We start from the raw sequence: 42,719 nt of genomic DNA on the forward strand, positions 1-42,719 counted from the left end.
TGGCCCCTGTGGCGTGCCGCCCGCATCGCCTCGCTCACCGCCTCGCCCGAGGCGTTCAAGGCGCGGCTCGCCGACTGGGAGCGGGGTGGCGAGGAGCAGTGGTGGGCCCGGTTCGAGGACCCGGCCACGTACGGCGTGCTCGCGGTGCTCGGCGCGCGGCCCGTCGGGCTCGCGGCCGGGTTGCCCGCGGCCGACGGCGTACCGGAACTGCGGTCCGTCTGGGTCGCGCCCGAGGCCCGCGGGCAGGACCTGGCGGCGGGCCTGATCGCGTCCGTCGAGACCTGGGCGCTCGGCACCGGGGCCGAAACCCTCCGGCTCTCCGTTCTGGCGGCGAATGCCCGGGCCATCGCGCTGTACGAGCGCCTCGGTTACGCGCCGACGGACCGCACGGGCCGGGAACTGGTCATGAAGAAACCCCTGCGGCCCCGGACGTCCCGTCGTCGTCCATGAGGTCCCGTACGCCCGTCAGGAACCGCCGTACCCCCCGGGTCTCCTCCTCCGTGAAGCCGCCGAGCAGCGCCACCGTCCCGTCGACGAGCGGTCCGAAGTGGGCGCGGCCCAGCTCCTTCGCCCGGTCCTCGACGGTGAGCAGCACGCGCCGCCGGTCCCGGGCGTCGCGCGAGCGGGCCACGTGGCCGAGCCGTTCGAGCCGGTCGACGACGGCGGTCGTACCGGCCGAGTTGAGGCCGAGGCGCTCACCCAGCCACCCGGCCGTCGCGTCCGTACCGGCGCGTTCGGCGTCGAGGAGGCAGATGAGGGCCCGTACGTCCGTGGGGTGCATGCCGTTGCGCGTGGCGAACTCGGCCTGTCGCAGGCCGTATTCGACCGTGACCTCGCGCAGCAGATGAAAGATGCGCATCTCCGGTGACTCGGCCACCACGACCTCCTATTATCTCGCTGAGCGAGAATATCGCCGACCGTGATTCTCGCCGAACGAGAGGACTCGCGCCATGCCCCGTGCTCTGTCCCACGCCGGCGAAGCGGACTTCGACGCCGCCTACGACGCGGTCCTCGCCCAGTGGCCCCGGCCCACCACCGGCTCCGAACTCCGCACCCCGCACGGCACCACCCACGTCCTCCACCACGGCCCCGAGGACGGCCCGCCCGTCCTCCTCCTGCCCGGCGGCGGGTCCACCGCCGCCTCCTGGGGCGCGACGGCCGCCTCGCTCGGCGCTACCCACCGGCTCCACGCCGTCGACCTCGTCGGCGGCCCCGGGCGCAGCCGGTCCGACGGCCTCCCGATCCGTACGGCCGTCGACCTCAAGGCCTGGCTCGACGCCGTGCTCGACGGCCTCGGGATCGCCTCCGCGGCCTTCCTCGGCCACTCGTACGGGGCGTGGACCGCGCTCCGGTACGCCCTCGCGGCCCCCGACCGCACCGACCGCCTGGTCCTCCTCGACCCGACCGGCTGCTTCGCCGGCTTCCGTCCGGCGTACCTCCTGCACGCCCTGCCCATGCTGCTGCGCCCGAGCGCCGCACGGGCCGAGGCCTTCCTGACCTGGGAGACCGACGGCGCGGAACACGACCGTGCGCTGCGGCGCCTCGACGCCCTCGCGGCGGAGCAGCCCCGGCAGCGCCCGGTCACGGGCCCGCGCCCGACCCCCGCCGAACTGGCCGCGCTGCGGCCCCCGGCGCTGCTGTTCTTCGCCGGGCGGAGCCGCGTCCACGACGCGCGGCGGGTGGCCGACCGGGCGCGGGCGACCGTCCCCGGCGCCATGACGGAGACCCTGCCGACCGCGACCCACCACACGCTCCCGGAGTGCCTGCCGCCGGCCGCGCTGACCCGGATCGCGTCCTTCCTGAAGGGCTGAAGGGGCCGACGTCAGCGGGACAGCGCGTCCCGCACGGCCTCCTCGGTGCGGCCGACGACGGCGGTGCCGTCCTCGGCCGTGATGATGGGCCGCTGGATCAGCTTGGGGTGCTGGGAGAGCGCCTCGATCCACCGCTCGCGGCCGGCCTCGTCCCGGGGCCAGTCCTTCACGCCGAGCTCCTTGGCGACGTCCTCGCCGGTCCGCGTGATGTCCCACGGTTCGAGCCCGAGCCGCTTCAGCACCTCCCGGATCTCCTCCGGCGTCGGCACGTCCTCCAGGTAGCGGCGCACGGTGTAGTCGGCGCCCTCCGCGTCGAGAAGGGTGAGGGCGCTGCGGCACTTGGAACAGGCGGGATTGATCCAGATCTCCATGCCCCACACGGTACCCGCACGGTACCCCCCAGGGCCCCCGCCACCACCCCCCAAACCCCACCTGGCCAGGGGCGATTGTCAGTGGGGGTCTCTAAAATAGGGGGTGAAGGTGAGGGTCCCGGGGAGGGCCCGCACCCCACCGTTCGCCAGGAGGTAGCCCATGGCTCTCGCCGTGATCCGGACGCCGTCCCTCGAACCCTGGAAGCCGCTCCAGAAGAAGCCGCTCCCCGCGGGCCGCCCCCGCGAGTGGTACGTGTCGCACAACCGCCGCCTGAAGGCCATGCGCCTCGCGATCGCCCTTCTCGACGCGGGCGTCTACGTCCCGTCGAAGGCCACGAACGCGACGATACGCACCACGGCCGAGAGCATCGGAATCCACCCGCCCTCCGACACCACCTGCCGCATGGTCCGGGCCCTGATCCGCTACGGCCGCTGACGCTGCAGGGGCGCCGCCCGACCCGGACCGGGCCGGGCGGCGCCCCCGTGCGGTCCCGCCCGCTACCAGGCCACCGGCAGCCGTTCCGGAAGCCGCTTCATGAAGTTGGTGCGCCACACCAGCTGCTCGACCGGCACCGCGAGCCGCAGCTCCGGCAGCCGGTCGAGCAGCGTCTCCAGGGCGACCTCGGCGTGCCGCTTGCCGAGGGCTGTCGCCGGGCAGTAGTGCGACCCGCCGCCGAAGGAGAGGTGGTCGCCGGCGTTCTCCCGGTCCGGCCGGAAGGCCAGCGGGTCGGGGAAGCGCTCGGGGTCGTGGTTCGCCGCCTCCACGAGGACGAGGACCAGTTCACCGGCCCGTACGTCGACGTCGCCGAGCCGTACGTCCTCCAGGGCGACCCGGGGCAGCCCGTCGCCGATCGACAGGTTCACCCGCAGCAGCTCGTCCATCGCCCCGGCGACCCCGCCGGCGGTCAGCGCCTCCCGCACGTCCGGCCGGGTCAGCACCGACACCAGCGCCATCGTCAGGAACCCGGCGGTGGAGATCACCCCGGCCCCGAACAGCGTCACGCCCACCGTCGCCAGCATCTCGTCCGTCAGATGCGCGTAGTCGGGGTCCTCGCGCAGCGCCGCGAGCTCCGCCATCAGCCCGCCGGTCGCCGGATCGTCGAGCCGCTCCGTCATGTACGCGATGTCCCGGTCCCAGTTCAGCCGGGCCGCCTCGATCTCGCGCGGCGCGTTCATGAAGGCGACGTCCAGACTGCGCAGCAGCCGCGGCCCGTCCTCCTCCGGGATGCCCAGCATCCGGCAGTGCAGCCCCGACGAGTACGGGTCGGCGTAGGCGCCCCGCAGCTCGCCGGGCGCTCCCTCGGCGACGAGCGCGTCCACCAGGGACGCGGCCCGCGCCCGCAGCCACTCCTCCAGGCCGGGCGCCTTCGGGTTGATCGCCTTCATGACGGCCTTGCGCAGCCCGGCCCCGGTGATGTTGCCCATGTTGTTCACGACGTGCGGCGGGATCGTCAGCGCGTACTGCCGCGGCGCCCCCGGCGCCGAGGTGTCCTTCAGGCTGAACCTCTGGTCCTCCAGGACGAATCGGCACAGCTCGTACGAGGAGACCAGCCAGGCCTCGGCCCCGGCGATCGTGCGGACCTTGCGGACCGGCTCGGCGCGCAGTCCGGCGACCTCGGCGGGCAGCCGGGTCCCGTCCCAGTCGAAGGGGAACGCGGGCAGGGCGCTTGCGGTGGCGGTGCTCATGCGGAGACTCCTTCGACGGGCGTGAGGATGCCGTGGCCCTGGTTGCGCGAGGCCCGGAGCCCGGACCCCCGCCCGTACAGCAGATCGGCCAACGGCAGCGCCTGGTGGTAGCAGTTGAGCGAGGACGGCACCCCGAGGATCGCGGGCGTGTCCAGGAACAGCGGCACCTCGGCGCAGATGTACGCCCGGCACACCTCCCGCTGCCGCTCGTCGATCACCTGCCCCGGCGCCAGCTTCCCGGCCAGGAAGATCCCGGTCAGCGCGTCGCAGGTCTCCCGTACCACCGGGTCCGCCGCCACCGCGTCGAGCACCGTGCGGTGCAGCTCCCGGTAGGCCGGCACGTCCCCGAACTCCGACATCCCGCGGGCCCGGACCCGTACCCCCGCGGGATCGGCCTCCGCCACGGCCGCTCCGACCTTGGCCCGCACCCCCCGCAGGTTCTTCACGGCCTTCCGCCGCGCCTCGTCGGCCCCGTACCCGAGCGCCTCGTACATGTCGGCGACATGCAGATCGGTGTAGACGAGATCGACCTGATCGAAGTGGTCCAAGCCCCAGCGCGTCAGCTCGCGCAGCCGCTGGGCGGTGAAATAACTGTTCCCCGGGGAGACGCCGATGACCACGTGCGCGCCCTCGTCGGCGATGACGCGGCAGTGATCGGTGTACGGCTGGAGTCGGAGCGTCTCGGCAGGGGCGAAAGCCGCCTGAGTCACGTAGGCAGTCCTCATCGCGCCAGCTAGTCCCAGCGGAGCCCTGTGCTCCGGGTGTGGCGGCAGCGACGACGACACGCTATCGACCGGTCGCGGAGAGTGAATCCCCTACCCGTAGGTACGGGCGATAGTTCGTCAGCTGTTCACACCTCCGTGATCTTGGCCGGAAAACGGCGAGGCCCGCCGCCCCTCGAAGGGGGCGGCGGGCCTCGCCAGGCGAGCGGCTTCGGCTTAGAGGTCGAAGTAGAGCTCGAACTCGTGCGGGTGCGGGCGCAGCTGGATCGGGGCGATCTCGTTGGTGCGCTTGTAGTCGATCCAGGTCTCGATGAGGTCCGAGGTGAAGACGCCGCCGGCCTGGAGGTACTCGTTGTCGGCCTCGAGGGCGTTGAGGACGGCCTCCAGGTTGGTCGGGACCTGCTGGACGTTCGCGTGCTCCTCGGGAGCGAGCTCGTACAGGTCCTTGTCGATCGGCTCCGCCGGCTCGATCTTGTTCTTGATGCCGTCGAGGCCCGCGAGGAGCAGCGCCGAGAAGGCGAGGTACGGGTTCGAGGACGGGTCCGGCGCGCGGAACTCGACGCGCTTGGCCTTCGGGTTCGAGCCCGTGATCGGGATGCGCATGGCGGCGGAGCGGTTGCGCTGCGAGTACACCATGTTGACCGGGGCCTCGAAGCCCGGGACCAGGCGGTGGTACGAGTTCACCGTCGGGTTGGTGAAGGCGAGCAGCGACGGGGCGTGCTTGAGGATGCCGCCGATGTAGTAGCGGGCGGTGTCCGAGAGGCCCGCGTAGCCCGTCTCGTCGTAGAACAGCGGCTCGCCGTTCGACCACAGCGACTGGTGGACGTGCATGCCCGAGCCGTTGTCGCCGAAGATCGGCTTCGGCATGAAGGTCGCGGTCTTGCCGTTCCGCCAGGCGACGTTCTTGATGATGTACTTGAACAGCATCAGGTCGTCGGCCGAGGCCAGCAGCGTGTTGAACTTGTAGTTGATCTCGGCCTGGCCGGCGGTGCCGACCTCGTGGTGCTGGCGCTCGACCTGCAGGCCGACGTTCTCCAGCTCCAGGGACATCTCCGAGCGCAGGTCGGCGAAGTGGTCGACCGGCGGGGCCGGGAAGTAGCCGCCCTTGTAGCGGACCTTGTAGCCGCGGTTGTTCTCCTCCGCACCGGTGTTCCAGGCGCCGGCCTCGGAGTCGATGTGGTAGAAGCCCTGGTTCGCGGAGGTCTCGAAGCGGACCGAGTCGAAGACGTAGAACTCGGCCTCGGGACCGAAGTAGGCGGTGTCGGCGATGCCGGTGGAGGCGAGGTACGCCTCGGCCTTCTTCGCGATGTTCCGCGGGTCGCGGCTGTAGGCCTCGCCCGTGATCGGGTCGTGGATGAAGAAGTTGATGTTCAGCGTCTTGTCGCGGCGGAAGGGGTCCACGCGGGCCGTCGACAGGTCGGCTCGGAGCGCCATGTCGGACTCGTGGATGGCCTGGAAGCCGCGGATCGACGAGCCGTCGAAGGCGAGCTCCTCGGACGGGTCGAACGCCGTCGCGGGGATCGTGAAGTGCTGCATCACGCCCGGAAGGTCACAGAACCGGACGTCGACCATCTTGACGTCGTTGTCCTTGATGAACTTCTGGACCTCGTCGGCGTTCTGGAACCCGTTGTTCTGGGACATCCAACTCCTCCTACTCCCGGCCCGGGGAGGGGCGGGGTTGCAGCTCGGTCATGCGGCCAGTGCGGTGGCACACGCTGGACCCGACCATAGGCAGACGGGATTTCTCAAGCATGACCCAATTGTTTCGTCGAAGTTAACCGGGCCGGGTGCCGTTCCGCCTCTCCGGCGCCGTACCCGCACCCGGGCCGAAGTGATCAAAAACGGGCACAGTACCGTGGTCGGGTGGACAACAGGCAAGCACTCGGATCTTGGCTCTCCGGCCCCCGCGCGGCGGCCGAGGACGCAGGCGTCGACTTCGGCTACCGCGGCGAGCAGCTCGGGCTGCCCGAGGCCGGCCCCGGCTCGATCGCCCGCCCCGGGCGGCGCCTCGGCGCCCTCGCCGTCGACTGGGCCCTCTGCATGCTGATCGCATACGGCCTGATCACCCACGGCTACAACCAGGCCACGGGCAACTGGGCGCTCCTCATCCTGTTCGTCCTGAGCGTCCTGACGGTCGGCACCGTCGGCTCGACGCCCGGCAAGCGGCTCTTCGGCCTGCGCGTCGTCTCCGCGAACGGCGGCCGCCTCGGCCTGTTCCGCGTGCTGATCCGCTCCCTGCTCGTCTGCCTCGCCATCCCGGCCCTCATCTGGGACCGCGACGGCCGCGGCCTCCACGACCGCCTCTCCGCCGCCGTCCAGGTCCGTATCTGAAACACGGATACGAGAAAGGCCCCGGACCGCATGGTCCGGGGCCTTTCTCGTCAGGTCGGGTGTCAGCGCATCTTTCCGCCGCGCGGCATCCGCATGCCCTTCGGCATCGGACCCTTCGGCAGCGGCATGTTGCTCATGAGGTCGCCCATCGCCCGCAGCCGGTCGTTGGCCGCGGTCACCTGCGGGCCGGTGAGCACGCGGGGCATCTTGAGCATGGTCGTACGGATCTTCTTCAGCGGCACCTGGCCCTCACCGTCGCCGACGATGATGTCGTGCACCGGCACGTCCACCACGACGCGGTTCATCCGCTTCTTCTCGGCCGCCAGCAGGGTCTTCACCCGGTTCGGGTTGCCCTCGGCCACCAGGACGATGCCCGCCCGGCCGACCGCGCGGTGCACGACGTCCTGGCTGCGGTTCATCGCGACCGCGGGGGTCGTCGTCCAGCCGCGCCCGACGTTCTGCAGCACCGCCGCGGCAGCGCCCGGCTGGCCCTCCATCTGACCGAAGGCCGCGCGCTCGGCACGCCGCCCGAAGACGATGGCCGCCGCAAGGAGCCCCAGGACGAAGCCCAGGATGCCCAGGTAGACCGGATGACCGATGAGGAAGCCGATCGCGAGGAGGACACCGAGTACGCCGATGCCCACGCCCGCGACGACGAGACCGACCTTAGGGTCGGCCTTCCGGGTCATCTGGTACGTGAGGGCGATCTGCTTCAGTCGCCCGGGGTTCGCAGCGTCAGCGCTGCCCGTGTTTGCCTTCCTCGCCATGTCCTGAAGTTTACGTGGCCCGGGAAGCCCGGCCCGACGCGACCTCCATCACGTGCTGGGCCTCCACCCGGTCCTTGGCGCGGCGGCGGTCCTCCAGGACGGAGTTCCAGGCGTTGCGCCGCGCGGTGCGCTGGCCGGCGCCCAGGAGCAGGGCCTCCACGGCCTTCAGGGCGTCGGTGACGGACGGGATCGCGCTGACGCGGACATGCGTCGATGCGGCCGGCATGCGGGGTCCTCCCTCGATTGCGGGTGAGACGAGGTGGGGGGTGTGAGCGAGTGATGGCGGTGAGTGAAGCCAGGCTCACAGATCGGTGTTACCAGGGCGTGACCCGGTGGTCAAACACTGATGAAACGTTGATGCGGCCATGTGGAGGACGCGGCGGACATCGAAGCGGCCCGTACGCCCCCGCTGAGCTGCGGAGGCGTACGGGCCGCGCCGGATGTGGCCTCTACTGGCCGGTAACTGCTTGTGCTCGGATTCACACGGTCCTGGAACGGACTCAGACCGCCTGCGTCGCGTTGTCGACCGCGCCGCGCTTCTCGATCGCCTGCTGGTACAGCCGGCCCGCGCGGTACGAGGAGCGGACCAGCGGGCCCGACATCACGCCGGAGAAGCCGATCTCGTCGGCCTCCTCCTTCAGCTCCACGAACTCCTGCGGCTTCACCCAGCGCTCCACGGGGTGGTGCCGGACCGACGGGCGCAGGTACTGCGTGATCGTGATGAGCTCGCAGCCCGCGTCGTGCAGCTGCTGCAGCGCCTCGCTGATCTCCTCGCGGGTCTCGCCCATGCCGAGGATCAGGTTGGACTTCGTGACCAGACCGTAGTCGCGGGCCTGGGTGATGACGTCCAGGGAGCGCTCGTAACGGAAGCCCGGACGGATCCGCTTGAAGATCCGCGGGACGGTCTCGACGTTGTGCGCGAAGACCTCGGGGCGGGAGTCGAAGACCTCCTTGAGGAGCTCCGGCACCGCGTTGAAGTCGGGGGCGAGCAGCTCGACCTTGGTACGGCCCTCGGCGCGCTCCGCCGTCTGCTGGTGGATCTGGCGCACGGTCTCGGCGTACAGCCAGGCGCCGCCGTCCTCCAGGTCGTCGCGCGCGACGCCCGTGATGGTGGCGTAGTTCAGGTCCATCGTGACGACCGACTCGCCGACGCGGCGGGGCTCGTCACGGTCGAGCGCCTCGGGCTTGCCCGTGTCGATCTGGCAGAAGTCGCAGCGCCGGGTGCACTGGTCACCGCCGATGAGGAAGGTCGCCTCGCGGTCCTCCCAGCACTCGAAGATGTTGGGACAGCCCGCCTCCTGGCAGACCGTGTGCAGGCCCTCGCTCTTCACGAGGCCCTGCATCTTCGTGTACTCCGGACCCATCTTCGCGCGGGTCTTGATCCACTCGGGCTTGCGCTCGATGGGGGTCTGGGCGTTCCGGACCTCCAGGCGCAGCATCTTGCGTCCGTCGGGGGCGACTGCGGACACATCGGCTCCTGTAGCTTCGATTCTTCGGCGCACACCAGGGTACGCCCGTTGCTTCCATGCCTTGCTCTACGCGTGGCCAACCCGTGGCCACAGCTCGGCATTCCTCAGGCCGAGGCCCGCTCCGTCTCGCGCGTGCCTTCGCCCGCGCTCTCGCGCTCGATCTCCCGCGGCTTGAGGTCCGCGTTCTCCAGCACGTCCCGCAGGTGCTTCTCGACGACCGGGAGCACCTCCTCGATCGTGATGTCCCGGCCCAGCTCGTTGGCCAGGGAGGCCACGCCCGCGTCGCGGATGCCACACGGGATGATCCGGTCGAACCAGGTGTTGTCCGGGTTCACGTTGAACGAGAAACCGTGCATGGTGACGCCCTTGGCGACCCGGATGCCGATCGCGGCGAGCTTCCGGTCCTCGCGCCGCTGGCCGGCGTTGGACGGGGCGTACTCGGGGCCGTTCAGGCGCGGGTCGAACTCCTCGTCCGTGAGCCGCGGGTCGAAGTCCAGGGACAGCCCGCCGAACGACGGGCGCTGCTCGACCGGGTCGCCGAGGACCCAGACCCCGCTGCGCCCCTCGATCCGCGTCGTCTCCACGCCGAACTCGGCGGCCGTACGGATCAGGGCCTCCTCCAGGCGGCGCACGTGCGCGACGACGTCCACCGGGCGGGGCAGCTTCATGATCGGATAGCCGACCAGCTGTCCCGGGCCGTGCCACGTGATCTTGCCGCCGCGGTCCACGTCCACCACCGGCGTCCCGTCCAGCGGCCGCTCGCTCTCCTGCGTGCGCCGCCCGGCCGTGTAGACCGGCGGGTGCTCGAGCAGCAGACAGGTGTCGTCGATCTCGTCGGCGAACCGCGCGGCGTGCACCTCACGCTGCTTGTCCCAGGCCACCTGGTAGTCGACGGCTTCCTCGCCGAACCCAAGGCGGACGAATCGCAGCTCACTCACGGCCATGCCTCCTCCTGGGTGCCGCGGACGGGGACCGGGGATCATCCCGGGCCGGCTCGGCACCATGCGTCATTCGCGCCCATGCCACTGTACGGCGGCGCAGGGGACACCCCTCCGGCAGGTGGACGGGGGCGTCTACGTCAGCGATGCCGTCAATCCTCACACGATCGGATGAATGTGGGGCGAAGGTGGCGGTACGGGCCGTGGAGACCGCTAAATTCACGCCGTTCCATGAGGGTCCGACGGGGCTGCCGCCCGGACCCGGAAGGCAGGAGACCGCACAGCTGATGACGGAACGACCACCGCAGCGCATCCCGAACCGCCAGCTCGCCGCGCTCATCGCCGAAGCCGGCTTCTCCAACGCGGGGCTCGCCAGACGGGTCGACCAGCTCGGTCTGGAACACGGGCTCGACCTGCGGTACGACAAGACCTCCGTGACCCGCTGGCTCCGCGGACAGCAGCCGCGCGGCACCACCCCCGCCCTCATCGCCGAGGTCTTCACCCGCCGCCTCGGCCGCCGCCTCTCCGCCCAGGACCTCGGCCTCGACGCCTGCGCGCCCGTCTACGCGGGCCTGGAGTTCGCCGCCACCCCCGAGGAGGCCGTCGACATCGTCAGCGGCCTGTGGCGCAAGGACTCCGGCAGCCACGCCGAACTCCGCAAGATCGCCTTCACCCCGGCCGGCCTCGTCGTCCCCAGCCGCGACTGGCTCATCGGCCGTGCCGACGACCGGGTCGCCCGCGGCGAACCCGCCCCCGCCGCGCCCCGCGCCTCCGCGGCGCCTGCCGGGGCACCCCCGCAGGACCCCCGGGTCCCGCCCCAGAGCCGCTTCTCCGTCCCCCGCCAGCGCGGTACGGACCGGGGCCCCGGCCAGCGGGTCTCCAGCGGAGACATCGCCGCCCTCCGCTCCGTCGGCGAGCTCTTCCGCACCCTCGACCACGCCTACGGCGGAGGCCACGCCCGCCAGGCCCTCGTCCGCTACCTGGAGCACGAGGCCGAGCCCATGCTGCGCGGCACGTACGGGGAGTCCACCGGCCGCCGCCTCTTCGCCGCCGTCGCCGACCTCACCCGGCTCGCCGGCTGGACCTCGTACGACATCGCCGCCCACGGGCTCGCCCAGCGGTACTTCGTCCAGGCGCTGCGCCTCGCCCAGGCCGCCGGGGACCGGGCCTACGGCTCGTACGTGCTCCTCACCATGAGCTGCCAGGCCGTCTACCTCGGCCACGGCCGGGAGGCCGTGCAGCTCGCCCGGGTCGCCCAGCAGGGCGTCGGCCCCGCCGCGCCGCCCGTCGTCCAGGCGATGCTCCACGCCGTCGAGGCGCGGGGCCACGCGGTCCTCGGCGAGGCGAGGGCCTGCAGCGCTTCCCTCGTCCGCGCGGAACGGGCCCTGGAGGCGGCCCGGCCCGGCGACGAGGTCCCGTACTGGGCCCGCCACTTCGACGAGGCGCAGCTCGCCGACGAGCTCGGGCACTGTCACCGGGACCTCCAGCAGTACCGGCCCGCCGCGCAGCACGCCGAACGCGCCCTCCAGCTCCGGGCGCCCGGCTACGCCCGCAGCCGCCTCTTCTGCCGGGTCGTCCTGGCCACGTCCCGCCTGGCCCTGGGGGAACTGGACCAGGCGTGCGCGCTGGGCGCGGAGGCGGCGCAGCAGGCGTCGGAGATGCGGTCGGCACGTGCGGTCGAGTACGTCCGGGACTTCGAGCGCCGGCTGGAGCCGTACCGAGACGCGGCGGCGGCCCGCACGTACCGGGACCGGGTGGCGGCCCTGGGCTGACGCCTCCGCGTTCCGCGCCCTGACCCGCACCACGAGTGCGGCGCACGTCAGGTGCGGGTCAGGGCGCGGGAGCCTCTGGCGCCGGCAGGGCGCGGGTCCGTTGTGCCCACCCGTTCCGCCCCAGCGGAACGACTGCCCACAACGGGTGGGGGACCGTCAGGCCGCGTTGTCCGTGGCCGGGGTCGGGTGGGGGATCCTCAGGTCCGTCAGGAGGGCGTTCGTGGCTCGGTGGGCCGAGGTGAGGGCGCCCTGGGGGGTGCTCACGTCCCGGTGGTCGCCGCATACGTACAGCCCCGCCAGGAGCCGGACCGAGCGGTGGGCGTCGTGCGGGGGCGGCATCGAGGGGACCGCGTCGGGGGTGTGGCGGAGGGCGAGGAGCTCCCAGTCGTCCGTCGACGTGCCGTACAGCGTGGCGAGGTGCTTGCGGACCCGCCGCTCCGTGTCGTCCGGCGGTGTGCCGAGGACCGTGGAGGTGATGAGCGCCCGCCCGGCCGGGGCCCGGGACGGGTCGACCGCGCTCATGACCGCCGTGTGGGCGACCGGCCCGCCGGGGTCGGACTCCAGGAGCAGGGTGGGGTCCGCACACGGCGCCGCGGGAGCCGTGTGGTGCAGGACCGTGACCGGGTGGAAGGCGGGGACCCGCAACCCCGGCAGCAGGGACGCCGCCGTACGCGCCCCCGTGGCCAGCAGGACGGAACGACAGCCGATGACGCCGTGGTCGGCCGTCGTGACCCGGGAGACCGACACGTCCGTGACCCGGACCCCCGTGCGGACCGTGCCCGGCGGCAGCGCGGCGGCGAGCCGTTCGGGGAGCGCCGCCGAGCCGCCCTCGGGGACGGCGGGCCGTCCCCGGGCGAACGCGCGGAGCGCCAGGTCCGCCTGACGGCTGGACATGCCGAGGTCCGGGTCGGCGAGGAGCGCGGCGAGCAGCGGCCGCAGCACCCCCTGGACCGTACGGGCGGGGAGCCTCGCGGCCAGGGCCTCCCGGGCGGTCCGCTCGGGCCGGGCGAGCAGCCGCGCGGTCGGCGTCGCGGCGAGCCGGACGAGGGAGGCGCCGAGCCGTGCCTGGTCGAGCGAGGCGGCCGGATTGCGGGGGGCGCTCGCGAGGGCGCGCGCCATGCTGAACGCTCCCCCCACGCCACGGTGGACCCCGCCGCCCCGCTGGCCGGGCGTCCGCCGCGGGTGCGGGACACCCCATCGCGCGTACCGCCCGTCGCTGTGCACGAGCACCCCGGGGGCGAACGGACGCAGCGGCAGCCCGGCGAGCCCCGGCACGGCCCGGAGTTCCTCGGACGAGAGGGTGAGCAGCGGGCCCGTACGGTCGAGCCGGAAGCCGTCGACGAGGTCGGTGGCCAGCCGGCCGCCGACCCGCGGTTCCGCCTCCAGGACGGCGACGGCGAGCCCGGCGCCGGTCAGCCGGTGCGCGGCCGTGAGCCCCGCGATCCCGGCTCCTACGATGACGACGTCGACGGCCTCCACGACGTCCCTGTGCTGTGCGCTGGTTGCGGTACTGAGCACGTGCCCCTCCCCAGGTCGGCGCGCCGGTGGGAGGCCTTATGCCCCCAACGGGCCCCCGGAATGCCCAAGTTCGCGTTCGTATCGAACAGTGGGCCTCGACAGTGGGCGTCGAGCCTAGGCAGCGCCGAGCGGGAAGTCGGCCCGCGCGCGGCGGGGTGCACGCAGCACGGGGGAGCGCAGGGGCCCAGGGCCTGTCTGGAGATTCCCGTCGGGTCCGGCCCTACCGCAGCGCCGCGCGGATCGAGTCGTCGATCGTCGGGAAGGCGAAGTCGAAACCGGTCTCCAACAGGCGCCCCGGCAGCACCCGCTGACTGCCCAGCACATCCGCCGCGAAGTCGCCGAGGACGATCTTCAGGGCGGGTGCCGGCACGGTGAAGAGCGTCGGGCGGTGCAGGACCCGGCCCATCGCCGCCGTCACCTCGCGGTTGGTGACGGGGTCGGGGGCCGTCAGGTTCACCGGGCCCGAGAGGGAGGGGGTGTCGACGAGGTGGCGCAGGGCGGCGACCTCGTCGTGGAGGGAGATGTACGACCAGTACTGCCGGCCGTCGCCCATCCGCCCGCCGAGTCCCGCGCGGAAGACGGGGAAGAGCCGACCCCAGGCGCCGCCCTCGCGCGCCACGACGAGGCCGGTACGGGCGTAGGTGACGCGGATGCCGGCCTCCTCGGCGGGGGCGGCCGCGGCCTCCCACTCCACGCAGACCGAGGGCAGGAAGCCCGTGCCGGCGGGGGCGCTCTCGTCCACCGCGCGGGTGCCGGTGTCCCCGTACCAGCCGAGTGCCGTGCCGCAGACCAGCGCCTCCGGCGGGGCCGCGAGGGAGGCGAGCGCCTGGGCGATCGCCGTCGTGCCGAGGACCCGGCTGTCCCGGATCTCCTTCTTGTACGCCTCGTTCCAGCGGCGCTCGCCGACACCGGCGCCCGCCAGGTGCACGACGGCGTCGACGCCGACGAGCCCGGCGGCGTCCACGTACAGCCGCTTCGGGTCCCATTCGACCTCGTCGGCGGTACGGGCCGGGCGGCGGACGAGGCGGAGGACGTCGTGGCCGTCGGCGCGCAGGGAGCGGACCAGGGCCGCGCCGATGAGTCCGGAGGCGCCGGTGACGGCGACGCGCTTGCGAGTGGCGGAACGCTGCATGGTCACCATCCTGCCCTCCCCGAGCGGCGCGTGGCACAGTGGCCGTCATGATCGTGCCGGAGACGCAGATACGCATACGCACCGCCGTGCAGGACGACGACGCCGCGCTCTCGGAGCTCGACCGGGCCACCTGGTCGACCCTCCACGCCGTGCTGCCCGCCCCGGAGCCGGGCGCGCCCTTCTTCGACGAGCGGCACGTGCCGGAGCACTACCTCGTGGCGGAGGGCGGCGGGGCGGTCGTCGGGTACGTCCGGGTGGCGCCGCCGACCCCGCTCGCCGCCACCGCCCACGTCCGCCAGATCCAGGGCCTCGCCGTCGCCGGGTCCGCCCGGGGCAAGGGTGTGGCCCGGGCGCTGCTGCGGGCCGCGATGGACAAGGCCCGGGAGGAGGGCGCCGTCCGGATCACCCTGCGGGGCCTCGGGCACAACGCGCCGGCCCGCGCGCTCTACGCCTCCGAGGGCTTCCGGGTCGAGGGCGTGCTGCCGGGGGAGATCTTCCTCGACGGGGCGTACGTGGACGACGTCCTGATGGGCCGGCCCCTAGCCGGCTGAGGGATCCCGCAACAGCCGCATCCCGCCCATGAGTTCGCGCAGGCAGCGGACCGCGAGGGCGGCCGGTGCGCCGTCTCCGCGCTCCGGCGCGTCCGTCTCCGCCCAGCTCTCCAGGGCGATCCGGATCGCGTCGGTGGCCGCCGCCGCCGCGAGGCGTACCTCCAGCGGGTCGGCGTCCGGTCCGGCGAGCCCGGCGACGACCTCGCGCAGCCGCTCCTCGGACTCCTGGTTGACCCGGTACCAGACGGCCCGGAGGGCGGGGTCCTCGGCGGCGGCCCGCAGGAGTCCGCGCGTCCAGCGCAGGCCCTCCGCGTCGGCCGCACTCGCAGGGGTGAGCGACGCGGCGATCGAGCGCTCCAGGGCCTCGGGTACGCCGGCGCCCGGTTCGGTCGCGGCGAGGAGGGCCCGCCAGCGGTCGGCTCCGCCGGAGAGGAGCGGGGCGACGGCGTCCTGCTTGGACCGGAAGTAGCGGTAGAAGGTGCGCAGGGCGACGCCGGACCGCTGGGCGATCTCCTCGGCCGTGGTGCCGTCGGGGCCGCGCTCGGTGAAGAGCTCGGCGGCGGCGCGGGCGATGTCGAGCTGGGTGGCGGCCTTGCGGCGCTCCGTCAGCGAAGGGAGCGAGGGGGTGGGGGGCGTGGCGCCCACGGGCTTGGTGCTCACCCACGAAGCGTACGCCTGCGGCTGTCGAAGATGCACGACGTGCAAGTGTGGCAAAACGTGCCACTCAGGCGTACGGTGGCGGTACCCCGGAAAGCTTGACATCGAGAGGTTGTCGACATGAACCAGCTGACTCGTTACGAAGGACGCCGCGCCCTCATCACCGGCGGCGGCTCCGGCATCGGCCAGGCCACCGTCCTGCGCATGCTCGCCGAGGGCGGCCGGGTCGTCGCCGCCGACATCAGCGAGGACGGCCTCAAGGACACCGTCGCCAAGGCCGGCGACGCCGCCGACCGCCTCACCACGCTCGTCGTGAACATCGGCGACGAGACCTCCGTACGCGAGGGCGTCGCCGCCGCCGTCGAGGCGCTCGGCGGCCTGGACGTGCTGGTCAACGCCGCCGGCATCCTCCGCTCCTCGCACACCCACGAGACCACCCTCGACTCCTTCGAGCAGGTCGTCCGGATCAACCTCACCGGCACCTTCCTGATGATCCGCGAGGCGATCCCGGCGCTCCTGGAGGGCAACGACTCCGCCGTCGTGAACTTCTCCTCCACCTCCGCGATGTTCGCCCACCCCTACATGGCGGCCTACGCGGCCAGCAAGGGCGGCATCCAGTCCATGACCCACGCGCTCGCCGCCGAGTACTCCAAGCAGGGCATCCGCTTCACCGCCGTCCAGCCCGGCTCCATCTCCTCCGGCATGACCGACGGCTCCGGCGCCTCCAAGCAGTCCCAGGGCCCCGGCCTGCCCGAGGACACCGACTGGTCCCTCTTCACCAAGCTCGCCCCCGCCCTCGGCCAGGGCTTCGCCGGCCCCGAGACCGTCGCCGGCGTCGTCGCGATGCTCGCCTCCGAGGACGGCCGGTTCATCACCGGCACCGAGGTCCGCATCGACGGCGGGACCCACTTCTGATGACCGCCCCCTCCCCGGCCGCCGAGGTGTTCGGCGGCCGGACGGCCGTCATCACCGGCGCCTCCTCCGGGATCGGCGCCGGCCTCGCCCGGCACGCCGCCGGGCTCGGCATGAAGCTGGTCCTCGCCGACATCGCCGCCGACCGCCTCGCCGAGTTCGCCGGCGAGCTGTCCGCCACCGGGGCCGAGGTCACCGCCGTCGTCACCGACGTCGCCGACCCCGCCTCGGTCGAGGCCCTCGCAGACACCGCGTACACCCGCCACGGCGCCGTCGACCTGCTGGTCAACAACGCCGGGATCATGGCCATGGGCTACTCCTGGGAGATCCCGGCCGAGCGCTGGGACGCCATGCTCCGGATCAACATCGGCGGATACGTCAACGGCATCCGGGCCTTCGTCCCGCGCATGCTGGAGCGTGGCGAGAAGGCCTGGGTCGTCAACGTCTCCTCGATCGGCGGCATGCTGCCGAGCCCGCTGATGGCGCCGTACAGCGTCACCAAGTTCGGCACGCTCGCCCTCACCGAGTCGCTGCACTACGAGATGCAGATGAAGGGCGCCCCGATCCAGGTGTCCGTCGTGACCCCCGGCTCGGTCAAGAGCGAGATCTTCAAGGCCGCCCGCCCCGGAGAGGCCGCCCCGCCGGAGATCGCCGCCTTCAACGACCAGCTGCAGGCGATGGCCGACGAGCACGGGCTCACGCCCGAGGAGCACGCCGAGCGGGTCTTCGAGATGGTCGCCGAGGGGAAGTACTGGGCGATCCCGCAGCCCGAGCAGCTCTTCCCGGCCCTCCAGCCCAGGACGGACATGATCCTCGGCCGGCAGAACCCCCGGCTCCAGCCGGGCTGACACGTACGGATCCCGGGGTCCGCCCCCGGGATCCGTGCTACACCGATCCGAAGCGCTCCCACAGCCGGGGGAAGCGGGCCGCGAGCACGTCGTCGTCCGCCAGGTCGAAGGGGGTGCCGAGCGGCTCCCCGCCCGGCATCGGAATGCCCAGATCGGGGGTCTCGCCGCCGGTCAGCCGCTCGTACGCCTCGTCCGCCGCGAAGCCGATCTCCTCGCCGTCCCCGTCGATCTCCACGTCGAAGTCGCCGATCAGCTCCGCCAGCGCGTCCGGATCGTGCACGCCCCCCTCGTACACCTCCCGGCCCTGGCCGATCAGCCAGCAGCGGAAGGAGTCGAAGGTCTCCTCGCCGGCCCCGTCGAAGAGCACCGCCGCCACGCCCCACAGGTCCCAGAGGTACGCGCGGTTGAAGCGGGCCTCGAAATGGCGCGCGTAGTCGAGCACCGAGTCGGGGTCGAGCCGGGTCAGCCGCTCCACGAGCAGGTCGGCCTGCTCCTCGGGGTCGCCCTCGGCTTCCTCGCGGGTGGCGTCGATGAGCTCCCAGAACTCGGTCTCGTCCATCACGGGAACAGCATCGTGGCTCGCGCAGTCCGACGCACCCGGAAAGCCCGAAATGAAACCAGACAGAAGATGTCCGGTTTTCCTGACAGGCTGACGCCCATGACGACTGAAACCACCCCTCTGCGCGGACGGATCTGCCTGGTCGCCGGGGCCACCCGGGGCGCCGGACGGGCCATCGCCGTCCAGCTCGGCACCGCCGGGGCCACCGTGTACGTCACCGGCCGCACCACCCGCGAGAAGGTCAGCGAGGTCGGCCGCGCCACGGAGACCATCGAGGAGACCGCCGAACTGGTGACGGCCGCAGGCGGCGAGGGCATCGCCGTCCCCACCGACCACCTCGACCCGGAGCAGGTCCGTGCCCTCGTCGAGCGGATCGACCGCGAGCAGGGCCGGCTCGACGTCCTCGTCAACGACGTGTGGGGCGGCGAGCACCTGGTCACCTTCGGGAAGAAGACCTGGGAGAACGACCTCGCCGGTGGCCTTCGGATGCTCGAACTCGGCGTGCGCACCCACGCCATCACCTCGCACCTCGCGGTCCCGCTGCTGATCCGCAACCCCGGCGGGCTCGTCGTCGAGGTCACCGACGGCACCGCCGCGTACAACAGCACCCGCTTCCGCGAGAACCTCTACTACGACCTCGCCAAGAACGCCCCGATCCGGATGGCGTTCGGCCTCGCGAAGGAACTGGCGGAGTACGGCGGCACGGCCGTCGTCGTCACCCCCGGCTGGCTCAGGTCCGAGCAGATGCTCGCCGGCTTCGGCGTCACCGAGGAGAACTGGCGCGACGCCACCGAGAAGATCCCCGACTTCGGCGTCTCCGAGTCGCCGGTGTACGTCGGACGGGCCGTCGCCGCCCTCGCCGCCGACCCCGACCGGCACCGCTGGACCGGACAGTCCCTCTCCAGCGCGCAGCTCGCCGGCGAGTACGGCTTCACGGACGCGGACGGCTCCCGCCCGGACGCGTGGGGCTTCATCGTGGCGAGCGAGACGGGGAAGCCGAACCCGGAGGACTACCGGTAGAGCCGCGCCAGGCCCCGGGCCGCCTCCACGAACCGTTCCCGGAGCGTGCCCGGGGCCAGTACCTCCGCCTCCGGGCCGAGCCCGAGCAGCTGGCCGAAGGCGACCTCCTCGCTCTCCACCCGCAGGACGACCCGCACCCGGCCGGCCTCGGCGGTCCCCGCCGCGAGCGCCTCCTCGGCGGCCGCCCGGTCCGTGACGTACGGCAGACGGCGGGCGCCCGCCGCCGAGAGCCGTACGACCACCTCCGTGCGGAGCAGGGAGCGGGCGAACTCCGCCGACCGCTCCTCCCAGAAGACCGGCAGGTCGAAGTCCGGGTCCCGGTCGAAGCGCTCCTCGCCCACGGCCACCGAGGCGAACCGGTCCACCCGGTAGGTGCGGAAGGACGAGCCCGCGCGGGCGCACACGTACCAGACGCCCGCCTTCAGGACGAGGCCGTACGGCTCCAACTCCCGCTCCACCTCGCCGCCGTCGCCGCGCCGGTACCGGGCCGACACCCGGCGGTCGCCCCACACCGCCTCCGCCACCGGAGCGAGCAGCTCCGGCGTCTCCGGCTCCTGGTACCAGCCCGGCGCGTCCAGATGGAAGCGCCGGGCCGCCGACTCGTGCGCGTCCCGCAGCGACGGCAGCAGCGCCGCCGACACCTTGAGGCGCGCCGCCGAGGCCGCGTCCTCCAGGCCCATGTCCCGCAGCGCGCCCGGCAGTCCGGACAGGAACAGCGCCTCCGCCTCGCCGCGCGCGAGCCCGGTCAGCCGGGTGCGGTAGCCGCCGACGAGCCGGTACCCGCCGGCCCGCCCCCGGTCCGCGTACACCGGCACCCCCGCCTCCGACAGGGCCAGCGCGTCCCGGGCGACGGTCCGCTCCGACACCTCCAGCTCGGCGGCGAGCTGAGCGGCTGTCATGGAGGGCCGGTCCTGGAGGAGCAGGACCATCTTGATGAGGCGGGCGGCGCGCATGCGTCCATCATCGTGCGCTCGGCCGCCGGGCTGCTCGACGCCGTCCTGCTCGCGGCGACCGCACCCGCGGCCCGGCCCCGTGACCGAGACGACCGAGGGGCCGCCTCCGTATGTGCGTACGGAAGCGACCCCTCGGACGGGTGGGAGGCCCTTACAGGCCGTAGCGCTCGCGCGCCTCCTTCACGGCCGAGGCCGGGACCTCGCCGCGGCGGGCCAGCTGGGCCAGGGCCGCGACGACGATCGACTGGGCGTCGACGCCGAAGTGGCGGCGGGCCGCGTCGCGGGTGTCCGACAGGCCGAAGCCGTCGGCGCCCAGCGAGGACCAGTCCTGCTCGACCCACTGCGCGATCTGGTCCGGGACCTGGCGCATGTAGTCGGAGACCGCGAGGACCGGGGACTCGATGCCCTCGAGCGCCTTGCGGACGTACGGCACCTGCTCCTCGCCGCGCAGGAGGGCCGCGTCGGCCTCCAGCGCGTCGCGGCGCAGCTCGGTCCAGGAGGTCGCGGACCACACGTCGGCGCCCACGCCCCACTCGGCGGCGAGCAGCCGCTGCGCCTCCAGGGCCCAGTGGATGGCCGTGCCGGAGGAGAGGAGCTGGATGCGCGAGGCGTTCGCGGGCAGGTCGAGACCGGCCGACTCCGCCGTGTTGAAGCGGTAGAGGCCCTTGACGATGCCCTCGTCGATGCCGGACGGCTTGGCCGGCTGCGGCATCGGCTCGTTGTAGACGGTGAGGTAGTAGAAGACGTTCTGGTCCTCGCCCTCGGCGGCCTCGCCGTACATCCGGCGCAGACCCTCCTTGACGATGACAGCGACCTCGTACGCGAACGCCGGGTCGTACGTCAGGGCCGCCGGGTTGGTGGCCGCGATGACGGGGGAGTGGCCGTCGGCGTGCTGGAGGCCCTCACCGGTCAGGGTGGTGCGGCCGGCGGTGGCGCCGACGAGGAAGCCGCGGCCGAGCTGGTCGCCGAGCTGCCACATCTGGTCGGCGGTCCGCTGCCAGCCGAACATCGAGTAGAAGATGTAGAACGGGATCATGGCCTCGCCGTGCGTCGAGTACGCGGTCGACGCGGCGATGAAGTCGGCCATCGAGCCGGCCTCGGTGATGCCCTCGTTCAGGATCTGGCCGTTGACGGCCTCCTTGTAGTACATCAGCTGGTCGCGGTCGACCGGCTCGTACGTCTGACCCTTCGGCGAGTAGATGCCGAGCGACGGGAACAGCGACTCCATACCGAAGGTACGGGCCTCGTCCGGGACGATCGGGACCCAGCGCTTGCCGGTCTCCTTGTCGCGGATCAGGTCCTTCATCAGTCGCACGAACGCCATCGTCGTGGCCATCGACTGCGAGCCGGAGCCCTTGTCGAACGCCGCGAACGCCTTGTCGGCCGGGGCCGGCAGCGGGGCGAGCGGGTGGGTGCGGCGGGCCGGGGCCGGGCCGCCGAGGGCCGCGCGGCGCTCCTGGAGGTAGCGGACCTCGGGGGAGTCGGCGCCGGGGTGGCCGTACGGCACCTGGCCGTCGACGAACTGCGCGTCCGAGATGGGCAGCTCAAGAAGGTCACGCATGTTCTTGAACTCGTCCGTCGTCAGCTTCTTCATCTGGTGGTTCGCGTTCTTGGACGCGAAGCCCTCACCCAGGGTGAAGCCCTTGACGGTCTGCGCCAGGATGACCGTCGGCGCGCCCTTGAACTCCAGGGCGGCCTTGTACGCGGCGTACACCTTGCGCGGCTCGTGGCCACCGCGGGAGAGGTGGAAGCATTCGAGGATCTTGTCGTCGGACAGCAGCTGCGCCATCGCGACGAGCGCCGGGTCCTTGCCGAAGAAGTCCTGGCGGATGTAGGCGGCGTCGCGGGTCTGGTACGTCTGGACCTGCGCGTCCGGCACCTCGCGGAGGCGGCGGACGAGGGCGCCGGTGGTGTCGAGGGCGAACAGCTCGTCCCAGGCGTTGCCCCACAGCGACTTCACGACGTTCCAGCCGGCGCCGCGGAACTGGGCCTCCAGCTCCTGCACGATCTTGAAGTTGGCGCGGACCGGGCCGTCGAGGCGCTGCAGGTTGCAGTTGATGACGAAGGTCAGGTTGTCCAGACCCTCGCGGGCGGCCAGGGCGAGGGCCGCGGTCGACTCGGGCTCGTCCATCTCGCCGTCACCGAGGAACGCCCACACGTGCGAGGCGGAGACGTCCTTGATGGAGCGGTTGGTCAGGTAGCGGTTGAAGCGCGCCTGGTAGATCGCGGAGAGCGGGCCCAGACCCATGGAGACGGTGGGGAACTCCCACAGCCAGGGGAGGCGGCGCGGGTGCGGGTAGGAGGGCAGGCCGTTGCCGCCGGCCTCCTGCCGGAAGTTGTCGAGGTGGGCCTCGTTCAGGCGCCCGTCGAGGAAGGCGCGGGCGTAGATGCCGGGGGAGGCGTGGCCCTGGATGTAGAGCTGGTCGCCGGAACCGTCGGCTTCCTTGCCCTTGAAGAAGTGGTTGAAGCCGGTCTCGTAGAGCCAGGCCGCGGAGGCGAAGGTGGCGATGTGGCCGCCGACGCCGTGCTTGGAGCCGCGGGTGACCATCGCGGCCGCGTTCCAGCGGTTCCACGCGGTGATCTTCCGCTCCATCTCCTCGTCGCCGCCGAACTCGGAGATCGAGGGCTCGGCGGAGGTGGGGATGGTGTTGACGTAGTCCGTCTCCAGGAGCTTCGGCAGGGCGAGGCCCGCGCCCTCGGCGTGCTGGAGGGTACGGCGCATCAGGTAGGCGGCCCGGTGGGGGCCGGCGGCCTTGGTGACGGCGTCCAGGGAGGCCGCCCACTCGGCGGTCTCCTCGGTGTCACGGTCCGGGAGCTGGTCGAGCTCGCTCGGAATCTTGCCTACGGGATCGGTCATGATCGCCGCCTTCCGGACAGATGGGGGTGGAGATAAGGGGGCCTTGTCTGGCAGGACAGGGCGAAGGGCCGGGTGACGGCCCGCCGAAGACTGTAAGCCGTCGATCGATGATCGATCAAAGCTTCATCAAGAAAAAGATGCCCGGAGCACCAAAGTCGGCACAGGGTGCCGCGAAGAAGGGCACCCGGTGCCTTGTTTTCGCAGGTGGGGCGGAAATCTGAGACCGCTCTCGCACAAACGAGCGGGCCCGCCCGGAGGCGGACCCGCTCGTCCTCGCACTGGCCGGATCACGCCCTCGGCGCGCACCCCAGGACGTGCGCCTTCACCAGGGCGCCGATGTTCGGGTCGCCCCGCCGGAAGGCCTCCACCAGCTCCTGGTGCTCCTCCGCGTACGACTTCTGGACCGTGCCCAGCCAGCGGATCGACAGGGCCGTGAAGACCTCGATGCCGAGCGTCTCCCAGGTGTGCAGCAGGACGCCGTTCCCGGCCGCCTTCACCAGCTCCCGGTGGAAGGCCACCGTGTGCCGGACCTGCGCCGTGCCGTCCATGGCCGCGTCCGCCTCGTACAGGGCCGCCACGTGCGGCTCCAGGGCCGAGCAGTCCGTCGAGAGCCGCCCGGCCGCCAGCTCGGCCGCGATCTGCTCCAGACCGGCCCGTACGGGGTAGCTCTCCTCCAGGTCGGCCGCGGTGAGGTTGCGGACCCGGACGCCCTTGTTGGGCGCGGACTCGATCAGCCGCAGCGACTCCAGCTCGCGCAGCGCCTCGCGGACGGGGGTCTGGGAGACCTCCAGCTCGGTCGCGATCCGGCGCTCCACGATGCGCTCGCCCGGCTTCCAGCGGCCGCTGACGATCCCCTCCACGATGTGCTCGCGGATCTGCTCGCGCAGCGAGTGGACGACGGGGACGGTCATGAAGCGGCTCCTCGGGGAGTGTTGACACTTAGACAATACGGCGGCGCCCCCGTCCGGAAACACTTCCGGACGGGGGCGCCGCAGGTGAGGCTCGTTACGTTGCGCCTCGGGGAACCACTCCGAGAGCCGCTCAGAGACCGAGGTCGACCTCGAACTCGCCGGCCTCCAGGATCGCCTTGACGGCGGTCAGGTAGCGGGCCGCGTCGGCACCGTCCACCAGGCGGTGGTCGTACGACAGCGTCAGGTAGGTCATGTCGCGGACGCCGATGACGGTGCCCTCGGCGGTCTCGATGACGGCCGGACGCTTGACCGTGGCGCCGATGCCCAGGATGGCGACCTGGTTCGGCGGGACGATGATCGTGTCGAACAGCGCACCGCGCGAACCGGTGTTGCTGATGGTGAAGGTCGCACCGGCCAGCTCGTCCGGCGTGATCTTGTTGCCGCGGACCTTGCTGGCCAGCTCGGCGGTGGCCTTCGAGATGCCGGCGATGTTGAGGTCGCCCGCACCCTTGATGACCGGGGTCATCAGGCCCTTCTCGGAGTCCACGGCGATGCCGATGTTCTCCGAGTCGAAGTACGTGATCGTGCCCTCGTCCTCGTTGATCCGGGCGTTGATGACCGGGTGGGCCTTCAGCGCCTGGGCCGCCGCCTTCACGAAGAACGGCATCGGGGAGAGCTTGACGCCCTCACGGGCGGCGAACGCGTCCTTCGCACGGGCGCGCAGCTTCATCAGCTTGGTGATGTCGACCTCGACGACCGAGGACAGCTGGGCCTGGCCGTGCAGCGCCTTCATCATGTTGTCGCCGATGACCTTGCGCATGCGGGTCATCTTGACCGTCTGGCCACGCAGCGGGGAGACCTCCAGGGCGGGGGTCTTCGGCGCGGCGGCGGCCGGAGCGGCGGCGACGGGGGCGGCAGCGGCGGCCTTCTTGGCCTCGGCGGCCGCGAGGACGTCCTGCTTGCGGATGCGGCCGCCGACGCCGGAGCCCTTGACGGTCGCCAGGTCGACACCGTTCTCGGTGGCGAGCTTGCGGACCAGCGGGGTCACGTACGCGCCGTCCTCGGCCGGAGCGGCAGCGGGGGCCGCCGGGACCGGGGTGACGACGGCCGGGGCGATCGACGGGGCGGCGGCGACCGGAGCCGGAGCGGCGACCGGGGCGGCCGGGGCGACCGGAGCCGGGGCGACCGGCGCGGGGGCCGGAGCCGGGGCGGCCGGGGCGACCGGAGCCGGGGCGGCGGCGGGGGCCGGCGCGGCCGGGGCCGGGGCGGCGGCCGGAGCGGCACCCGCGGCACCGATGACGGCCAGCTTGGCGCCGACCTCGGCGGTCTCGTCCTCACCGACGACGATCTCCAGGAGAACGCCGGAGGCGGGGGCGGGGATCTCGGTGTCGACCTTGTCCGTGGAGACCTCGAGCAGCGGCTCGTCGGCCTCGACGGTCTCGCCGACCGACTTCAGCCAGCGGGTGACGGTGCCCTCGGTGACGGACTCGCCGAGCGCCGGCAGGACGACGTCGGTGCCCTGGGCGGCACCGGCGGGGGCGGCGGCCGGAGCCTCGGCCACGGGGGCCGGGGCGGCCGGGGCCTCGGCGACGGGGGCCGGCTCGGCGACCGGGGCCGGAGCGGCCTCGGCGGCGGGGGCCGGGGCGGCCGCGGGGGCGCCCGTGCCGTCGTCGATGATGGCCAGCTCGGCGCCGACCTCGACCGTCTCGTCCTCGGCGACCTTGATGGAGGCCAGGATGCCCGAGGCGGGGGCGGGGATCTCGGTGTCGACCTTGTCGGTCGAGACCTCGAGCAGCGGCTCGTCGGCCTCGACACGCTCGCCCTCGGCCTTGAGCCAGCGGGTGACGGTGCCCTCGGTGACGCTCTCGCCGAGCGCCGGCAGGGTTACGGAAACCGACATGGTTTCAGTTGCTCCTAACGAATTGCGGAAAGTGGTCGTCGCGCCCTGTGATGACGTGAGCGTCAGTCGTGGGAGTGCAGAGGCTTGCCGGCCAGGGCCAGGTGGGCCTCGCCGAGCGCCTCGTTCTGCGTCGGGTGGGCGTGGATGAGCTGCGCGACCTCGGCCGGCAGCGCCTCCCAGTTGTAGATCAGCTGCGCTTCGCCGACCTGCTCGCCCATGCGGTCACCGACCATGTGGACGCCGACCACGGCACCGTCCTTGACCTGGACGAGCTTGATCTCGCCCGCGGTCTTGAGGATCTTGCTCTTGCCGTTGCCCGCGAGGTTGTACTTCAGGGCGACGACCTTGTCCGCGCCGTAGATCTCCTTGGCCTTGGCCTCGGAGATGCCGACGGAGGCGACCTCGGGGTGGCAGTACGTCACCCGCGGCACGCCGTCGTAGTCGATCGGCACGGGCTTCAGGCCCGCGAGCCGCTCCGCGACGAGGATGCCCTCGGCGAAGCCGACGTGCGCGAGCTGGAGCGTCGGGACGAGGTCGCCCACGGCCGAGATCGTCGGCACGTTGGTACGCATGTACTCGTCGACCAGGACGTAGCCGCGGTCCATCGCGACGCCCTGCTCCTCGTAACCGAGACCGGCGGAGACCGGGCCGCGGCCGATGGCGACCAGGAGGACCTCGGCCTCGAAGGTCTTGCCGTCGGCCAGGGTGACCTTGACGCCGCTGTCGGTGTACTCGGCGGACTGGAAGAAGGTGCCGAGGTTGAACTTGATGCCGCGCTTGCGGAACGCGCGCTCAAGAAGCTTCGAGCTGTTCTCGTCCTCGACGGGGACGAGGTGCTTCAGGCCCTCGATCACCGTGACGTCGGTGCCGAAGGACTTCCACGCGGAGGCGAACTCGACGCCGATGACGCCGCCGCCGAGGATGATCGCGGACTCCGGGACCCGGTCCAGGGTCAGCGCGTGGTCCGAGGAGATGATCCGGTTGCCGTCGATCTCCAGACCGGGCAGGGACTTCGGCACGGAACCCGTGGCCAGCAGGACGTGACGACCCTCGACGCGACGGCCGTCCACGTCGACGGAGGTCGGGGAGGACAGGTGACCGGTGCCCTCGATGTACGTCACCTTGCGGGAGGCGACGAGACCCTGCAGGCCCTTGTACAGGCCCGAGATCACGTCGTCCTTGTACTTGTGCACGGCCTTGATGTCGATGCCCTCGAAAGAGGCCTTGACACCGAACTGCTCCGCCTCGCGCGCCTGGTCGGCGACCTCGCCGGCGTGGAGCAGGGCCTTCGTCGGGATGCAGCCGTTGTGCAGGCAGGTGCCGCCGAGCTTGTTCTTCTCGATCAGTGCGACGTCCAGGCCCAGCTGCGCTCCGCGCAGCGCCGCGGCGTAACCGCCGCTACCGCCGCCGAGGATCACTAGGTCGAAAACGGTGCTGGCGTCGTTCGCCACGTCACGTCCTCCATGCATGTGCGCTCGTCGCCGGTCGTCGGTGACCTGGCGGCGGCTGGTGTCCGGCCGCTTTATTTCGGCCCTGTGGTGGGGGCCCTGTCCTGCCGAGAACCCATCTTCGCACTTGTTGACGGACGACGGGACGCGGGGCCGTGCTCTGAGACGGCCGATCGTCCGTACGGCGGGGTCACGGACGCGTACGAACCTACGGATTTCGTCGCGAGCGAACAAACCGGCCGACGGACGGAGCCGCCGGCGGACAAAAGGGGAAGGCCCCGGGGCCGAGGCTCCCGGGGCCTTCCGTCACACGCGACGTGCTCAGAGCTCGCCGGCCGCCGTGCGCTCGGCCAGCTTCACCAGGGTGCGGACCGAGGAGCCGGTGCCGCCCTTGGGGGTGTAGCCGTACGGGGCGCCCTCGTGGAAGGCCGGGCCCGCGATGTCCAGGTGGGCCCAGGCGATGCCCTCGCCCACGAACTCCTGGAGGAAGAGACCGGCGACCAGGCCGCCGCCCATCCGGACGCCCATGTTCGCCATGTCGGCGGTGGGGGAGTCCATCGTCTTGCGCAGGTCCGCGGGGAGCGGCATCGGCCAGGACTGCTCGCCGACCTCCTCGGCGATCTCGTGGATCGCGGTCCGGAAGTCGTCGTCGTTGGCCATGATGCCGAAGGTGCGGTCGCCGAGCGCCAGGACCATGGCGCCGGTCAGGGTCGCCACGTCGACGATCGCGTCCGGGTGCTCCTCGGAGGCCTTGGTCAGCGCGTCGGCGAGGACGAGCCGGCCCTCGGCGTCGGTGTTCAGGACCTCGACGGTCTTGCCGCTGTACATGCGGAGCACGTCACCCGGGCGGGTGGCGGAGCCGGACGGCATGTTCTCCGCGAGGGCGAGCCAGCCGGTGACGTTGACCTCGAGGCCGAGGCGGGCCGCGGCGACGACGGAGGAGAACACGGCGGCGGCGCCGGCCATGTCGCACTTCATCGTCTCGTTGTGGCCGGCCGGCTTCAGGGAGATGCCGCCCGAGTCGTAGGTGATGCCCTTGCCGACCAGGGCGAGGGTCTTCTCCGCCTTCGGGTGGGTGTAGGCGACGCGGACCAGGCGCGGCGGGTTCACCGAGCCGTTGCCGACGCCCAGGATGCCGCCGAAGCCGCCCTTGGTGAGCGCCTTCTCGTCGAGGACCTGGACCTTGAGGCCGTACTCCTTGCCGGCGGCCTGCACGGCGGCGGCGAAGGTCGCCGGGTACAGGTCGTTCGGCGGCTGGTTGACCAGGTCACGGGCGCGGTTGATCTCCTCGGCGACGGCCTGGGCGCGCTCCGCGGCGGCCTTGTAGGCCTTGTCGCGCGGCTTGGCGCCGAGCAGGGCCACCTCGGCCAGGGGCTTCTTCGCGTCCTTGCCGGTCTCCTGGTACGCGGTGTAGGCGTACGCGCCGAGCAGGGCGCCCTCCGCGATGGCGGCGGCGTCCTCGGCGGCGGCGATCGGCAGCGCGAACGCTGCCTTCTTCGAGCCGGTCAGGGTGCGGGCGGCGACGCCGGCGGCGCGGCGCAGGATCTCCGCGTCGTAGGACTCGCCGTCCTCGGGGGCCGCGCCCAGGCCGACGGCCAGGACGACGGGGGCCTTGAGACCGGCGGGGGCGGGCAGCTTCGTCGCCTCACCTTCGGCACCCGAGGCGCCCAGGGTCTCCAGGACGGCGGCGAGGCCGTCGAAGGCCTTGTCGACGGCCTCGGCGCCCGGGGCGACGACCAGCGTCTTCCCGGACTTCGCGACGCCGACGACGAGGGCGTCGGCGCGCAGCGTCGCCGCGCCGGCAGTGCTGAGAGTGAGAGCAGTCACGGTGGTGAAATCTCGCTTCCATTGAGTTCTGTGGCGGTCGAGGGATGGGCCGACCGTGCCCGCCGCATCGTATTTCGGCCCGGAGAGCGCCGAGAACGAGCCTACGCTCGCTCACCCCGTTCGCTCACGGCGGCGTTGATTCACTCATCCGTGGTGTCTCTTTCATGTTTACCCTTCCGGCCTCTGCGGCCCGGCCACACTCGCCTCATTCACGCAAGGACGACACACCGTCCTTCGCCTCATCTGCGACATCTCCACGCGTCCCGCCGGTTCGGGCGGGGCCCGTCGAGGGGGGACACCCGCCCATGGACTCCGACCGAATCCGTACGCCCGGAACCGCGCCCCGCACGGGCCGGATCGCGGCCCTCGCCACCGCCGCGCTGCTCGCCACCGTCGTCCCGTCGGCGCAGGCGGTCGCCGAGACGGCGCCCCGCGTGGACCTCACCGTCCTCGTCGTCGACGACGGCGGCAGCGCGGTCGGGGCGATCACCGCGGAGCTCCAGAACTCCGGCGTCCCGTACCGCAGGATCGACTTCGACGACCCGAACCGGCCCGTCCTCGACGCGGCCTTCCTCAGCGACACGGTCGACGGGCGGCCCCGCGCCAGGTACCAGGGCGTCGTCCTGCCCCACGAGAGCGTCTTCGGCCCGGACTCCCCCGAGCAGACCGCGCTGAAGGCGTACGAGCGGACCTTCGGGATCCCGCAGGTCGACGCCTACACGTGGTCGCACCCCGGCGTCGGCCTCGACTACACCGACCAGGGCGGCTGGTCCGGCGTCCTCGACGGCACCACCGCCGGCGTCACCGCCGCCGGCCGGGCGGGCCCCTTCCGGTACCTCGCCGGGGCGCTCGCCTTCGAGGACAACGACCCCTCGATCGCCGAGAGTTACGGCTACGCGGGCCGCCCGCGCGCCGGCTACACCAGCTACCTCGACATGCCCGTCGAGGGCGGCGGCCGGGCCAGCCTCGTCGGCGAGTACGCCGCCGACGGGCGCCGCGAACTCGTCGTCACCTTCGCCTACAACCAGTACCAGCGGCAGTTCCGCGCCCTCGCCCGCGGCATCGTCGACTGGCTCACCCAGGGCGTCCACCTCGGGCAGAGCCGCAACTACCTCTCCGTCCACGTCGACGACGTCTTCGCGCCCGACGCCCGCTGGGACCCCGCGCTCAACTGCACCCCCGGTGACTTCGACTGCGTCGGCGGCGGCGACGACGCCGTCAACCCGATCCGCATGACGGCCGCCGACGCCCAGTACGCCGCCGCCTGGCAGAAGTCCTCCGGCTTCACGCTCGACATGGTCTACAACGGCGGCCAGGGCGAGCAGTGGAAGACCGAGCACGGCGGCACCGACCCGCTCACCGACCGGCTCGTCGCCGACCGCGCCCAGTACCGGTGGATCAACCACACCTACACCCACCCCTTCCTCGGCTGCGTCCAGGACAACACCGCCGTCCCCTGGCAGTGCGCCGAGGACACCGCCGGCAACACCCTCTGGGTCAGCCGCTCCGAGATCTCCGGCCAGATCCGCGACAACTACAACTGGGCCGTCGGCAAGGGCATCTCCGTCGACCGCTCCGAACTCGTCACCGGCGAGCACTCCGGCCTCAGGACCCTGCCCCAGCAGCCCGCCGACAATCCCGGTCTCGCCGCCGCCCTCGCCGACAACGGCGTGAAGTGGACCGCGAGCGACAACTCCCGCGAGCCGCAGCAGCGCCCCGTGGGGAACGGCGCCGCGAAGACCGTGCCCCGCCACCCCATGAACGTGTACTACAACGTGGGCACCGCCGCCGAGATGACCGACGAGTACAACTGGATCTACACCTCGCGCGCCGACGGCGGCAGCGGCATCTGCGAGTCCAACCCCGCCTCCACCTGCCTGCCCGCCCCGCTCCCCACGGCCACCGGCTACGCCGACCACATCGCGCCGCAGGAGGCCCGCACCGCCCTCTCCCACGTCCTCGGCAACGACCCCCGGCCGCACTACGTGCACCAGTCCAACCTCGCCGAGGAGCGGCTGCTCTACCCGGTCCTCGACCGCGTACTCGCCGACTACCGGGCCCTGTTCGCCGCGAACACGCCCCTGGTGAACCCGGCCCAGAAGGACGTCGGCACCGAACTGAGCCGACGCACCGCCTGGGACCAGGCCGTCGCCGCCGGAAAGGTCACCGCCTACCGCATCGGCACCACGGTCACCATCAAGGCGCCCTCCGGCGTCACCGTGCCCGTCACCGCCCCCGAGGGCACCCGCAAGCGGGCCCTCCTCGGCAGCACCGCCTTCGGCACCGCCTACGCCGGCACCCGCTCCGCCTGGACCACGCCCGACCTGCTCCAGACCGCCGTCACACTCACGCTCCCGACCGCCTGACCAGCACGTCCTGGGGGGACCCGCTCATGCCGAGCAGTGGCCGTCACGTCACCATGCTCACCGAAGGCACCTACCCGCATGTCCACGGCGGCGTCAGCACCTGGTGCGACCAGCTCGTCCGCGGCATGCCCGAGGTCGACTTCGAGATCCTCGCGCTCACCGGCAGCGGCCGCGAACCCGTCACCTGGGAGCTGCCGCCCAACGTCACCCGGCACACCGCCTACCCCCTCTGGGGACCCCCGCAGGGACCGGCCGCGCGCCGGCCCCTGCGGGGGCGCGAACGCCGCCGCTTCCTCGACGCGTACGAAGGGCTCCTGCTCGCCCTCCTCGACCCCGACGCGGGCCGCGACTTCGGTGCCAGCCTGTACGAACTCGCCGCACTCGCCCGGCAGGGACGGCTGACCGCCGCCCTCCGCTCCGAGCCGGCCCTGCGCTCCCTCATGTGGATCTGGACCATGCCGCACCTGCCCACGCTCGCCGCCGGGCCCACCGTCCACGACGCCCTCACCGCCACCGACCTGCTCGAACACGCCCTGCGTCCGCTCGCCGCCCGGATAGCCACCGGCGGCGTGGCGCACGCGGTCTCCAGCGGCCTCGCCACGCTGCCGGCGCTCGCCGCGCAGCACTTCGAAGGGGTGCCCTTCCTGCTCACCGAACACGGCATCTACCTCCGCGAGCGCTACCTCGGCTACCGCACCGAAGCGCAACGCTGGCCCGTCAAGGCCCTCATGCTCGGCTTCTACCGCGAACTCAACACCCTCGGCTACGTCAAGGCCGACCTCATCACCCCCTGCAACCAGTACAACCGGCGCTGGGAGGAGCGCGGCGGAGCCCCCGCCGACCGCATCCGCACCGTCTACAACGGCGTCGACCCGGCCCTCTTCCCCGAGGCCGGCCCCGAACCCGGGACACCGACCCTCAGCTGGTGCGGCCGCGTCGACCCCATCAAGGACCTGGAGACCCTGATCAGGGCGTACGCGATCTCCCGCGCCGAACTCCCCGAGCTGAGGCTCCGCCTGTTCGGCCCGGTCCCCGCCGGGAACGAGGACTACCTGACCCGCCTGGAGAAGCTCGCCGCCGAACTCGGCGTCGCCGACGGCGTCTCCTTCGAGGGCCGCATCTCCGATGTCCCCTCCGCCTACGCGGCCGGCAGCGTGGTCATGCTCTCCTCCATCAGCGAGGGCTTCCCCTTCTCCCTCATCGAGGCCATGTCCTGCGGCCGCGCCACCGTCTCCACGGACGTCGGAGGCGTACGGGAGGCGGTCGGCGACACCGGGATCGTCGTCCCGCCCCGCGAACCGGCCGTCATGGCCGCCGCCGTCTCCGCGCTCCTCTCGGACGGCGCCCGCCGCGCCGAACTCGGCCGCCTCGCCCGCCGACGCGTGATCGACCAGTTCACCCTGCACCGCTCGGTGGACGGCTTCCGCCAGATCTACCGCGAACTGGCAGGCCCCCGCCCGCCCCTGTCCGTCACCCCCGCCCCCCTGCGCCTGCGCATCCCCTCCCCGCGCCGCACCTCCCCGGCCCTCGTCACAGGAGGCACCCCGGCATGAGCGGCTCCCTCTGGCTGAAACCCCCGACGAGCGAGACCCCACTGGCAGCGATCCCACGACCGCGGCGCGAGCGCGCGGCGGGCCGCCCGCCGCACGGCGCTCCGTCCCCGGCCGACACCGCCGGCGCGGGCGCCGCAGGGCCGGCCGCACAGCCGGCCGACGGGGTCGCGCCGGACACCGGAGGCGAGGGGGCGCGTCCCTCCGGCGGCCGCCCGCCCGGCGCCGTCGCGGCACCGGCGCCCACCGCCCCGCCCCCCGCCGGAGGCGGACTCGCCGACGATCCGCTCGACGAGCTCGCCCGGCGGCTCGACGGGTTCGTCGCCGTCGCCGTGCACCCGGACGAGATCGCCGCGATCCTCGAGTCCGACGGCATGACCGACGAGCACATCCGGCTCACCTACGGCCGCGCCGACTCCTTCTCGCTCGCCGAGGACCTCTACGCGCGCGTGGAGCGGCGCCACCCCGAACCGTCGGCGCCGCCCTCCGGTGCCTGGCACAGCGAGCTCGCGGGCTGCCTGCTGCGCGGACTCGTCTTCGCGCTCCCCGGCCTCGCGTACGTCCTCGCCGCACCCCTCCTCGCCGCGCAGCACGGCCGGTTCGGGCTCCCCGCCGGAACGGTCCCGCTGCTCGCCGGGGCCGTCACCGGCTGGGTCTGGAACCAGGCCCTCTCCCACCGCGCGTACACCTGGCTCGGGCTCGGCGACCGGGCCGCCGCCGCCCGCGCCCTGCTCACCGGCGCCCCGGCCGGCGCCCTCGCCGGGACGGCCGTCGCCCTCGCGACCGCCGCGCCCGGCGAGCTCCCGGCCGCCGTCTTCACAGCCGGACAGTCCCTCTACCTCGCCGCCGCGACCGTGCTCCTCGTCCTCGGCCGCGAACGGGCCCTGCTCGGCGCCCTGCTGCCGCTCGGCGGCGCCGTCCCGGCCCTCCGCTGGGACCTGCCGGACGTCCTGCGCGCGGGACTGCTCCTCGCCTCCCTCGCCGCGTCCGTCGCCCTCGCCGCGCTCGTCCTGCGCCCGGGCGTCCGCCGGGGCGCGGCGGGCCGAGGCGGACCCCCGCGCGCCGCCTCCCTCCCGTACGGCCTCTTCGGCCTCGGCAGCGGCCTGCTCGTCCTGCACGCGGGCGTGGCCGACACCCTGGTGACCGGGGCGGGGGCGGTCATCGCGCTCACCCTCTCCATGGGGCCCGCCGAGTGGCTCCTGCACCGCTTCCGGTACGGCGCCCTGGCCCGGCTGCGGACCCTCACCACCGCCCGCGAGTTCCGCCGGGCGGTCACCGGCACCCTCGTGCTCTGCCTCGGCGGCTACCTCACCGTGCTCCTCGCCCTCACCCTCGCCGCGACCCTGGCCTGGCCCGGGGCGCCGCTGCCGACGCTCCCGCGCCTGGTCACCCTGCTCCTGATCGGGACCGTGCTGTGGCTGGGGCTGCTGCTCCAGGCCTTCGGCGCGGTCCTCAGCGCCGCCACCGTCTGCCTGCTCGCGGCGGCCGCCCAGACCGTGCACCCGGCGGCGGGCCCGCTGGCCGCCGGGGGAGCGGCGGCCGTCCTCGCCGCTCTGACCTGCGCCCTCCTCGTACGACCGACCGCCCACCGCGCCTAGGAACGCCGACGTCATGACGAACACCTCCCTCCTGGTGCCGTACTACGAGCACCCGGCCGAGCGCCCCGAGGCCTGGTCGGCGCTCGTCGACGCGGCGCCGACCCTGTACGGCGTCGTCCTCAACCCGGCGAGCGGCGCCGGCGAGGCCCCCGACCCGGCGTTCGCCGAGGCCGCCGGGCGGCTGCGGGCGGCCGGGGTGCGGCTCCTCGGCTACGTGGACACCTCCTACGGCCGCCGCCCGCACGCCGAGGTCGTCGCCGAACTGCTCCGCCACCGCGACTGGTACGGAGCCGACGGCGCCTTCCTCGACCAGGTGGCGACCGCGTCCGCCGCCCTTCCCCACTACCGCCGCATCGCGGTCGCCGCCCGGGCCGCCGGGGCCGCGACCCTCGTCTTCAACCACGGGGCCCACCCCGACCCCGGCTACGAGGCGCAGGCGGACCTCCTCGTCACCTTCGAGGGCCCCTGGGACACGTACCGGACACTCGACCTGCCCGTCGCCGCCCACTACTGCCACCTCGTGTACGCGGCCCCCGCGGGCTTTCGCCCGGCCACCCCGGTGCACTGCGCCGTCCCCGGCACGGGCGCGCACCCCTGGGGCACCCTCCCGCACCTCCTGGAGCCCGCCCGATGAGACGTCTCCTCCCGCTGCTCGCCGGCCTGCTGCTGCTCGCCACCGCCTGCACGGCCGCCCCCGAACCGGACCCCAAGACCACCGCGGACCGCTGGCGCCCGGCCCCCGGACTCACCTGGCAGTGGCAGCTCAGCGGCACGCTCGACCCGGCCGTCGACGTCCCCGTGTACGACATCGACGGCTTCGACCACCCGGCCTCGACCGTCGCCGACCTGCACCGCCGGGGCCGCAAGGTCATCTGCTACGTGTCCACCGGCGCCTGGGAGAAGTTCCGCCCCGACGCCGGGAGCTTCCCGGCGGCCGTCCTCGGCCGGGGCAACGGCTGGCCGGGCGAGCGCTGGCTCGACATCCGCCGCACCGACGTCCTCGGGCCGATCATGGCCAAGCGCCTCGACATGTGCCGCGACAAGGGCTTCGACGCCGTCGAACCGGACAACATGGACGGCTACCGCAACCGCACCGGCTTCCCCCTGACCGCCGCCGACCAGCTCCGCTACAACCGCCTGATCGCCACGATGGCCCACGAGCGCGGCCTCTCGGTCGGCCTGAAGAACGACCTGGACCAGATCCCGCAGCTGCTCCCGGACTTCGACTTCGCGGTGAACGAGCAGTGCGCGGAGTACGAGGAGTGCGACGCCCTCGTGCCGTTCGTCACGGCGGGCAAGGCCGTCTTCCACGTCGAGTACGAGCTGACGACGGGCCAGTTCTGCCCGCAGACCGGGAAGCTGGGCCTCAGCTCCATGCGGAAGCGCTACGAGCTCGACGCCTGGCGCCGGCCCTGCTAGGGCCTAGGCCCTAGCCCAGCGTCAGCGCGACCAGCGCGACCGTCGCCGCCGTCTCCTCCACCGCGCCGAACACGTCGCCCGTCACCCCGCCGAAGCGCCGCACGCACCGGCGGAGCAGCAGCGCCGCCGCGCCGAGGCCCGCGCCGGCCGCCAGGACGTCGCGGACGGCGTCGTACGGGGAGAGGAGGAGGCCCGTCGCCGCGCCGAGGGTCAGGACGAGGGCGGTCATGAGGGTCGCCGAGCGGGTCGGGACCGTCGCGGCGACGATCGCACCGAGGCCCTCGGGGCGGGCTGCCGGGACGCCGTGCCGGGACGCGTGGGTGAGGGCGAGCCGGGACACGGTGGCGGCGAGGGCCGCGGCGACCGTGCCGCGCGTCCAGCCCTCCCCGTACAGCTCGTACAGCGCGGCGACCTGGGCGAGCAGGACGAGGACCAGGGCGATGACGCCGAACGGCCCGATGTCCGACTGCTTCATGATCCGCAGCGCGTCCTCGGCGGGCTTGGCGCTGCCGAGGCCGTCGGCGGTGTCCGCGAGGCCGTCGAGGTGCAGGCCCCGGGTGAGCAGGGCGGGGACGGCGGTGGAGACGACGGCCGCGAGCAGTGGTCCGGAGCCGAGCAGCAGGAACGTTCCGCCGGCCACGGCGGCGCAGAGCCCGACGGCCAGACCCGCGACCGGGGCGCAGAGCATGCCGGCGCGCGCCGCGTCCCGGTCCCAGCGGGTGATGCGGGCGGGGAACACGGTGAGGGTGCCGAAGGCGAAACGCAGGCCGTCCATCCGGGCAGGGTAATCGCCGTCCCCGAACGGTAGATTGCGCATACAGTGCATATCGGAAGGGGGTGGCATGGGTCACTGGTTCTCGCGGAACGTCGTGGAGCCGGGCAAGCTCCCGATGCTGCTCGCTCTGACCTCGTTCGTCCTGACATTCCTGGTCACCCGTACCGTCACCCGGCTCATCCGGGCGGGGAAGGGACCCTTCCGGAACGTCTCCTCGGGAGGCGTCCACATCCATCACGTCGTGCCGGGCGTCATCCTCACCGTCCTCGGCGGATTCGGGGCCGTGGCCAGCGACCGGTACGGCGTCGCCGCTGCCGTCTTCGCCGTCGTCTTCGGGATCGGCGTCGGGCTCGTCCTGGACGAGTTCGCGCTCATCCTCCACCTCGACGACGTGTACTGGTCGGACGAGGGCCGCAAGAGCGTCGAGGTGGTCGTCCTCACCGCGGCCCTGGCCCTGCTCGCCCTGAGCGGCTTCTCGCCGCTCGGCGTCAACGACATGACGCCGCAGGAGCGCCAGGACCGGACCGCGTTCATCCTCAGCATCGCGCTGAACTTCGTGCTCGTCCTGGTGACCCTGGTGAAGGGGAAGACCCGGATGGCCGTGTTCGGGATCCTGGTCCCGTTCGTGGCGATCGTCGGCGCCGTGCGCCTCGCCCGCCCCGGCTCCTGGTGGTCCCGCCGCCTCTACGGCCGCCGCCACCGGGCCAGGGCCCGGTCCCGGATCCGCGCGTACCGCCACGACAAGCGCTGGACCAAGGTGCGCCGCCGTTTTCAGGACCTGATCGGCGGCTTCCAGGAGCGGGTGCCCGGGCGGGGCTCGACACCGTCCTGACCCCGCTCGCGCCAGGCCTGGACCGCGATCAGGACGAGGACGGCGGCGATCGCGGCGATGTGCTCCTTGCCCGCCAGGTTCGCCTTGACCACCACCTCGATCACCATGGACAGGACGACGAGCGCGCCCGTCCACCGCGCCCCGTACCGCCAGCAGACGTAGACCGCGAGGCCCACCACGGCGGCCGAGGGGCCGGTGTCGACGACCTGCGCGTCGGTGGCGGGCAGCCCGAAGGGGTTGTCGGGGCCGAGGGCGATGCCCACGCGCGCGTAGAGCGTGCCGGCCAGCGTCGCCAGGAAGGCGACGCCGAGCGTCCGCCACCGCCCGAGGCAGATCTCGGCGATCCCGAACACCAGCAGGACCTGTGCGAGGGCGCCCCAGACGGGCAGGTCGAGCGCGGGCACGAACAGCGAGAGCGGGGTCCGCAGCAGCGACAGCCACAGGGGGTCCTCGGCCCGTACGGAGCCGATGTCCTGGACCGGCTGATAGCCCCAGTCCTGGTTCTGCACGAGCTGGAACAGCGCGGTGAGGCAGACGGCGCCCAGCGTCATCGGGACCGCCCGCCACCTCTTCGTGACGAGCGCCGTCCGTACGGTGCTGAACAGCGCCCCCCACTCGCGCCGGGCGAAACCCTTCAGGGTCTTGCTCAACGCCCGCTCTCCAGATGTCTGCGGTGCATCCACTTCGGCAGACCGGGGGCCTCCAGGAAGCCCTCGGCCCGACCGGCCGCGAGGCCGATGCGCAGCAGGTCCGCACTCTTCTCGAAGAGCATGAATCGGGGCTCCCAGATCGGTCGGTACTTGGCGTTGGCGCGGTACAGCGACTCGATCTGCCACCAGCGGGAGAAGAAACTGAGCAGTGAACGCCACATGCGCAGCACGGGTCCCGCCCCGAGCTTCGAGCCACGTTCGAAGACGGATCGGAACATCGCGAAGTTGAGCGAGACCTGAGTGATCCCGATCTCCTTGGAGCGCTGGAGGAGTTCGATGACCATGAACTCCATCAGGCCGTTCTCGGAGTCCCGGTCACGGCGCATCAGATCGAGCGAGAGCCCCTGCGGCCCCCAGGGCACGAAGGAGAGCAGCGCCCGCAGCTCACCCTTCTCGTCGGTGCACTCCAGCATCACGCAGCGGCCGTCCCTGGGGTCGCCGAGCCGGCCGAGCGCCATCGAGAAGCCGCGCTCGGTGGCCCCGTCCCGCCAGTCGTCCGCCTTGCGGAGCAGCTCGGCCATCTCCTCGGCGGGGATGTCCTCGTGGCGCCGGATCCGGACCTCGTACCCGGCCCGCTTCACCCGGTTGAAGGCCTGCCGGACCGTCCGCATGGCCCGGCCGTCCAGGGTGAACTCGTCGGTCTCCACGATCGCCTCGTCGCCCAGCTCCAGGGCGTCCAGACCGTGCCGGGCGTAGATGACCCCCGCCTCCTCGCTCGCGCCCATCACCGCCGGGATCCAGCCGTGCTCGCGGGCCTCGGCGAGCCAGGGCTCGATGGCGCCCGGCCAGGCCTCGGGGTCGCCGATCGGGTCGCCGGAGGCCAGCGAGACCCCGCCGACCACCCGGTAGGCGACTGCCGCCTTCTCGCTCGGCGACCACACGACGCTCTTCTCGCGGCGCAGCGCGAAGTAGCCGAGCGAGTCGCGATCGCCCTGCTTGTCGAGCAGGATCCGCAGCCGGTCCTCGTCCTCCTCGGTCAGCGGGTCGACGGCCCGCCGGGAGCGGAAGGCGGCGAAGAGCACCGCGAAGATCAGCAGCGTGGACAGGACGTTGATGGTGACGTCGACCCAGCCGGGGGTGCTGATGTTGGAGAAGCCGGAGTCGTCGGAGGCCAGCGTGACGAGCCGCAGCAGGCCGTACTTCCAGCGGTCCATGAAGGTGGAGGTGACGGGGGAGTCGTTGGTGACGGTCACCAGGAGGGCGGCGAGCAGCGAGGTGACGAGCAGCCCGCCGACGGCCACCCCCGCCGCCAGCTTCGGGTTGGAGCGGTCGCCCTTCGCGTAGAACTCCTTGCGGCTGACGAGCAGCGCGAGGACGAACGCGGCGGTGAGGGTCAGCGAGATCCAGTTCTGGGCGTGCTGCCGGATCTCGGGGAAGGCCATCACGAGGGCGAAGAGCAGCAGGAAGAGGCCGCCGAGCACCAGGTTGAGGATCCACGCGGCCCGCTTGCGGCGCCGCATGGTGATCGCCAGGAAGAGGGTGAAGACACCCGAGGCGAAGCCCGCCGTGAGCATGTACGGGGTGAAGTAGTTGTCCTCGTTGTGCCGGCGCAGGTCGTTGCCGAACGAGACCCATACGGCGCTCAGGAAATTGATGAACGTGACGACCCGCAGGTACCAGACGGCGAAAGCGGCGCCGCGCCGAGAACGCGCGGTCGTACCCCGGGGTGCTGCTTCGGCAGACAAGCGGACTTCTCCCATGAAAAGCGATCATATGGGGCACGGCGCGCGGTGCGGAGGCGCCCCGGGCGGTCACGCGCGCGTCGCCCGCGACCGCCCCGGAGGCCGGTCGTTCGCATCCGCCCCGCGCTCAGGCCCCAGCGGCGCCGTCGGCGTCCGGAGTCGTCGGATCCGGACGTTCGGGCAGCTCGGCGGCGAACGCCGCCGCGGCCTGGACGAGGGGAAGTGCGAGCAATGCCCCGGTTCCCTCACCCACATGGACGCCGTGATCGAGCAGCGGGTTGAGCGCCATCCGGTCCAGTGCCTTCGCCTGCGCCGGCTCCCCGCTGACCTGCCCCGCGAGCCACCAGTCCGGCGCCCGGAACGCCGCCCGCTGCGCCACGAGCGCACAGGCCGCGCCCACCACACCGTCCAGGATCACCGGCATCCGCCGCACCGAGGCCTGGAGCAGGAAACCGGTCATCGCCGCCAGGTCCGCCCCGCCGACCGCCGCGAGCAGCTGCAGCTGATCGCCCAGCACCGGCCGGGCCCGCCGCAGCGCGTCCCGGATCGCCGCGCACTTGCGCATCCACGCCAGATCGTCGATCCCGGCACCGCCCCGGCCCGTCACCACCGAGGCGTCCGTCCCGCACAGCGCCGCGATCAGCGTCGACGCCGCGGTCGTCCCGCCGACGCTCAGATCCCCGAGCACCACCAGATCGGTGCCCGAGTCCGCCTCCTCGTCGGCGATCGCCATGCCGAGCCGGACCGCCGCCTCGGCCTCCTCCGCCGTCAGCGCGTCCGCCACGTCGATCCGGCCGCTGCCGCGCCGCACCCGGTGCCGTACCACCTCGGCCGGCAGCAGCTCCGGATCGCAGTCCAGACCGGCGTCCACGACCCGCACCGGCACGCCCGTCGAGCGGGCGAGGACGGCCACCGGACTCGTCCCGTCGAGCACCGCCCGCACCAGCTCGTGCGCCGTGCCCGCCGCGCGCCCCGACACGTCGAGCGAGGCCACCCCGTGGTCGCCCGCGAACAGCACGACCTTCGGCTCCTCGATCGCCCGCACCTTGACCGAGGCCTGCGCCGCCGACAGCCACTCGCCCAGCTCGTCCAGCCTGCCGAGCGCCCCCGCCGGCACGCTCAGCCGCTCCCGGCGCTCCTCGGCGTCACGCCGAATGCCGCCGTCGGGGCGCTCGATCAGATCGGAGAAGTCGTCGAGGTTCAAGGTTCCGCCTAGGGACGAGTCAGCGAGGGCCATCAGCGATCGGCAACCCTACCCGCGCAGCACGAGCGCCTGCCCGGCGACCACGAGGACGACCTGCTCGCACTCGTCCGCGAAGGCCGCGTTCAGCCGGCCCAGCTCGTCCCGGAACCGCCGCCCCGCCGCCGTGGCCGGCACGACCCCCGAGCCGACCTCGTTCGTCACCGCCACGACCGTACGACTCGTCGCCCGCACCGCCGCCACCAGCTCCGCCGTCCGCTCCCGCAGCGCCGCCTGCCCGCCGTTCGCCCAGGTCTCGTCGTCCCACGCGCCGGCCCGGTCCATCGCGTCCGTCAGCCACAGCGACAGACAGTCGACCAGCAGCGCGGGACCGTCCTCCTCCGCCAGCAGCGGTACGAGCTCGCAGGTCTCGGCCGTACGCCACGAACCCGGCCGCCGCTCCCGGTGCAGCCCGATCCGCTCGGCCCACTCCGGATCGCCCTCCCGCGTGCCGCCCGTCGCCACGTACAGCACCTCCGGGAAGGTCTCCAGACGCCGCTCGGCCTCCACCGACTTCCCCGACCTGGCCCCGCCCGTCACCAGCGTCCGCCGGGGCACCTCCGGCACCTCGTGGTAGTCGCCGATGTACAGCGTCGTCCCGTCCGGCACCGCCCGCGCCCCCGCCGCCGCGAGCCGCCGGTCCAGCTCGGAGCCCGCCGGCACGTCGTGGTCCAGGTGCACGGCGATCACCTCGGTCGCCGGACCGACCGCTCCCGTCGCCCGCAGCCGGGCCAGCCCGTCCGGCCGCCCGGTGACATCGGCGACGACCATGTCGTACGGCACGAGGTGCTCGTCCGCGATCCCGGCGGGCGCGCCACCCGGCGGGAGGTACAGCAGCCGCTCGCCGTCGGTGGAGACCACCTCGTACCCCGTCCCGGGGGAGTCCAACGACACCGCGCGCACCCGGTGCCCGCTGATCAGCGTCAACTCGCGTCCGTCCGGCACCCGCACGGCGGTGGGCAGCCCGGCCGGCATCTCGACGGCCGGCCCGTCGTGCGGATGCGACAGCAGCACCTGCCGCACCCCGACCAGCGAATGCCCCGACCGGGCGGCGGCGAGCGCGGCCCCCGGGGTCAGATCGAGCAGCAGGGCCCCGTCCACGAGCAGGGAGGTCGCGGCCCTCGCCCGCGCCCCACGGGACAGCGCGCACACGGCGCAGGGGCAGTCGGGGCGGGGGAGTCCGAGGGGGGCGCCGGTGCCGAGCAGAGTCAGTTCCACCCTCAGATCCTCCCGCGCCACCGCGAGGCGTGCGCGCCCGGCTACGCTGCGGGCAGGAAACCGATCATCCGGTGAGCGCCAGGAGGCTTGCATGGCATGGACGTGGCGGTTCGAGAAGTCCGACGGAACCGAGGTCGAGCCGGTGGTGACGCCGGAGGAGTTCACCACCCAGGGCGACGCGGAGAGCTGGATCGGCGAACACTGGCGTGACCTCCTGGGCGGCGGCGCGGACCAGGTGACGCTGTCGGAGGACGGGACGAAGATCTACGGCCCGATGCCGCTGGACGCGGAGGGCTAGAGCGCCCGGCGGCGCGGGGGGGGGGGGGGCCCGGGGGCCCCCCCCCCCCCCCCCCCCCCCCCGACCCCCCG

General features: G+C 72.8%; 40 protein-coding genes (1 of these 40 cut by a window edge). 16 read left to right on the forward strand and 24 right to left on the reverse strand.

Annotated elements, in window-relative coordinates; all coding sequences use genetic code 11:
- Positions 1-450, forward strand: the 3' portion of a protein-coding gene (locus ACFYX3_RS05880; RefSeq protein WP_389008557.1) for a GNAT family N-acetyltransferase. 102 nt of this gene lie to the left of the window's left edge; only the last 450 of its 552 coding nucleotides appear in the window; the start codon falls outside the window, past its left edge; the stop codon is at positions 448-450.
- On the opposite strand, the gene ACFYX3_RS05885 is transcribed toward ACFYX3_RS05880, so the two are convergent.
- Positions 404-859: a MarR family transcriptional regulator gene (locus ACFYX3_RS05885; protein ID WP_389009439.1), complete on the reverse strand. Its 456-nt coding sequence runs from the start codon at positions 857-859 to the stop codon at positions 404-406. The genes ACFYX3_RS05880 and ACFYX3_RS05885 overlap by 47 nt on opposite strands.
- A gap of 91 nt (positions 860-950) precedes the next feature.
- Between ACFYX3_RS05885 and ACFYX3_RS05890 the strand changes: the two genes are divergently transcribed.
- Positions 951-1,811 carry an alpha/beta fold hydrolase gene (locus ACFYX3_RS05890; protein WP_389008560.1) on the forward strand — a complete coding sequence of 287 codons (861 nt, stop codon included), beginning with the start codon at positions 951-953 and terminating at the stop codon, positions 1,809-1,811.
- Positions 1,812-1,822: 11 nt separating this feature from the next.
- Here ACFYX3_RS05890 and ACFYX3_RS05895 read toward each other — a convergent pair whose 3' ends face one another.
- On the reverse strand, positions 1,823-2,182 hold the full coding sequence (locus ACFYX3_RS05895) for an arsenate reductase family protein (RefSeq protein WP_376590176.1): 360 nt from the start codon (positions 2,180-2,182) through the stop codon (positions 1,823-1,825).
- Between the two features lie 160 nt (positions 2,183-2,342).
- On the opposite strand from ACFYX3_RS05895, the gene ACFYX3_RS05900 reads away from it, so the two are divergent.
- Entirely contained in the window at positions 2,343-2,618 is a 276-nt protein-coding gene (locus ACFYX3_RS05900) for a hypothetical protein (RefSeq protein ID WP_376590174.1), read from the forward strand.
- Positions 2,619-2,680: 62 nt separating this feature from the next.
- On the opposite strand, the gene ACFYX3_RS05905 is transcribed toward ACFYX3_RS05900, so the two are convergent.
- The 3 genes from ACFYX3_RS05905 to glnA form a co-directional block, all read right to left on the reverse strand.
- Positions 2,681-3,868, reverse strand: a complete 1,188-nt coding sequence (locus ACFYX3_RS05905) for a cytochrome P450 (protein ID WP_389008564.1) — start codon at positions 3,866-3,868, stop codon at positions 2,681-2,683.
- Positions 3,865-4,578 carry a tRNA-dependent cyclodipeptide synthase gene (locus ACFYX3_RS05910; protein ID WP_389008567.1) on the reverse strand — a complete coding sequence of 238 codons (714 nt, stop codon included), beginning with the start codon at positions 4,576-4,578 and terminating at the stop codon, positions 3,865-3,867. The genes ACFYX3_RS05905 and ACFYX3_RS05910 overlap by 4 nt, the downstream gene beginning before the upstream one ends.
- A gap of 228 nt (positions 4,579-4,806) precedes the next feature.
- Positions 4,807-6,231 (reverse strand): type I glutamate--ammonia ligase, encoded by a 1,425-nt coding sequence (gene glnA, locus ACFYX3_RS05915; RefSeq protein ID WP_376590169.1) that lies wholly within the window; start codon positions 6,229-6,231, stop codon positions 4,807-4,809.
- 222 nt (positions 6,232-6,453) lie between these two features.
- Between glnA and ACFYX3_RS05920 the strand changes: the two genes are divergently transcribed.
- Positions 6,454-6,921 (forward strand): RDD family protein, encoded by a 468-nt coding sequence (locus ACFYX3_RS05920; protein WP_116161368.1) that lies wholly within the window; start codon positions 6,454-6,456, stop codon positions 6,919-6,921.
- 62 nt (positions 6,922-6,983) lie between these two features.
- On the opposite strand, the gene ACFYX3_RS05925 is transcribed toward ACFYX3_RS05920, so the two are convergent.
- From ACFYX3_RS05925 to lipB, 4 genes are all read right to left on the reverse strand, one after another.
- Entirely contained in the window at positions 6,984-7,688 is a 705-nt protein-coding gene (locus ACFYX3_RS05925; RefSeq protein WP_376590166.1) for a DUF4191 domain-containing protein, read from the reverse strand.
- A 10-nt stretch (positions 7,689-7,698) separates the two neighbouring features.
- Positions 7,699-7,914 carry a hypothetical protein gene (locus tag ACFYX3_RS05930; protein ID WP_116161370.1) on the reverse strand — a complete coding sequence of 72 codons (216 nt, stop codon included), beginning with the start codon at positions 7,912-7,914 and terminating at the stop codon, positions 7,699-7,701.
- Between the two features lie 274 nt (positions 7,915-8,188).
- Complete coding sequence (gene lipA, locus ACFYX3_RS05935) at positions 8,189-9,157, reverse strand: lipoyl synthase (RefSeq protein WP_352024741.1); 969 nt, start codon at positions 9,155-9,157, stop codon at positions 8,189-8,191.
- Positions 9,158-9,261: 104 nt separating this feature from the next.
- On the reverse strand, positions 9,262-10,095 hold the full coding sequence (gene lipB, locus ACFYX3_RS05940) for a lipoyl(octanoyl) transferase LipB (protein ID WP_389008573.1): 834 nt from the start codon (positions 10,093-10,095) through the stop codon (positions 9,262-9,264).
- Between the two features lie 287 nt (positions 10,096-10,382).
- Between lipB and ACFYX3_RS05945 the strand changes: the two genes are divergently transcribed.
- Entirely contained in the window at positions 10,383-11,867 is a 1,485-nt protein-coding gene (locus ACFYX3_RS05945) for a regulator (protein WP_389008576.1), read from the forward strand.
- A gap of 156 nt (positions 11,868-12,023) precedes the next feature.
- On the opposite strand, the gene ACFYX3_RS05950 is transcribed toward ACFYX3_RS05945, so the two are convergent.
- Both ACFYX3_RS05950 and ACFYX3_RS05955 read right to left on the reverse strand, forming a co-directional pair.
- The gene (locus ACFYX3_RS05950) at positions 12,024-13,385 is read right to left on the reverse strand and encodes an NAD(P)/FAD-dependent oxidoreductase (RefSeq protein ID WP_389008580.1); all 1,362 of its coding nucleotides are present in this window, start codon (positions 13,383-13,385) and stop codon (positions 12,024-12,026) included.
- A 220-nt stretch (positions 13,386-13,605) separates the two neighbouring features.
- Entirely contained in the window at positions 13,606-14,526 is a 921-nt protein-coding gene (locus tag ACFYX3_RS05955) for a TIGR01777 family oxidoreductase (RefSeq protein WP_389008583.1), read from the reverse strand.
- A 38-nt stretch (positions 14,527-14,564) separates the two neighbouring features.
- Between ACFYX3_RS05955 and ACFYX3_RS05960 the strand changes: the two genes are divergently transcribed.
- Positions 14,565-15,068: a GNAT family N-acetyltransferase gene (locus ACFYX3_RS05960; RefSeq protein ID WP_389008586.1), complete on the forward strand. Its 504-nt coding sequence runs from the start codon at positions 14,565-14,567 to the stop codon at positions 15,066-15,068.
- Here ACFYX3_RS05960 and ACFYX3_RS05965 read toward each other — a convergent pair.
- Complete coding sequence (locus tag ACFYX3_RS05965) at positions 15,057-15,728, reverse strand: TetR/AcrR family transcriptional regulator (RefSeq protein ID WP_389008589.1); 672 nt, start codon at positions 15,726-15,728, stop codon at positions 15,057-15,059. The genes ACFYX3_RS05960 and ACFYX3_RS05965 overlap by 12 nt on opposite strands.
- A 117-nt stretch (positions 15,729-15,845) precedes the next feature.
- Between ACFYX3_RS05965 and ACFYX3_RS05970 the strand changes: the two genes are divergently transcribed.
- Together ACFYX3_RS05970 and ACFYX3_RS05975 are read left to right on the forward strand one after the other, a co-directional pair.
- Positions 15,846-16,640 (forward strand): SDR family oxidoreductase, encoded by a 795-nt coding sequence (locus tag ACFYX3_RS05970; RefSeq protein WP_352024735.1) that lies wholly within the window; start codon positions 15,846-15,848, stop codon positions 16,638-16,640.
- On the forward strand, positions 16,640-17,485 hold the full coding sequence (locus tag ACFYX3_RS05975; protein ID WP_389008593.1) for an SDR family NAD(P)-dependent oxidoreductase: 846 nt from the start codon (positions 16,640-16,642) through the stop codon (positions 17,483-17,485). The genes ACFYX3_RS05970 and ACFYX3_RS05975 overlap by 1 nt, the downstream gene beginning before the upstream one ends.
- A 37-nt stretch (positions 17,486-17,522) precedes the next feature.
- On the opposite strand, the gene ACFYX3_RS05980 is transcribed toward ACFYX3_RS05975, so the two are convergent.
- Complete coding sequence (locus ACFYX3_RS05980) at positions 17,523-18,044, reverse strand: DUF4240 domain-containing protein (protein ID WP_389009442.1); 522 nt, start codon at positions 18,042-18,044, stop codon at positions 17,523-17,525.
- 99 nt (positions 18,045-18,143) lie between these two features.
- Between ACFYX3_RS05980 and ACFYX3_RS05985 the strand changes: the two genes are divergently transcribed.
- Positions 18,144-19,064: an SDR family oxidoreductase gene (locus ACFYX3_RS05985; protein ID WP_389008596.1), complete on the forward strand. Its 921-nt coding sequence runs from the start codon at positions 18,144-18,146 to the stop codon at positions 19,062-19,064.
- On the opposite strand, the gene ACFYX3_RS05990 is transcribed toward ACFYX3_RS05985, so the two are convergent.
- From ACFYX3_RS05990 to ACFYX3_RS06015, 6 genes are all read right to left on the reverse strand, one after another.
- Complete coding sequence (locus tag ACFYX3_RS05990) at positions 19,055-20,017, reverse strand: helix-turn-helix transcriptional regulator (protein ID WP_389008599.1); 963 nt, start codon at positions 20,015-20,017, stop codon at positions 19,055-19,057. The genes ACFYX3_RS05985 and ACFYX3_RS05990 overlap by 10 nt on opposite strands.
- 151 nt (positions 20,018-20,168) lie before the next feature.
- Positions 20,169-22,874 (reverse strand): pyruvate dehydrogenase (acetyl-transferring), homodimeric type, encoded by a 2,706-nt coding sequence (aceE, locus tag ACFYX3_RS05995; protein ID WP_389008603.1) that lies wholly within the window; start codon positions 22,872-22,874, stop codon positions 20,169-20,171.
- Positions 22,875-23,161: 287 nt separating this feature from the next.
- Positions 23,162-23,785, reverse strand: coding sequence for a GntR family transcriptional regulator (locus tag ACFYX3_RS06000; protein WP_376590140.1), 624 nt, complete (start codon positions 23,783-23,785; stop codon positions 23,162-23,164).
- Between the two features lie 130 nt (positions 23,786-23,915).
- A complete protein-coding gene (gene sucB, locus ACFYX3_RS06005) occupies positions 23,916-25,685 on the reverse strand; it encodes a 2-oxoglutarate dehydrogenase, E2 component, dihydrolipoamide succinyltransferase (protein WP_389008606.1) in 1,770 nt (589 codons plus the stop codon).
- Between the two features lie 62 nt (positions 25,686-25,747).
- Complete coding sequence (gene lpdA, locus ACFYX3_RS06010) at positions 25,748-27,136, reverse strand: dihydrolipoyl dehydrogenase (protein ID WP_352024729.1); 1,389 nt, start codon at positions 27,134-27,136, stop codon at positions 25,748-25,750.
- 318 nt (positions 27,137-27,454) lie between these two features.
- The gene (locus ACFYX3_RS06015; protein WP_389008609.1) at positions 27,455-28,960 is read right to left on the reverse strand and encodes a leucyl aminopeptidase; all 1,506 of its coding nucleotides are present in this window, start codon (positions 28,958-28,960) and stop codon (positions 27,455-27,457) included.
- Positions 28,961-29,265: 305 nt separating this feature from the next.
- Here ACFYX3_RS06015 and ACFYX3_RS06020 point away from each other — a divergent pair, with 305 nt between their 5' ends.
- The 5 genes from ACFYX3_RS06020 to ACFYX3_RS06040 are packed head-to-tail and all read left to right on the forward strand — an operon-like array spanning position 29,266 to position 35,893.
- Positions 29,266-31,326 carry a hypothetical protein gene (locus ACFYX3_RS06020; RefSeq protein ID WP_389008612.1) on the forward strand — a complete coding sequence of 687 codons (2,061 nt, stop codon included), beginning with the start codon at positions 29,266-29,268 and terminating at the stop codon, positions 31,324-31,326.
- 26 nt (positions 31,327-31,352) lie between these two features.
- Positions 31,353-32,879 carry a GT4 family glycosyltransferase PelF gene (pelF, locus tag ACFYX3_RS06025; protein ID WP_389008615.1) on the forward strand — a complete coding sequence of 509 codons (1,527 nt, stop codon included), beginning with the start codon at positions 31,353-31,355 and terminating at the stop codon, positions 32,877-32,879.
- The gene (locus ACFYX3_RS06030) at positions 32,876-34,474 is read left to right on the forward strand and encodes a hypothetical protein (protein WP_389008618.1); all 1,599 of its coding nucleotides are present in this window, start codon (positions 32,876-32,878) and stop codon (positions 34,472-34,474) included. The genes pelF and ACFYX3_RS06030 overlap by 4 nt, the downstream gene beginning before the upstream one ends.
- A gap of 13 nt (positions 34,475-34,487) precedes the next feature.
- Positions 34,488-35,108, forward strand: a complete 621-nt coding sequence (locus tag ACFYX3_RS06035; protein WP_389008621.1) for a spherulation-specific family 4 protein — start codon at positions 34,488-34,490, stop codon at positions 35,106-35,108.
- Positions 35,105-35,893: an endo alpha-1,4 polygalactosaminidase gene (locus ACFYX3_RS06040; RefSeq protein WP_389008624.1), complete on the forward strand. Its 789-nt coding sequence runs from the start codon at positions 35,105-35,107 to the stop codon at positions 35,891-35,893. Before ACFYX3_RS06035 ends, ACFYX3_RS06040 begins: the two co-directional genes overlap by 4 nt.
- Positions 35,894-35,903: 10 nt before the next feature.
- Here ACFYX3_RS06040 and ACFYX3_RS06045 read toward each other — a convergent pair whose 3' ends face one another.
- Entirely contained in the window at positions 35,904-36,710 is an 807-nt protein-coding gene (locus ACFYX3_RS06045; RefSeq protein ID WP_385661552.1) for an adenosylcobinamide-GDP ribazoletransferase, read from the reverse strand.
- A gap of 25 nt (positions 36,711-36,735) precedes the next feature.
- On the opposite strand from ACFYX3_RS06045, the gene ACFYX3_RS06050 reads away from it, so the two are divergent.
- Positions 36,736-37,500 carry a hypothetical protein gene (locus ACFYX3_RS06050; protein WP_389008627.1) on the forward strand — a complete coding sequence of 255 codons (765 nt, stop codon included), beginning with the start codon at positions 36,736-36,738 and terminating at the stop codon, positions 37,498-37,500.
- Here ACFYX3_RS06050 and ACFYX3_RS06055 read toward each other — a convergent pair.
- The 4 genes from ACFYX3_RS06055 to ACFYX3_RS06070 all read right to left on the reverse strand — a co-directional run bounded on the left by ACFYX3_RS06055 (position 37,440) and on the right by ACFYX3_RS06070 (position 42,350).
- Entirely contained in the window at positions 37,440-38,150 is a 711-nt protein-coding gene (locus tag ACFYX3_RS06055; RefSeq protein ID WP_389008630.1) for a hypothetical protein, read from the reverse strand. The two genes, ACFYX3_RS06050 and ACFYX3_RS06055, sit on opposite strands and share 61 nt — an antisense overlap.
- Positions 38,147-39,910 (reverse strand): phosphatidylglycerol lysyltransferase domain-containing protein, encoded by a 1,764-nt coding sequence (locus tag ACFYX3_RS06060; protein ID WP_382661117.1) that lies wholly within the window; start codon positions 39,908-39,910, stop codon positions 38,147-38,149. The genes ACFYX3_RS06055 and ACFYX3_RS06060 overlap by 4 nt, the downstream gene beginning before the upstream one ends.
- A gap of 109 nt (positions 39,911-40,019) precedes the next feature.
- Positions 40,020-41,096, reverse strand: a complete 1,077-nt coding sequence (gene cobT, locus ACFYX3_RS06065; protein ID WP_389008635.1) for a nicotinate-nucleotide--dimethylbenzimidazole phosphoribosyltransferase — start codon at positions 41,094-41,096, stop codon at positions 40,020-40,022.
- A gap of 48 nt (positions 41,097-41,144) precedes the next feature.
- Positions 41,145-42,350, reverse strand: coding sequence for a bifunctional adenosylcobinamide kinase/adenosylcobinamide-phosphate guanylyltransferase (locus tag ACFYX3_RS06070; RefSeq protein ID WP_389008638.1), 1,206 nt, complete (start codon positions 42,348-42,350; stop codon positions 41,145-41,147).
- A gap of 91 nt (positions 42,351-42,441) precedes the next feature.
- Here ACFYX3_RS06070 and ACFYX3_RS06075 point away from each other — a divergent pair, with 91 nt between their 5' ends.
- Entirely contained in the window at positions 42,442-42,648 is a 207-nt protein-coding gene (locus ACFYX3_RS06075; protein WP_116161395.1) for a hypothetical protein, read from the forward strand.
- Positions 42,649-42,719 lie beyond the last annotated feature (71 nt).

Origin of the sequence: Streptomyces sp. NPDC002463 (genome assembly GCF_042889835.1) — a bacterium.
Lineage (GTDB): Bacteria > Actinomycetota > Actinomycetes > Streptomycetales > Streptomycetaceae > Streptomyces > Streptomyces nymphaeiformis.

Coding starts and splice junctions, on each gene's coding strand:
- ACFYX3_RS06000 (WP_376590140.1), bottom strand. CDS start 23,785: ATGACCGTCCCCGTCGTCCACTCGCTGCGCGAGCAGATCCGCGAGCAC.
- ACFYX3_RS06050 (WP_389008627.1), top strand. CDS start 36,736: ATGGGTCACTGGTTCTCGCGGAACGTCGTGGAGCCGGGCAAGCTCCCG.
- ACFYX3_RS05930 (WP_116161370.1), bottom strand. CDS start 7,914: ATGCCGGCCGCATCGACGCATGTCCGCGTCAGCGCGATCCCGTCCGTC.
- sucB (WP_389008606.1), bottom strand. CDS start 25,685: ATGTCGGTTTCCGTAACCCTGCCGGCGCTCGGCGAGAGCGTCACCGAG.
- ACFYX3_RS06030 (WP_389008618.1), top strand. CDS start 32,876: ATGAGCGGCTCCCTCTGGCTGAAACCCCCGACGAGCGAGACCCCACTG.
- glnA (WP_376590169.1), bottom strand. CDS start 6,231: ATGTCCCAGAACAACGGGTTCCAGAACGCCGACGAGGTCCAGAAGTTC.
- ACFYX3_RS05895 (WP_376590176.1), bottom strand. CDS start 2,182: ATGGAGATCTGGATCAATCCCGCCTGTTCCAAGTGCCGCAGCGCCCTC.
- ACFYX3_RS06035 (WP_389008621.1), top strand. CDS start 34,488: ATGACGAACACCTCCCTCCTGGTGCCGTACTACGAGCACCCGGCCGAG.
- pelF (WP_389008615.1), top strand. CDS start 31,353: ATGCCGAGCAGTGGCCGTCACGTCACCATGCTCACCGAAGGCACCTAC.
- ACFYX3_RS05980 (WP_389009442.1), bottom strand. CDS start 18,044: ATGGACGAGACCGAGTTCTGGGAGCTCATCGACGCCACCCGCGAGGAA.
- ACFYX3_RS05975 (WP_389008593.1), top strand. CDS start 16,640: ATGACCGCCCCCTCCCCGGCCGCCGAGGTGTTCGGCGGCCGGACGGCC.
- ACFYX3_RS06040 (WP_389008624.1), top strand. CDS start 35,105: ATGAGACGTCTCCTCCCGCTGCTCGCCGGCCTGCTGCTGCTCGCCACC.
- ACFYX3_RS05925 (WP_376590166.1), bottom strand. CDS start 7,688: ATGGCGAGGAAGGCAAACACGGGCAGCGCTGACGCTGCGAACCCCGGG.
- ACFYX3_RS06075 (WP_116161395.1), top strand. CDS start 42,442: ATGGCATGGACGTGGCGGTTCGAGAAGTCCGACGGAACCGAGGTCGAG.
- aceE (WP_389008603.1), bottom strand. CDS start 22,874: ATGACCGATCCCGTAGGCAAGATTCCGAGCGAGCTCGACCAGCTCCCG.
- ACFYX3_RS05960 (WP_389008586.1), top strand. CDS start 14,565: ATGATCGTGCCGGAGACGCAGATACGCATACGCACCGCCGTGCAGGAC.
- ACFYX3_RS05955 (WP_389008583.1), bottom strand. CDS start 14,526: ATGGTGACCATGCAGCGTTCCGCCACTCGCAAGCGCGTCGCCGTCACC.
- ACFYX3_RS05970 (WP_352024735.1), top strand. CDS start 15,846: ATGAACCAGCTGACTCGTTACGAAGGACGCCGCGCCCTCATCACCGGC.
- ACFYX3_RS05990 (WP_389008599.1), bottom strand. CDS start 20,017: ATGCGCGCCGCCCGCCTCATCAAGATGGTCCTGCTCCTCCAGGACCGG.
- ACFYX3_RS06060 (WP_382661117.1), bottom strand. CDS start 39,910: ATGGGAGAAGTCCGCTTGTCTGCCGAAGCAGCACCCCGGGGTACGACC.
- ACFYX3_RS05945 (WP_389008576.1), top strand. CDS start 10,383: ATGACGGAACGACCACCGCAGCGCATCCCGAACCGCCAGCTCGCCGCG.
- ACFYX3_RS05885 (WP_389009439.1), bottom strand. CDS start 859: ATGCGCATCTTTCATCTGCTGCGCGAGGTCACGGTCGAATACGGCCTG.
- ACFYX3_RS06020 (WP_389008612.1), top strand. CDS start 29,266: ATGGACTCCGACCGAATCCGTACGCCCGGAACCGCGCCCCGCACGGGC.
- ACFYX3_RS05985 (WP_389008596.1), top strand. CDS start 18,144: ATGACGACTGAAACCACCCCTCTGCGCGGACGGATCTGCCTGGTCGCC.
- ACFYX3_RS05890 (WP_389008560.1), top strand. CDS start 951: ATGCCCCGTGCTCTGTCCCACGCCGGCGAAGCGGACTTCGACGCCGCC.
- ACFYX3_RS05905 (WP_389008564.1), bottom strand. CDS start 3,868: ATGAGCACCGCCACCGCAAGCGCCCTGCCCGCGTTCCCCTTCGACTGG.
- ACFYX3_RS05900 (WP_376590174.1), top strand. CDS start 2,343: ATGGCTCTCGCCGTGATCCGGACGCCGTCCCTCGAACCCTGGAAGCCG.
- ACFYX3_RS06045 (WP_385661552.1), bottom strand. CDS start 36,710: ATGCGCAATCTACCGTTCGGGGACGGCGATTACCCTGCCCGGATGGAC.